The 57,671-nt window shown below is 69.8% G+C and carries 46 protein-coding genes and 3 tRNA genes (1 of these 49 running past the window's edge); 34 read left to right on the top strand and 15 right to left on the bottom strand.

The window, feature by feature from the left end; translation table 11 throughout:
* Positions 1–766 precede the first annotated feature (766 nt).
* The 8 genes from dnaN (at position 767) to F9278_RS24290 (ending at position 10,965) form a co-directional block, all read left to right on the top strand.
* Complete coding sequence (dnaN, locus tag F9278_RS24325; protein ID WP_037689673.1) at positions 767–1,897, top strand: DNA polymerase III subunit beta; 1,131 nt, start codon at positions 767–769, stop codon at positions 1,895–1,897.
* 212 nt (positions 1,898–2,109) lie between these two features.
* Positions 2,110–2,985 (top strand): phosphogluconate dehydrogenase (NAD(+)-dependent, decarboxylating), encoded by an 876-nt coding sequence (gnd, locus tag F9278_RS24320; protein ID WP_152170221.1) that lies wholly within the window; start codon positions 2,110–2,112, stop codon positions 2,983–2,985.
* 102 nt (positions 2,986–3,087) lie between these two features.
* Positions 3,088–4,212 carry a DNA replication/repair protein RecF gene (gene recF / locus F9278_RS24315; protein ID WP_152170220.1) on the top strand — a complete coding sequence of 375 codons (1,125 nt, stop codon included), beginning with the start codon at positions 3,088–3,090 and terminating at the stop codon, positions 4,210–4,212.
* Positions 4,209–4,742, top strand: a complete 534-nt coding sequence (locus F9278_RS24310) for a DUF721 domain-containing protein (RefSeq protein ID WP_193241614.1) — start codon at positions 4,209–4,211, stop codon at positions 4,740–4,742. Before recF ends, F9278_RS24310 begins: the two co-directional genes overlap by 4 nt.
* 395 nt (positions 4,743–5,137) lie before the next feature.
* Positions 5,138–7,201 carry a DNA topoisomerase (ATP-hydrolyzing) subunit B gene (gyrB, locus tag F9278_RS24305; RefSeq protein ID WP_152170219.1) on the top strand — a complete coding sequence of 688 codons (2,064 nt, stop codon included), beginning with the start codon at positions 5,138–5,140 and terminating at the stop codon, positions 7,199–7,201.
* Between the two features lie 42 nt (positions 7,202–7,243).
* A complete protein-coding gene (gene gyrA / locus F9278_RS24300; RefSeq protein ID WP_152170218.1) occupies positions 7,244–9,853 on the top strand; it encodes a DNA gyrase subunit A in 2,610 nt (869 codons plus the stop codon).
* Positions 9,854–9,871: 18 nt separating this feature from the next.
* Complete coding sequence (locus tag F9278_RS24295; protein ID WP_152170217.1) at positions 9,872–10,711, top strand: DUF3566 domain-containing protein; 840 nt, start codon at positions 9,872–9,874, stop codon at positions 10,709–10,711.
* A gap of 177 nt (positions 10,712–10,888) precedes the next feature.
* Positions 10,889–10,965 (top strand) — tRNA-Ile (locus F9278_RS24290).
* Between the two features lie 212 nt (positions 10,966–11,177).
* Here the strand turns inward: F9278_RS24290 and F9278_RS24285 are convergent.
* Positions 11,178–11,534, bottom strand: a complete 357-nt coding sequence (locus F9278_RS24285) for a DUF6344 domain-containing protein (RefSeq protein WP_152170216.1) — start codon at positions 11,532–11,534, stop codon at positions 11,178–11,180.
* Positions 11,535–11,974: 440 nt separating this feature from the next.
* On the opposite strand from F9278_RS24285, the gene F9278_RS24280 reads away from it, so the two are divergent.
* Together F9278_RS24280 and F9278_RS24275 are read left to right on the top strand one after the other, a co-directional pair.
* Positions 11,975–12,103, top strand: coding sequence for a DLW-39 family protein (locus F9278_RS24280; RefSeq protein ID WP_003999697.1), 129 nt, complete (start codon positions 11,975–11,977; stop codon positions 12,101–12,103).
* 398 nt (positions 12,104–12,501) lie between these two features.
* Positions 12,502–14,046 carry a hypothetical protein gene (locus F9278_RS24275; protein ID WP_152170214.1) on the top strand — a complete coding sequence of 515 codons (1,545 nt, stop codon included), beginning with the start codon at positions 12,502–12,504 and terminating at the stop codon, positions 14,044–14,046.
* A 123-nt stretch (positions 14,047–14,169) separates the two neighbouring features.
* Here F9278_RS24275 and F9278_RS24270 read toward each other — a convergent pair whose 3' ends face one another.
* Both F9278_RS24270 and F9278_RS24265 read right to left on the bottom strand, forming a co-directional pair.
* On the bottom strand, positions 14,170–15,987 hold the full coding sequence (locus F9278_RS24270) for a serine/threonine protein kinase (protein WP_152170213.1): 1,818 nt from the start codon (positions 15,985–15,987) through the stop codon (positions 14,170–14,172).
* Between the two features lie 294 nt (positions 15,988–16,281).
* Complete coding sequence (locus tag F9278_RS24265) at positions 16,282–16,830, bottom strand: helix-turn-helix domain-containing protein (protein WP_033530590.1); 549 nt, start codon at positions 16,828–16,830, stop codon at positions 16,282–16,284.
* A 182-nt stretch (positions 16,831–17,012) separates the two neighbouring features.
* Between F9278_RS24265 and F9278_RS24260 the strand changes: the two genes are divergently transcribed.
* Positions 17,013–17,085: transfer RNA gene (locus F9278_RS24260), tRNA-Ala, on the top strand.
* Between the two features lie 460 nt (positions 17,086–17,545).
* Here the strand turns inward: F9278_RS24260 and F9278_RS24255 are convergent.
* Positions 17,546–18,247, bottom strand: coding sequence for a DUF5324 family protein (locus F9278_RS24255; RefSeq protein WP_152170212.1), 702 nt, complete (start codon positions 18,245–18,247; stop codon positions 17,546–17,548).
* Between the two features lie 359 nt (positions 18,248–18,606).
* Between F9278_RS24255 and F9278_RS24250 the strand changes: the two genes are divergently transcribed.
* Both F9278_RS24250 and F9278_RS24245 read left to right on the top strand, forming a co-directional pair.
* Entirely contained in the window at positions 18,607–19,140 is a 534-nt protein-coding gene (locus F9278_RS24250; protein WP_152170211.1) for a peptidylprolyl isomerase, read from the top strand.
* A gap of 158 nt (positions 19,141–19,298) precedes the next feature.
* Positions 19,299–20,195 (top strand): rhomboid family intramembrane serine protease, encoded by an 897-nt coding sequence (locus F9278_RS24245; protein WP_152170210.1) that lies wholly within the window; start codon positions 19,299–19,301, stop codon positions 20,193–20,195.
* A gap of 303 nt (positions 20,196–20,498) precedes the next feature.
* On the opposite strand, the gene crgA is transcribed toward F9278_RS24245, so the two are convergent.
* On the bottom strand, positions 20,499–20,753 hold the full coding sequence (crgA, locus tag F9278_RS24240; RefSeq protein ID WP_045558527.1) for a cell division protein CrgA: 255 nt from the start codon (positions 20,751–20,753) through the stop codon (positions 20,499–20,501).
* A 142-nt stretch (positions 20,754–20,895) separates the two neighbouring features.
* Between crgA and F9278_RS24235 the strand changes: the two genes are divergently transcribed.
* From F9278_RS24235 to F9278_RS24210, 6 genes are read left to right on the top strand one after another with little or no spacing between them, the layout of a single operon-like run.
* Positions 20,896–21,675, top strand: coding sequence for a DUF881 domain-containing protein (locus tag F9278_RS24235; RefSeq protein ID WP_193241612.1), 780 nt, complete (start codon positions 20,896–20,898; stop codon positions 21,673–21,675).
* A gap of 17 nt (positions 21,676–21,692) precedes the next feature.
* Positions 21,693–22,385: a class E sortase gene (locus F9278_RS24230; protein WP_152170209.1), complete on the top strand. Its 693-nt coding sequence runs from the start codon at positions 21,693–21,695 to the stop codon at positions 22,383–22,385.
* Between the two features lie 53 nt (positions 22,386–22,438).
* Positions 22,439–22,600 carry a hypothetical protein gene (locus F9278_RS24225; RefSeq protein WP_152170208.1) on the top strand — a complete coding sequence of 54 codons (162 nt, stop codon included), beginning with the start codon at positions 22,439–22,441 and terminating at the stop codon, positions 22,598–22,600.
* Complete coding sequence (locus F9278_RS24220) at positions 22,597–23,247, top strand: aminodeoxychorismate/anthranilate synthase component II (protein ID WP_152170207.1); 651 nt, start codon at positions 22,597–22,599, stop codon at positions 23,245–23,247. Before F9278_RS24225 ends, F9278_RS24220 begins: the two co-directional genes overlap by 4 nt.
* A complete protein-coding gene (locus tag F9278_RS24215) occupies positions 23,244–24,506 on the top strand; it encodes a class E sortase (protein ID WP_152170206.1) in 1,263 nt (420 codons plus the stop codon). The genes F9278_RS24220 and F9278_RS24215 overlap by 4 nt, the downstream gene beginning before the upstream one ends.
* Positions 24,507–24,531: 25 nt before the next feature.
* A complete protein-coding gene (locus F9278_RS24210) occupies positions 24,532–25,269 on the top strand; it encodes a class E sortase (protein WP_193241611.1) in 738 nt (245 codons plus the stop codon).
* A gap of 114 nt (positions 25,270–25,383) precedes the next feature.
* On the opposite strand, the gene F9278_RS24205 is transcribed toward F9278_RS24210, so the two are convergent.
* The 7 genes from F9278_RS24205 to F9278_RS24170 form a co-directional block, all read right to left on the bottom strand.
* Positions 25,384–26,406: a restriction endonuclease gene (locus F9278_RS24205; RefSeq protein ID WP_152170204.1), complete on the bottom strand. Its 1,023-nt coding sequence runs from the start codon at positions 26,404–26,406 to the stop codon at positions 25,384–25,386.
* Positions 26,407–27,426: 1,020 nt separating this feature from the next.
* On the bottom strand, positions 27,427–29,415 hold the full coding sequence (gene pknB / locus F9278_RS24200) for a Stk1 family PASTA domain-containing Ser/Thr kinase (RefSeq protein ID WP_152170203.1): 1,989 nt from the start codon (positions 29,413–29,415) through the stop codon (positions 27,427–27,429).
* A gap of 169 nt (positions 29,416–29,584) precedes the next feature.
* Positions 29,585–31,045, bottom strand: a complete 1,461-nt coding sequence (locus F9278_RS24190; RefSeq protein WP_152170202.1) for a peptidoglycan D,D-transpeptidase FtsI family protein — start codon at positions 31,043–31,045, stop codon at positions 29,585–29,587.
* Positions 31,042–32,475 carry an FtsW/RodA/SpoVE family cell cycle protein gene (locus tag F9278_RS24185; protein WP_152170201.1) on the bottom strand — a complete coding sequence of 478 codons (1,434 nt, stop codon included), beginning with the start codon at positions 32,473–32,475 and terminating at the stop codon, positions 31,042–31,044. Before F9278_RS24185 ends, F9278_RS24190 begins: the two co-directional genes overlap by 4 nt.
* Positions 32,476–32,502: 27 nt before the next feature.
* A complete protein-coding gene (locus F9278_RS24180) occupies positions 32,503–34,032 on the bottom strand; it encodes a Stp1/IreP family PP2C-type Ser/Thr phosphatase (RefSeq protein WP_226966903.1) in 1,530 nt (509 codons plus the stop codon).
* Positions 34,033–34,160: 128 nt separating this feature from the next.
* The gene (locus F9278_RS24175) at positions 34,161–34,688 is read right to left on the bottom strand and encodes an FHA domain-containing protein FhaB/FipA (RefSeq protein WP_152170199.1); all 528 of its coding nucleotides are present in this window, start codon (positions 34,686–34,688) and stop codon (positions 34,161–34,163) included.
* 10 nt (positions 34,689–34,698) lie between these two features.
* Positions 34,699–35,544, bottom strand: coding sequence for an FhaA domain-containing protein (locus tag F9278_RS24170; protein WP_152170198.1), 846 nt, complete (start codon positions 35,542–35,544; stop codon positions 34,699–34,701).
* A 486-nt stretch (positions 35,545–36,030) separates the two neighbouring features.
* Between F9278_RS24170 and F9278_RS24165 the strand changes: the two genes are divergently transcribed.
* The 5 genes from F9278_RS24165 (at position 36,031) to F9278_RS24145 (ending at position 42,786) form a co-directional block, all read left to right on the top strand.
* Positions 36,031–36,114 (top strand) — tRNA-Leu (locus F9278_RS24165).
* Positions 36,115–36,563: 449 nt separating this feature from the next.
* Complete coding sequence (locus F9278_RS24160) at positions 36,564–39,374, top strand: beta-L-arabinofuranosidase domain-containing protein (RefSeq protein WP_152170197.1); 2,811 nt, start codon at positions 36,564–36,566, stop codon at positions 39,372–39,374.
* A gap of 427 nt (positions 39,375–39,801) precedes the next feature.
* Entirely contained in the window at positions 39,802–41,283 is a 1,482-nt protein-coding gene (locus F9278_RS24155; protein WP_152170196.1) for a DUF2252 domain-containing protein, read from the top strand.
* A gap of 74 nt (positions 41,284–41,357) precedes the next feature.
* A complete protein-coding gene (locus tag F9278_RS24150; protein WP_152170195.1) occupies positions 41,358–42,335 on the top strand; it encodes a J domain-containing protein in 978 nt (325 codons plus the stop codon).
* Between the two features lie 121 nt (positions 42,336–42,456).
* Positions 42,457–42,786, top strand: a complete 330-nt coding sequence (locus F9278_RS24145) for a rhodanese-like domain-containing protein (RefSeq protein ID WP_152174091.1) — start codon at positions 42,457–42,459, stop codon at positions 42,784–42,786.
* Between the two features lie 38 nt (positions 42,787–42,824).
* Here F9278_RS24145 and F9278_RS24140 read toward each other — a convergent pair whose 3' ends face one another.
* Positions 42,825–44,027, bottom strand: a complete 1,203-nt coding sequence (locus tag F9278_RS24140) for an acyl-CoA dehydrogenase family protein (protein ID WP_152170194.1) — start codon at positions 44,025–44,027, stop codon at positions 42,825–42,827.
* Between the two features lie 327 nt (positions 44,028–44,354).
* On the opposite strand from F9278_RS24140, the gene F9278_RS24135 reads away from it, so the two are divergent.
* The 3 genes from F9278_RS24135 to F9278_RS24125 are packed head-to-tail and all read left to right on the top strand — an operon-like array spanning position 44,355 to position 47,436.
* A complete protein-coding gene (locus F9278_RS24135; protein ID WP_152170193.1) occupies positions 44,355–45,257 on the top strand; it encodes a DUF5819 family protein in 903 nt (300 codons plus the stop codon).
* A complete protein-coding gene (locus F9278_RS24130; protein WP_226966902.1) occupies positions 45,254–46,639 on the top strand; it encodes an HTTM domain-containing protein in 1,386 nt (461 codons plus the stop codon). Before F9278_RS24135 ends, F9278_RS24130 begins: the two co-directional genes overlap by 4 nt.
* Positions 46,636–47,436, top strand: a complete 801-nt coding sequence (locus tag F9278_RS24125; protein WP_226966901.1) for a TrmH family RNA methyltransferase — start codon at positions 46,636–46,638, stop codon at positions 47,434–47,436. Before F9278_RS24130 ends, F9278_RS24125 begins: the two co-directional genes overlap by 4 nt.
* A 37-nt stretch (positions 47,437–47,473) precedes the next feature.
* On the opposite strand, the gene paaN is transcribed toward F9278_RS24125, so the two are convergent.
* The gene (gene paaN, locus F9278_RS24120; RefSeq protein WP_152170192.1) at positions 47,474–49,180 is read right to left on the bottom strand and encodes a phenylacetic acid degradation protein PaaN; all 1,707 of its coding nucleotides are present in this window, start codon (positions 49,178–49,180) and stop codon (positions 47,474–47,476) included.
* Positions 49,181–49,326: 146 nt separating this feature from the next.
* Between paaN and F9278_RS24115 the strand changes: the two genes are divergently transcribed.
* Together F9278_RS24115 and F9278_RS24110 are read left to right on the top strand one after the other, a co-directional pair.
* Positions 49,327–50,844, top strand: a complete 1,518-nt coding sequence (locus tag F9278_RS24115; RefSeq protein WP_152170191.1) for a 3-hydroxyacyl-CoA dehydrogenase — start codon at positions 49,327–49,329, stop codon at positions 50,842–50,844.
* The gene (locus tag F9278_RS24110; RefSeq protein WP_152170190.1) at positions 50,841–51,431 is read left to right on the top strand and encodes a TetR/AcrR family transcriptional regulator; all 591 of its coding nucleotides are present in this window, start codon (positions 50,841–50,843) and stop codon (positions 51,429–51,431) included. The genes F9278_RS24115 and F9278_RS24110 overlap by 4 nt, the downstream gene beginning before the upstream one ends.
* Positions 51,432–51,466: 35 nt before the next feature.
* Here the strand turns inward: F9278_RS24110 and F9278_RS24105 are convergent, their stop codons facing one another.
* Positions 51,467–51,952 (bottom strand): Lrp/AsnC family transcriptional regulator, encoded by a 486-nt coding sequence (locus F9278_RS24105; RefSeq protein ID WP_152174088.1) that lies wholly within the window; start codon positions 51,950–51,952, stop codon positions 51,467–51,469.
* A gap of 189 nt (positions 51,953–52,141) precedes the next feature.
* Here F9278_RS24105 and pdhA point away from each other — a divergent pair, with 189 nt between their 5' ends.
* The 5 genes from pdhA to F9278_RS24080 form a co-directional block, all read left to right on the top strand.
* Positions 52,142–53,275, top strand: a complete 1,134-nt coding sequence (pdhA, locus tag F9278_RS24100) for a pyruvate dehydrogenase (acetyl-transferring) E1 component subunit alpha (protein WP_152170189.1) — start codon at positions 52,142–52,144, stop codon at positions 53,273–53,275.
* A complete protein-coding gene (locus F9278_RS24095) occupies positions 53,275–54,279 on the top strand; it encodes an alpha-ketoacid dehydrogenase subunit beta (protein WP_152170188.1) in 1,005 nt (334 codons plus the stop codon). The genes pdhA and F9278_RS24095 overlap by 1 nt, the downstream gene beginning before the upstream one ends.
* On the top strand, positions 54,279–55,787 hold the full coding sequence (locus tag F9278_RS24090; protein ID WP_152170187.1) for a dihydrolipoamide acetyltransferase family protein: 1,509 nt from the start codon (positions 54,279–54,281) through the stop codon (positions 55,785–55,787). The genes F9278_RS24095 and F9278_RS24090 overlap by 1 nt, the downstream gene beginning before the upstream one ends.
* A 114-nt stretch (positions 55,788–55,901) precedes the next feature.
* Positions 55,902–56,855, top strand: a complete 954-nt coding sequence (locus F9278_RS24085) for an NTP transferase domain-containing protein (protein WP_152170186.1) — start codon at positions 55,902–55,904, stop codon at positions 56,853–56,855.
* Positions 56,852–57,671 carry the 5' portion of a molybdopterin molybdotransferase MoeA gene (locus tag F9278_RS24080; RefSeq protein ID WP_152170185.1) on the top strand. Its footprint extends 536 nt past the window's final position, so 820 of the gene's 1,356 nt are visible here — the first part of the coding sequence; its start codon is at positions 56,852–56,854; its stop codon lies beyond the right edge, outside the window. The genes F9278_RS24085 and F9278_RS24080 overlap by 4 nt, the downstream gene beginning before the upstream one ends.

Below are 57,671 nucleotides of genomic sequence, written 5' to 3'. Positions count from 1 at the left end.
GCCGCGTTACGGCCTCCCTCCACAGATTCGGGGACTTTTTCCCGTCCACACCCTGGGGACCGGGAAGTTATGCAGATCGTGTCCACAGGGCGGACGATCGAGGGATCATCGAGCCAGGTCAACCCCCTGTGGATCCGTGGACGAAAGATCTCCACAGGCTGTGGACGAAGCGGGGATCCACAGACTGTGGACGGAGTTGTCCACCGACAACCCACAGGCTGAGGGCAGTTGTCCCCAGTGATCGTCGGCTTCTCCACATGCCTGTCCACTGTTCGGCAAGCCAACGCGCCTCCTCACCGTGTCGAGTGAAAGGCGTCACATGAAGTTGCCTGGTTGGGCTGTGGGAAAGGCGGGTAAACCTGGGGACGCCGTTGGGGAGAAGTGCCCCGGGGCTGTGCACGGCGTGTGCAGAACTTTCTGTTCTCCACAGATACCCCCGGTTGTCCACCGGCTCCGCCCACAGGCCCGGTGGACAAAATTTGCCGCCTGAGCTGCGAAAACGGGGTTATCCACGGTTTCCACAGGCCCTACTACTACTCCCAACTAGAGAGAGCTGGGAATCCGTTTCGAAGTGGGTCCTGTGCACAACTCGCTCTGGGCTGCCTGACCGCGCCTCGTCACGACTTGACCCCGAGAGGCTCCGAGTGTCAGTGGTGTGCGTCAGACTGTTCCCCGGTGTCCTTCCCCTCACAGGAACCAGCGACACCGGACAGACGACGAAGCCAGGCAGGGCGAGAAGCGCCGGCAACAGCAGGAGGCGGCAACAGTGAAGATCCGGGTGGAACGCGACGTACTCGCGGAGGCCGTGGCCTGGGCGGCGCGCAGCCTCCCGGCCCGTCCGCCGGCGCCTGTCCTCGCCGGCCTCCTTCTGAAGGCCGAGGAAGGCCAGCTGAGCCTCTCCAGCTTCGACTACGAGGTCTCGGCGCGAGTGTCCGTGGAGGCGGAGGTCGACGAGGAGGGCACGGTGCTCGTCTCCGGCCGACTGCTCGCCGACATCTGCCGCGCGCTCCCCAACCGACCGGTGGAGATCTCCACGGACGGTGTGCGGGCGACCGTGGTCTGTGGCTCCTCGCGCTTCACCCTCCACACACTGCCTGTGGAGGAGTACCCGTCGCTGCCGCAGATGCCGAACGCCACAGGCACCGTTCCCGGCGAGGTCTTCGCCTCCGCCGCCGCCCAGGTGGCCATCGCCGCCGGGCGCGACGACACCCTGCCCGTCCTCACCGGTGTGCGCATCGAGATCGAGGGCGACACGGTCACGCTGGCCTCCACCGACCGCTACCGCTTCGCGGTCCGCGAGTTCCTGTGGAAGCCGGAGAACCCCGAGGCGTCCGCGGTGGCCCTGGTGCCCGCCAAGACGCTCCTGGACACCGCCAAGGCGCTCACGAGCGGCGACAGCGTCATCCTGGCGCTCTCCGGCTCGGGTTCCGGCGAGGGCCTGATCGGTTTCGAGGGCGCCGGCCGTCGTACGACCACACGACTGCTGGAGGGCGACCTCCCGAAGTACCGCACGCTGTTCCCGACGGAGTTCAACAGCGTCGCCGTCATCGAGACCGCCCCCTTCGTCGAGGCCGTCAAGCGTGTCGCCCTGGTCGCCGAGCGGAACACCCCGGTGCGGCTGAGCTTCGAGCAGGGCGTGCTGATCCTGGAGGCCGGTTCCAGCGACGACGCACAGGCTGTGGAAAGGGTCGACGCCCAGCTGGAGGGCGACGACATCTCGATCGCCTTCAACCCGACGTTCCTGCTGGACGGCCTGAGCGCCATCGACTCCCCGGTCGCTCAGCTGTCGTTCACGACGTCCACCAAGCCCGCGCTGCTCAGCGGCAAGCCGGCCGTGGACGCCGAGGCGGACGAGGCCTACAAGTACCTGATCATGCCGGTGCGGCTCAGCGGCTGACTGGCCGGACACCGCCGCGGCCGAGGCGCCGGAGGTCGTCCACAGCACCGCGGGGCCCGGTGGATCACCGGGCCCTCGGCGCGAAGCCGCAGGTCGGGGCGTACTTTTGAGCGGGTATGCCCGCAGGTGTGCGTGAGCGTCCGGGTTTAGGCTCGTGCGTGGGTACGCAGGTCAGGTGCCCTCATGCCACGTCGCAACCTAAGGAACAACTGATGGAGCTCGGTCTCGTCGGCCTCGGCAAGATGGGCGGCAACATGCGCGAGCGGATCCGCCGCGCGGGCCACACCGTCGTCGGATACGACCGGAACCCGGAACTCGCCGATGTCCACAGCCTCGAAGAGCTGGTGGGCAAGCTCGCGGGCCCGCGGGTCGTGTGGGTGATGGTCCCGGCCGGTGCCGCGACCCAGGCCACCGTCGACGCACTGGCCGAACTGCTCGAACCCGGTGACGTCGTCGTGGACGGCGGCAACTCCCGCTGGACGGACGATGAGAAGCACGCCGAGGAGTTGGCGGCCAAGGGCATCGGCTTCGTCGACTGCGGTGTCTCCGGCGGCGTCTGGGGCCTGGAGAACGGCTACGCGCTGATGTACGGCGGCGACGTGGAGCACGTCGCCAAGGTGCGGCCGGTCCTCGACGCGCTGAAGCCCGAGGGCGACCTCGGCGCGGTGCACGCAGGCAAGGTCGGCGCCGGGCACTTCGCGAAGATGGTCCACAACGGCATCGAGTACGCGATGATGCAGGCGTACGCCGAGGGCTGGGAGTTGCTGGAGAAGGTCGACTCGGTGACGGACGTCCGCGAGGTCTTCCGCTCCTGGCAGGACGGCACGGTCATCCGCTCCTGGCTGCTCGACCTGGCGGTGAACTCCCTCGACGCGGACGAGCACCTGGACGGGCTGAAGGGCTTTGCACAGGACTCCGGCGAGGGCCGGTGGACCGTGGAGGCCGCCATCGACCACGCCGTGCCGCTGCCCGCGATCACGGCCTCGCTCTTCGCGCGGTTCGCGTCGCGCCAGGAGGACTCCCCGCAGATGAAGATGATCGCGGCGCTGCGGAACCAGTTCGGCGGCCACGCGGTCGAGAAGAAGTAACCCGCGGCACAGAAGACGACGACGAACACACTACGGTCGACGAGAAGTCGTCCACAGGGCCGCACGGCGGTCCACAACCCTGGGGGAGGTCGGCACCCGACCATGCACGTCACGCACCTGTCGCTCGCCGACTTCCGCTCCTACGCCCGGGTCGAGGTCCCGCTCGACCCGGGCGTCACCGCGTTCGTCGGCCCCAACGGGCAGGGCAAGACGAACCTGGTCGAGGCGGTCGGCTATCTCGCTTCCCTCGGCAGCCACCGGGTGTCCTCGGACGCGCCTTTGGTCCGCATGGGCGCCGACCGCGCGGTGATCCGGGCACAGGTGCGGCAGGGCGAGCGTCAGCAGCTGGTCGAGCTGGAGCTGAACCCCGGCAAGGCGAACCGGGCGCGCATCAACAGGTCGTCGCAGGTCAGACCGCGTGATGTGCTCGGCATCGTGCGGACGGTGCTGTTCGCGCCGGAGGACCTCGCGCTGGTCAAGGGCGACCCCGGTGAGCGGCGGCGCTTCCTCGACGAGCTGATCACCGCCCGCGCCCCACGCATGGCGGGCGTGCGCTCCGACTACGAGCGGGTGCTCAAGCAGCGCAACACGCTCCTGAAGACGGCCGCGCTGGCCCGCCGACACGGCGGACGCACCATGGACCTCTCCACCCTCGACGTCTGGGACCAGCACCTCGCGCGCGTGGGCGCCGAGTTGCTCGCCCAGCGCCTGGACCTGGTCGCCACGATCCAGCCGCTCGCCGACAAGGCCTACGAGCAGCTGGCACCCGGTGGCGGACCGGTGGGTCTGGAATACAAACCCTCCTCGCCCGGCATCGTCGGCCACGCGCGCGAGGACCTGTACGAGCAGCTGCTGGCGGCCCTCGCCGAGAGCCGCCAGCAGGAGATCGAGCGGGGTGTCACCCTGGTCGGGCCCCACCGGGACGATCTGGTTCTCAAACTCGGTCAGCTGCCCGCCAAGGGCTACGCCTCCCACGGGGAGTCCTGGTCGTACGCCCTCTCCCTGCGGCTCGCCTCGTACGACCTGCTGCGGGCCGAGGGCAACGAACCGGTGCTGATCCTCGACGACGTCTTCGCCGAGCTGGACTCCCGCCGGCGGGAGCGCCTGGCGGAGCTGGTCGCGCCCGGCGAGCAGGTCCTGGTGACCGCCGCGGTCGACGACGACGTACCGGACGTACTGACGGGGACGCGGTACACCGTGTCGGACGGGACGGTGGAGCGCGCATGAGCGGATCCGAGGAAGCACCGAAGCCTCCCGAGCACTCCGGCGTGGACCTCGCGCGCGTGGCGCTGCGCGCCGCGAAGGAGGCCGCACGCGCGCGTGGCGAGGCCACCCAGCAGAAGAAGCAGGCCAGGCGCGGCGGCGGGCTGCGCTCCGGCGCGCGTGCCGACGGGCGCGACCCGATGCCGCTCGGCCCCGCGATCAACCGGCTGATCACCGAGCGGGGCTGGGAGACGCCGGCCGCGGTGGGGGGCGTGATGGGGCGTTGGCCGCAGATCGTCGGCGACGACCTGGCCAGACGATGTGTACCGGAGCGGTACGACGAGGACGAGCGGGTCCTGCACGTGCGGTGCGACTCGACGGCGTGGGCGACGAACGTGCGGCTGCTGGCCCCGCAGTTGGTCGCCCGGCTCAATGAAGACCTCGGGCACGGCACCGTACGGCTGCTGAAGGTCCACGGACCGGCCGGCGCCGCCCGTCGCTACGGGCCTCTGCGGGCCCCGGGCAGCACCGGGCCCGGCGACACCTACGGGTGACCGTAGTCACATTTCCGGGTGCTTCCGCACCCATGACCGAGGGGTCTCCGTCGCCCGGTGAGCGGCCTCGCGCTCCGGCGCGCGCGTTCGCGTGCGGTTGCGAACGGCGACCTGACCCGGGAGTAGCAAAGGGTTGACACCCGGAAGCGCTGAGTGCCGCTGTGAGCCTCTTGGAGCCCCGTTCCGCATATGGGGAGTCGGGAGAGACCGGTTCAGGGCGGCACATGCGGACTCAGGTACCGGCAAACCCCCATCACAGTCGGCGCTACCGGTAGACTGGAAGCTAATCCCGCCCCATTCGTGGGGACCGCTTCGGAAACACCGTTCAACGCAGACAAAGGCTTCCACCGCAACATGCCGCAGCCGCTCCGGCAAACCCGCCGGGAGCCTGGCTTGTGCTGTGCCAGAAAGGGCGCTTCGTGGCCGATTCCGGCAACCCCAACGAGAACATCCCGTCCACCGACGCCGGCGCCAACGGCGAGGTCACAGCCTCGTACGACGCCAGCGCCATCACCGTCCTCGAAGGGCTGGACGCGGTCCGCAAGCGGCCCGGCATGTACATCGGCTCGACCGGTGAGCGTGGCCTGCACCACCTTGTGCAGGAGGTCGTCGACAACTCCGTGGACGAGGCCCTGGCCGGGCACGCGGACACCATCGACGTGACGATCCTCGCCGACGGCGGCGTACGGGTCGTCGACAACGGCCGTGGCATCCCGGTCGGTATCGTCCCCTCCGAGGGCAAGCCCGCCGTCGAGGTCGTGCTGACGGTCCTGCACGCGGGCGGCAAGTTCGGCGGCGGCGGTTACGCGGTCTCCGGCGGTCTGCACGGCGTGGGTGTCTCCGTCGTGAACGCCCTGTCGACCAAGGTCGCCGTCGAGATCAGGACCGACGGGCACCGCTGGACGCAGGACTACAAGCTGGGCGTCCCGACGGCCCCGCTCGCGCAGCACGAGGCCACCGACGAGCACGGCACCTCGGTGACCTTCTGGGCCGACCCGGACATCTTCGAGACCACGGACTACTCCTTCGAGACGCTCTCGCGGCGCTTCCAGGAGATGGCGTTCCTCAACAAGGGTTTGACGATCAAACTCACTGACGAGCGCGAGTCCGCGAAGGCCACCGCCGGGGCGGACGAGGCCGGCGAGGACGAGAAGCACGAGGTCAAGACCGTCTCGTACCACTACGAGGGCGGCATCGTCGACTTCGTGAAGCACCTCAACTCCCGCAAGGGGGACGTGGTGCACCCGTCCGTCATCGACTTCGAGGCGGAGGACAAGGACAAGCTCCTGTCCGTCGAGGTCGCGATGCAGTGGAACAGCGGTTACAGCGAGGGTGTCTACTCCTTCGCCAACATCATCCACACGCACGAGGGCGGTACGCACGAAGAGGGCTTCCGTGCCGCGATGACCGGTCTGATCAACCGCTACGCGCGCGACAAGAAGCTGCTGCGGGAGAAGGACGACAATCTCACGGGCGACGACATCCGCGAGGGTCTGACGGCGATCATCTCGATCAAGCTGAGCGAGCCGCAGTTCGAGGGCCAGACCAAGACCAAGCTGGGCAACACGGAGGCGAAGACCTTCGTGCAGAAGGTCGTCCACGAGCACCTGACGGACTGGCTGGACCGCAACCCGGTCGAGGCGGCGGACATCATCCGCAAGTCCATCCAGGCGGCCACCGCGCGCGTGGCGGCACGCAAGGCCCGTGACCTGACCCGTCGCAAGGGCCTGCTGGAGACGGCGTCGCTGCCGGGCAAGCTGAGCGACTGCCAGTCGAACGACCCCACCAAGTGCGAGATCTTCATCGTCGAGGGTGACTCCGCCGGCGGCTCGGCCAAGTCCGGCCGCAACCCGCAGTACCAGGCGATCCTCCCGATCCGGGGCAAGATCCTCAACGTCGAGAAGGCGCGGATCGACAAGATCCTGCAGAACCAGGAGATCCAGGCGCTGATCTCCGCCTTCGGCACGGGTGTGCACGAGGACTTCGACATCTCCAAGCTCCGCTATCACAAGATCATCCTGATGGCGGACGCCGACGTCGACGGCCAGCACATCAACACCCTGCTGCTGACCTTCCTGTTCCGCTTCATGCGGCCGTTGGTCGAGGCCGGACACGTGTTCCTGTCGCGTCCCCCGCTCTACAAGATCAAGTGGGGCCGTGAGGACTTCGAGTACGCCTACTCGGACCGTGAGCGCGACGCCCTGATCGAGCTCGGCCGGCAGAACGGCAAGCGCGTCCGGGAGGACTCGATCCAGCGCTTCAAGGGTCTCGGCGAGATGAACGCCGAGGAACTGCGCATCACGACCATGGACGTCGACCACCGTGTCCTCGGCCAGGTCACGCTCGACGACGCCGCCCAGGCCGACGAACTGTTCTCGGTCCTGATGGGCGAGGACGTCGAGGCCAGGCGCCAGTTCATCCAGCGCAACGCCAAGGACGTCCGCTTCCTCGACATCTGAGTCGGTCTCAGCTGACCGCACCAGGAAGGATCCCCACCAGCAATGGCCGACGAGACCCCCAATCTTTCCTCTGGCCCCGTCACGCCCGGCGAGGCCGGCGAGACGACCGTGCGCATCGAGCCCGTCGGGCTCGAGACGGAGATGCAGCGCTCGTACCTGGACTACGCGATGTCCGTCATCGTGTCCCGCGCGCTGCCCGACGTACGCGACGGACTCAAGCCCGTCCACCGCCGTGTCCTGTACGCCATGTACGACGGCGGCTACCGGCCCGAGAAGGGCTTCTACAAGTGCGCCCGTGTCGTCGGCGACGTCATGGGCAACTACCACCCGCACGGCGACTCCTCGATCTACGACGCGCTGGTCCGCCTCGCGCAGCCGTGGTCGATGCGGATGCCGCTGGTGGACTCCAACGGCAACTTCGGCTCTCCGGGCAACGACCCGGCGGCGGCCATGCGCTACACCGAGTGCAAGATGGCGCCGCTGTCGATGGAGATGGTCCGTGACATCGACGAGGAGACCGTCGACTTCACGGACAACTACGACGGCCGTTCCCAGGAGCCGACCGTCCTCCCGGCCCGCTTCCCGAACCTGCTGATCAACGGCTCGGCGGGCATCGCGGTCGGCATGGCGACCAACATCCCGCCGCACAACCTCCGCGAGGTCGCGGCCGGCGCCCAGTGGTACCTGGAGAACCCCGAGGCCTCCCACGAGGAGCTCCTGGACGCGCTGATCGAGCGCATCAAGGGCCCCGACTTCCCGACCGGCGCCCTGGTGGTCGGCCGCAAGGGCATCGAGGAGGCGTACCGCACCGGCCGCGGCTCCATCACGATGCGCGCGGTCGTCGAGGTCGAGGAGATCCAGAACCGCCAGTGCCTGGTGGTCACGGAACTGCCCTACCAGACCAACCCCGACAACCTCGCGCAGAAGATCGCCGACCTGGTGAAGGACGGCAAGATCGGCGGCATCGCGGACGTCCGCGACGAGACCTCGTCCCGTACGGGCCAGCGCCTGGTCATCGTCCTCAAGCGCGACGCGGTCGCCAAGGTCGTGCTGAACAACCTGTACAAGCACACCGATCTGCAGACCAACTTCGGCGCCAACATGCTGGCCCTGGTCGACGGTGTGCCGCGCACCCTCTCCCTGGACGCGTTCATCCGCCACTGGGTGACGCACCAGATCGAGGTCGTCGTCCGCCGTACGAAGTTCCGGCTGCGCAAGGCCGAGGAGCGGGCGCACATCCTGCGCGGTCTGCTGAAGGCCCTGGACGCCATCGACGAGGTCATCGCGCTGATCCGGCGCAGCGACACCGTCGACATCGCGCGCACGGGCCTGATGGACCTCCTGGAGATCGACGAGATCCAGGCCAACGCCATCCTGGAGATGCAGCTGCGGCGACTGGCCGCCCTGGAGCGCCAGAAGATCATCCAGGAGCACGACGAACTCCAGGCCAAGATCCGCGAGTACAACGAGATCCTCGCCTCGGCCGTCCGTCAGCGCGGGATCGTCAGCGCGGAACTCGCCGCGATCGTCGAGAAGTTCGGCGACGACCGCAAGACGATGCTGGTGCCCTACGACGGCGACATGTCCATCGAGGACCTCATCGCCGAGGAGGACATCGTCGTCACCGTCTCGCGCGGTGGCTACGTCAAGCGGACCAAGACGGTCGACTACCGCGCGCAGAAGCGGGGCGGCAAGGGCGTACGCGGCACGAAGCTCAAGGAAGACGACATCGTCGACCACTTCTTCGTGTCCACCACGCACCACTGGCTGCTGTTCTTCACCAACAAGGGCCGTGTGTACCGGGCCAAGGCCTATGAGCTGCCGGACGCCGGACGTGACGCGCGTGGACAGCACGTCGCCAACCTGCTGGCCTTCCAGCCGGACGAGGCGATCGCCGAGATCCTCGCGATCCGCGACTACGAGGCCACGCCCTATCTGGTGCTCGCCACCAAGGGCGGTCTTGTGAAGAAGACGCCTCTGAAGGATTACGATTCGCCCCGTGCCGGCGGTGTCATCGCGATCAACCTCCGTGAGAAGGAGGACGGTTCCGATGACGAACTGATCGGAGCCGAACTCGTATCGGCAGAGGATGACATCCTTCTGATCAGCAAGAAGGCGCAGTCGATCCGCTTCACGGCGACGGACGAGGCACTGCGGCCCATGGGCCGTGCCACCTCGGGTGTCAAGGGCATGAGTTTCCGTGAGGGGGACGAGCTGCTCTCGATGAATGTTGTTCGACCCGGTACGTTCGTGTTCACTGCCACAGACGGTGGGTACGCGAAGCGGACCAACGTCGACGAGTACCGCGTCCAGGGTCGCGGCGGCCTCGGCATCAAGGCCGCCAAGATCGTCGAGGACCGCGGTTCGCTCGTGGGCGCGCTGGTGGTCGAGGAGACGGACGAGATCCTCGCCATCACGCTGTCGGGCGGTGTGATTCGTACGCGAGTCAACGAGATCAGGGAAACCGGCCGTGACACCATGGGCGTCCAACTGATCAACCTGGGCAAGCGCGATGCCGTCGTCGGCATCGCTCGTAACGCCGAGGCGGGGCGGGAGGCGGAGGAGGTCGACGGCGACGATGCCGTGGACGAGACCGCCGAGGGTGCCGCGACGACCGGTACGGACGAGGGTGAGGCGCCCTCGTCCGAGTAGCACGAGGAGTGAGTCAGCGTGAGCGGAGCCACGGGCGCCGGATCGTCCGGTACTTCGGCCGGCACTTCGACCGGGTCGGAGGCGGACGGCGACGGCCGTGGCTCCGCCGCGCGTGCGATGGACTCGCACACGACCCAGCTGAAGGCGATCAAGCCGAGTGCGGCCGACGCGGCCGCGCCTTCGTCCGAGAAGTCTGGATCCCAGAAGTCTGGCTCCCAGGGGGGAACCGTGACGGACACCCGCGGTCCGCAGACCCAGCAGCCCGCGCCGGGCACTCCGGCCGCGGCGCCGGGCGGGCCCGGCCGTCAGCAGGCTCCGGCGCAGCCTCAGCCCCCGGCCCAGCCCCAGGTGCAGGCCGGCGGCTCCGCGCTGCCCGGTGAGCGGCAGGCGCAGCAGCAGGCCGGCCCGTACCATCCGCCGCAGGCCTATCAGCCGGCTCCGGAGCCGTCGTCCCGCAAGCCGCGCACGGGAGCCCGCACCACGCCCCGCACGCGTAAGGCACGACTGCGGGTGGCCAAGGCCGACCCGTGGTCCGTGATGAAGGTCAGCTTCCTGCTCTCCATCGCCCTCGGCATCTGCACGGTCGTCGCGGCGGCGGTGCTGTGGATGGTCATGAACGCGATGGGCGTCTTCTCCACGGTCGGCGCCACCATCTCCGAGGCCACCGGCTCGAACGAGTCCAACGGATTCGATCTGCAGGCGTTCCTGTCACTGCCCAATGTGCTGATCTTCACCACGGTCATCGCGGTCATCGACGTCGTCCTCGCCACCGCCCTCGCCACCCTCGGCGCCTTCATCTACAACCTCTCCGCGGGCTTCGTCGGCGGCATCGAGCTGACGCTCGCCGAGGACGAGTGAGCACGGTCACCGCGTAGGGAATGCCGGGTACGGCCCCACGGGGACGGCGTCGAACGCCGTCCCCGATGCCATGCCCACCGCGTCACGGACCCCCTCCGGGTATCGATTTTGGGACTCCCCACGTCGTGCGCTAATCTTCAGGAGTCAGCGCGCGGGATACACACCGCAGAGCGCGGCGGGGCTATAGCTCAGTTGGTTAGAGCGCATCCCTGATAAGGATGAGGCCACAGGTTCAAATCCTGTTAGCCCCACCAGCACGAAGACCCTCAGCCGATATCGGTCGAGGGTCTTCGTCGTTCTCGGCGCCGTCGTCCCGTTCACGGCGGTGGCCGATGAGGACGAATTCGAGTACGCACACGAGAGCCCCCGGCTGTCCAGGCCGGGGGCTCTCGCTGTTCGTGCCGTTGTTCCGCAGGGCGTGTACGCAAGATCGCCACTGGTTGTGCGGGTCGCTGCCTGGCCCGAATCAGCGCTGGAGAGGTGCGACGGGTCGCTCGGCTTGCGGGAGGGAGGGCTCAAGGTGCTCCAGAGCCTCGGCGGCCGTCGCCGTCGTGTTCAGGGAGGTGCGGTGGCGGCAGGAGGGCGAGGAGCCGTGGGCCTCGGCGCGGATGCGCTGCTTCATCGTGGGGGGCAGGGCCCGATCGTGGGGCCGGGCCGGCAGAGCCGTCACAGGTGCCGTCGCGGGGGCCGCGCAGTTGCGTGTGGTCTCGATCCGCTGTACCGCGGCCGATGCCGTGGTCGTGACGAGTCCGAGCGCCGTGCACAGCGCCAGGAAGGCGGTGACGACGGCGGTCCACAGCTTCATGACCTTGTTCTGGGCCATGGCCCCTCACTTTCGGGTTGGGCGATTTGCGTACTTTCCTCATGATGTGTATGTGGGCTCCGAAATCGTGGACCGACGCCCATGGCGCGTGGATCTTCAGATGAACACCACACGGATGGGTGCGTGGGCCCGAAGAGTTCCCGAAGGCCCCACAGGGGGCCGTGGAGGCCGCAGAAGGCGGCAGAGAGGGTGAGGTGGACGGGCGGAGGGGTGGACGGCGAGGCGGACGGAGGTCGGAGTGGCGCTCGCGGGGCTCGTCGAGGTGTGCGAGATGTGAGGGACCTGTGTGATGAGCCTGCGATCGGAACGGTGACATCCGGTTCTACTGAGGCCTTCCCGGCGGGAGTTGAGGGGCCGACGTAGGTCACCGATCGGTATCGGTCGGTGTGTATAGTCGGGCGCCAGAGGTCCCCTACGTCAACGAAGGACGAGGTCGCGCGGTGAAGAAGCTTCTCCTGGTCGCACTGGCCGCCATCGGCGGGCTCCTCGTGTACCGCCAGATCCAGGCGGATCGCGCCGAGCAGGATCTGTGGACGGAGGCGACTGACTCCGTGCCCACGGGTTCGTGAACATCGACATCAGTCTCAGAGCAGACCCCGGCCGCGCTCGCGGTCGGGGTTTTGTGTCGCCCGGCCCCGTCGCACATCCCGTCCCGGGCTTTTAGGTGCATTCCACCCCATCTGGATTCGCGTTGGCGAATGATGCGCTTGCGGTGGCGGAACGGTGGTCTCTCCAGCGGCGGTTTTCGGCCGCTCCTCCCCAGGAACCCGGGCATCGGCGCGTACGGCCCGGCAGGATGGGCGCGTTCAGGGCCATGGCTTTCCGGACGCTGTCGACGGATCGTGATCGCTGGACGCGGTCTGCCCGGCTCGTTTCCGGGCATCGACCGTTCGGACTTCTTCCGGGCTCCGACATCGGAGCGACTTCGGAACAGCGACTTCGGGTCTACGACGAGGGGTGGCGCTTGATGGGGCGGCGCACGGTCTGGTGGCGAACCGCGGCAGCCGTCGCAGCGGCCCTGTGTGCGACGGCGGCGCCCGGAGCGGTCGCCGTCGCGGCCGATGGGCCCGCTCCCTACTTCTACGGCGAGGACGCGAGGACGGTCGAGGGCGCGACGAGCAGCACGGGAGCCGTGCGGCTGGCGGCGGGCAAGACCTATCGCAGTTCCATCGGCCCCGGCGAGAAGCTCTACTACCGCCTCGACCTCGGCGCCGCCGCCAACGCGTACGTCTCGGCCACGGCCGTGCCCGGAGCGGGGTCGACGGTCGCGTCCGCCGACGGTGTCAGGGTGTCGCTGCAGGACGCCGACGCGCATCGCTGCTCCTACGAGACCGCCCGCTTCGGCCCGACCCGCAGTGCGCGCCCCGTCACCGCCTGGGCCTCGCGTGAGATAGGCAGCGACGAGTACATGTGCCAGGAGGCCGGACCGTACTACGTCGTCGTCGAACGAGTCGGCTCGGCCGCCGGAACCGGAACCGGAACCGGTAGCGGTGCGGGGACGAGCACGGGTGCGGGTACTGATGCCGGGGCAGCCGTCGGCTCGGTGTCGGGCTCGCCCTCGGACGGCTCGTCGCAGGACTGGGGGCTGGAGCTCGGCTTCGTGTCGGAGCCCGCCGTGACCAAGGTCGACTCGACCACCGCGCCCGAGAGCTGGAACTCCGCCTCGCCCGAGAGCCTGTCCGGGGACCCCGAGCCCCGTCGCGGAGGGAGCGGCTTCGCCACGGCGAGCCCCGTGGCGCAGGGTGTCTGGCGGGACGAGGCCGGGATCAGGGCCGGGGAGACCCTCTTCTACAAGGTGCCCGTCGGCTGGGGACAGCAGCTCCACGCCACCGCCGAGCTGGGCAGCACGACCGGCGGTGACGGGTACGTGGGGAACGCGTTCGTCATGTCGCTCTACAACCCCGTACGCGGCTTCGTGGACGACAGGACCAGCAACTACGGGGGCGAACAGCGGTCCACGCCTCTGGACCCGCTCCCGCCCGTCGCGTACGAGAACCGTTTCTCCCTCGACGGCGAGGTGAGCGGCATGCGGTTCGCCGGTTGGTACTACCTGGTGCTGCACCTCGGGACATCGGTCGCGGACCGGTACGGCGAGGAGCCTCTCGGGCTGACCCTGCGGGTGCGGCTGGAGGGCGAGGCCGGGGCCGGGCCCGGCTATCTGGGCGCCTCCCAGCCGCGCGGGGTCTTCGAGGTCACCGAGGAGGACCAGCGGGCCGCGGAGAGCGGAGCCACGGGGGACACGCTGGACGGCGCGGGGGACAGCGGCGACACAGGAGACGCGGAGACCTCCGGCGGTGGGGAGGGCTCCGGGAACTCCTCCGGCTCCGGGGACCGGCGTCTCGCCATGACGGCCGTCGCGGCGGGCGGCATCGGCACGGGGAGCCTGCTGGTGCTCGGGCTCGTGGTGTGGACGCTCGTGGCCCGCAGGCGAGCGGCTGCCGGAGCGAAGGCGGAGCGCCCGAAGGGGAGCACGGCCGCGCGGGGGCGGCACGGGGCGTCCCGGGGGTGGTAGGACAAGTGGTCACGCGGGGACGTGGGTTGGTGCGGTGAGCAGGCATCGGAGGAGCAGGAAGGCATCGTCGGAGCGGGCATCGATGGAGAAGGACCAGGGGGAGCAGGACCAGGGGGAGCAGGATCAGAGTTGGCCCAGTGCCCAGAAACCCACCGCGAAGCAGGCCAGCGCGACCAGCAGGACCGGGACGATCACCTTGACGGGCGGGCCCGGACGACGCCGGGGCAGGGCCCTCGATCGGCGTGGAACCTGCGTGGGCCGATCGGTGTATGAACCGGTAGACGCGTAAGCGTGCTGCTGCACCGCCTCGGTCGGAGCCTGGGAGAGGCCCAGCGGCGGGTGCGCCCGGAGAGAGTGCGGATGCGCGGCTTCGGGATGCTGCGCCGGGGCGGCCTGCACGGGCGTCGCGGCGGGGGGAGTGGCCTGCTGCCCGGGGTGGTGCTGGGAGTGGCCGGAGCCGGCGATGCGCTGCTGCTCCGCCTCTCGCGACGGTGCGTGGGCGGCGAGTACCTGGGGCGGCGGCAGATGGAAGCTGCCTGTGTCCGACATCGTGGACGGCCGAGGCGGTACGGGGTCACGGTCGGGCCGCGGTGGTACGGCGGTGGGGGGCGCGTCGGGCGATATGTGCCCGGTGCCGGTGCCGGTGCCGGTGCCGGTGCCCGTGCCGGCGCTGGCGCTGGCGCCCGTACCCGTGCTTGGGCCTGAGTCGGAGCCAGTGGAGCCCGTCCGGGGAGGGGCGGTGGTCGGCATGGGGGGTGGCGATATGGAGCCCGTGGGAGGGGGTTGGGGCATGGAATCCGTGGGCGGTGAGGGGGGCGCGGTGCCTGCGCCGGGCTGTGACGGGGGAACCCGGGGCGTCGGGCCGTAGGCCGGCGGGTGGTGAGGCGGCGGCGGGGTCGCGTCCGCGCCGGACGGCGTGACACCCCCCATGAACGGCCCTGAGAGCGACGAAGAGGGGGGCTGACCCGGCGAGTTGGAGGAAGTGCCCGTCCCCGAGCCTGGCGTCGGTGAGAGCGTGCCTCCGGTGCCCGTGCCCGTCTTGTCCAGCCCCGATGCCCTCTGGAGGGGTCCCTCGGGGGCGAACCCCTTGGGGAGCGGGCCGAGTTGGTCGAAGACCTCCACGACCTCGTCGTCGGGCCCCGGCTCGGGCAGGAGTTCGGTGGCTGCGGCGAGGGCCTTGCGGGCGCCTGTCGCGGTGCGGAAGCGGGAGCCGGGGTCGGGCTGGAGCAGTGTGGCGATGACCTGCCACAGCGGCTCGGGGATGCCTCGTGGGGCGTTCGGCGTGCCGTGGGCGGCGAAGTGCTCGATGAGGGCCTTGGCGTCGGGTTTGGCGCCCTCCAGCAGGTACAGCGCGACCAGGCCCACCGCGAAGAGGTCGGCCGGGAAGTCGGGGTCGGCGCCCAGCATCTGCTCGGGCGCGAAGTAACCCGGTGTTCCCACCACGTAGTTGGTCTCGGTCAGGCGGGGTTCGCCCAGTCGCATGGCGATGCCGAAGTCCGACAGGCGCAGGCGGGGCCGGGCCGTGCCGGTGGCCTCCAGCAGCACGTTGGCGGGCTTGATGTCACGGTGGATGACGCCCTCGGCGTGTACGGCGGCGAGGCCGGACAGCAGTTGGTCGAGCAGGCCGCAGACATAGGCGGGCGGGAGGGGACCGTAGTCGTTGACGAGGTTGACCAGGGAGCCTCCGGCCACCAGGTCCATGGTGAACAGGACCTTGTCGTCGTCGGCGGCCCAGCTGGCGGGGGCGAGCACATGGGGATGATCGATCCGTACGGCCTGTTCACGGACGAAGCGCAGCAGGGCGTGCGCGTCACGCTGTTGCAGGACCTTGGCGGCCACATAGCGGCGGCGACGGTGGTCCCAGGTGCGCCAGACCGCGCCGACTCCCCCGCGCCCGATCGGGTCGACCAGTTCGTACCGGCCGGCGAAGACCTCACCCATGGCTGTGCGTCGTTCCCCCTTCGGCTCCCCCCTTGGCTGCCCGTCGGCGGAGGACACGGCGCTGCGCGCCGCCCTCCGCGGAGCCGGCGCGCACATGCCCGGCTTCCCTCGGAGCTTGTTTCCCGCTTCAGTCCCCCTGCCGCTGTCCTCGCCGCTGTCCTCCGCCGCGCTTCACGGCTCTTCCGGAGCCTACGTCCACGTCCGCGTGGCTCACGAGGGGCCTACAGACCCCTCGTTCCCCTTTCAGGCCTGGGCCCGGTCGCCGAACCCCCTTTCGGGGACCGGGCCTTGGGCTCAGTTCTGGTGGGACTGGTAGTGCGCCACCGCGTCCGAGGTTCGGCCCGCGCCGTACACCCGGAGGAACTCTGCCAGTTCCGGGTGGGTCGGGGCGAGGGTGTCCGCCGCCTCGATGATGTCGCCCGCGGCGGCCACCGAGCGAAGCAGCGACTGGATCTCGCGGACGACCCGCTTGACCGTGGGCGCCCCCGAACTCGTCGTCGACTGCGTGGTGTTGCTGAGCACCGATCCCCCCTGTGACTTCTTGATCTCGTCCATGCGCTCGGTCGCCTCGGCGGCGCTCACGCTGCCGTCCGCGACCTGACCCGCCAGGTCCTGCAGCAACTGCACCCGCTGCACCACCGCCGGGTTGCCGATCTTGGCACGCTGACCGCTCATCAGCTGCGACAGCATCGGTGCGGACAGGCCCAGCACCCCCGCGAGACGGGCCTGGTTGAGCCCCAGGTCCTCGATGAGCCTACGGAAGAGCGCCCCCAACGGCTCTCCGTACCAGTTCCGCTGCAGCTCCCGGGCTCTTGCGGTCGCTTCCTGCTGTGCGGCGTCCATTGCGTCTCCCCATCGCTTCCCCAAATACCGTGGTTCGCTGTAGCGAACCACGACGAGCATCTTACGGAGAGTGGTCGTTCACGGGGACCCCCAATCTTTTTGCGAGATCCCGGGGGTGACCCGGTACTCTGGTCTGCGAAGCCCCCCGGTGGTCGGTTGTTCCGGGTGGATGCTTCCCTTCCGGGGCCTTAGCTCAGTTGGTAGAGCGCTGTCTTTGCATGGCAGATGTCAGGGGTTCGACTCCCCTAGGCTCCACGGCGGATCGACCGGGTCGGATGTCGTACGACATCCGACCCGGTCTTTTTTCGTGCCTACGGACCCGGGTCGCGGGTGCGGCATCGAGCGGGCCTCGTCGCGATCGCTATCTGTGCACTCCAGGAGGAGAAGGCCGCTGGAACGGGGCGACGGCCGGTGGCACGTGTCGGCGTGCGCAGTTGCGAAACCGGTGCGCTGAGTCACAGGGGTGTGCGGCGGAATGTGTGTATCACCCTTCGCAACCGGATCAATACATTCCGGCTCCCGTGTTCCCGTGGTCCTGAAGAGTCGCTCTGTTTCACGTGAAACAGCCCGGTGGGGCAGAAGACCTTCAAGTCTTCTGCCCCACCGGGCTGTGAAAGCTGTCCCGCCGAACGCGTCTCCGGTCAGGGCCGAGCCGCGAGGCAAGTCGCCGAGAGTCGGCGGCGGTCTCGAAAAAAAGACCTCGGGCCGCCGGTTCTCAGCGGTGGTTGTCGCGGTCGGCGGCTTCCTCCTCGGCCTGCTTGGCCTGGACCTCGGGGTCGAGGACGGACTGGCCGCTGCCGTCGACGGACGACAGGTGACCGCCGTCGGAGACCTCGGTGGCGGCGGGGGGCTCGACCAGCCAGTCGGGGTTGGCCTGCTTGTCCCACCACTTCCAGGCGGCGAAGGCGCCGCCCGCCAGGAGGCCCACCACGGCCAGGCCCTTGACGGCGCGGCCGAGCCTCGCGCGGCGCTGCTGCCTGCGGACCAGCCGCTGGATCTGCTGGGGCGAGACCTTTCCGCGCAGCGCGGCCAGCGCCGCGACACTGCGGGCGGTGGCCTCCTCGCGGACGGGGCCGGCGGCGGCCACGGCCTGTTCGATACGTGGACGGGAGTAGTCGGCGGCCTGGCGGGCCGCCTTGCGGGTGCGGACGGCGGCCTCATGGGCCGCGTGGTCGACCTTCGGCGGTACATGCGTGCGGGCCTGCTCCAGGCGCGGGACGACATGGGCGTCGTACTGGACGCGAGCCTGTTCCGCGGCCTGCGACACCTTCGGCGCGAGTCGTACGCGTGCCTCTTGCGCGTAGTGCGAGGCCTTGTCCTTGGCCGTGTCGGCGTAGGGCGCCACCACTTCCGCGGCGTGCAGCACGCTGTCCTTCGCCGAGCCGGTCGCGGCGCGCACGCTGTCGATGCGGGTCACGGGATCCTCCTCCTCGGTGGCGTACGTAATTCGACTTTCCACCCTTTTGGGGATCATGCCTCTCTGAGCGCTCCGAGGCATGTGCGGGCGGGCATCCGGGTCATGGGCACCGACTCCGGCTGACCATCGAGCAAGAGCCGCTCTGAACCGGTCATGTGCAATAGAGGATGAATGCGGGACAACGGGAACTTGTCCACGACAGTGCCGACAATGCCACGGATCGCCGCGAAGCGCGCCGGTACCGGGGGTACTCGACCGGTTTTCCGTGCCCCCGCCGCCCAAGAGCGTGGGCGCGCGGGACGCACGGCGTCGTCCGTGCGAGGATCGGGGAAGTCACAAAGGACAACGGAAGGCAGATCGTGGCAGAGCAGCTGTACGCCACCCTGAAGACCAACCATGGCGACATCGAGGTGCGGCTGCTGCCGAACCACGCGCCCAAGACGGTCCGTAACTTCGTCGAGCTCGCCCAGGGCGAGCGTGAGTGGACCAACCCGGCCACCGGCCAGAAGTCCACGGACAAGCTCTACGACGGCACGGTCTTCCACCGGGTGATCAGTGGATTCATGATCCAGGGCGGTGACCCGCTGGGCAACGGCACCGGTGGTCCCGGCTACCAGTTCGCGGACGAGTTCCACCCGGACCTCGGCTTCGACAAGCCGTACCTGCTGGCCATGGCCAACGCCGGTCCGGGCACCAACGGCTCGCAGTTCTTCATCACCGTCTCCCCGACGGCCTGGCTGAACCGCAAGCACACCATCTTCGGTGAGGTCGTCGACGCGGCCAGCCAGAAGGTGGTGGATGCCATCGCCGGTGCCCAGACCAACCCGCGCACCGACCGCCCCGTCAACGACGTCGTCATCGAGTCGGTCGTCGTCGAGACCCGCCAGGGCTGAGCCCACCGGATCTCACCGCGAGGGCCGACCGGGCCGGGTTCTTCGCGAGGACCGGATCCGAAAGGTTCCACAAGGTCCTGTAGGGAACCAATCGCCCCGCTCATCCGTAAGGATGGGCGGGGCGCGACGCGTTCCACACAGGAGACGGAGGGGACCCGATGGACCAGGTGCCGAGCGGCTCGCAGGACGCGCAGAGCCTGCCCACCTGCTACCGGCATCCGGACCGGGAGACGGGAATCCGCTGCACCCGTTGCGAGCGCCCCATCTGCCCCGAGTGCATGGTGAGCGCCTCCGTCGGCTTCCAGTGCCCCGAATGCGTCCGCGGCGGCTCCGGCACAGGCCACGCGCCCTCCGCCTCCGCCCCGCGCACCCTCGCGGGCGGCACGGTCACCGCCGACCCCCGGCTCGTCACCAAGATCCTTGTCGGGGCGAATCTGCTGCTCTACCTGGTGCAGATGTCGGCGGGCGGCGCGTTCACGGACCGGTTCGACCTCATCGGCCGGGCCTGGGTCCCCGAGCTGGGGTCCTCGCTCCAGGGCGTCGCCGAAGGCCAGTGGTACCGGCTGGTGACGTCGATGTTCCTGCACGACAGCGACAGCATCATGCACATCGCCTTCAACATGCTCAGCCTGTGGTGGATCGGCGGTCCCCTGGAAGCCGCCCTCGGCCGTGCCCGCTATCTGGCGCTCTACTTCGCTTCGGGCCTCGCCGGTAGCGCGCTCACCTATCTCCTCGCCGAGCCCAACCAGCCGTCCCTCGGTGCCTCCGGCGCGATCTTCGGCCTCTTCGGCGCGACGGCCATCCTCATGCGCCGGCTGAAGTACGACATGCGTCCGGTCATCATCCTGCTGGTCATCAACCTGGTCATCACCTTCGGCTGGTCCGGCATCGCCTGGGAGGCGCACGTCGGCGGACTCGTCGGTGGTGTCCTGATCGGCTATGCGATGGTGCACGCGCCGCGTGAGCGGCGGGCGCTGATCCAGTACGGCGTGTGCGCTCTGGTGCTGGCCGCCGTGGTCGTCATGACCGTCCTGAGGACCGCGCAGCTGACCTGAGGTGATGGCGGACCGTCACCGGTCGGGCGCTTCTCCGACACCGTTACAGCACTGTTGTCCACAGACCGTGGCGGATCTTGTGCATAGAGTGCGGGAACAGGTGTGCCCCCTGTCGCTCACCTACGTTTCCGCAGGTCAGGCAGGGGGCGAACATGCTTGCGGATGCCGGTAGGTCTGTCGTACCGGCGTCAACACCCAGTGAGTTATCCACAGATCGTCGTTCTTTTTCCCCACTGTGGAAAACACCTGTGGATAACTCCGCGGATAGCTCTGGGGAGAGCTACTTCCGGGGGGCGGGAACCCCTACTTCCACTGGGTCGAGACGCCGAATCCGGCGGCGATGAAGCCGAAGCCGACCACGATGTTCCAGTTGCCGAGCGAGTCGATCGGCAGCGAGCCGTCGGTCACATAGAAGACGACGATCCAGGCCAGCCCGATGAGGAACATGGCGAGCATGACCGGAGCCACCCAGCCACGGCTGTTCAGCTTGATGTTCGTCGCCTGCTTGGACGGCGGCGGCGTGTAGTCGGCCTTCTTGCGGATACGTGACTTCGGCACGAGGGTCTCTCCTGTCGATGCGCTGCGTGGCCGCGCAGGGAACTGTGGCGGGCTCCGGGGCAGCGTACAAGGGGACACTGAATGCTCCCCCGGGCGTCCGTTAGCGTAGTGCTTCCGTGGCGCCTAAGGAGATAAGGGTACGTTGAGCAATTCAACCGACTCCCCCGAGGCGGGTTCCGACACCTCCTCCCGAGGCGGGTTCCGCCCCGTGCGCGTGCTCACCGTCGGGGTCTTCGCCCTCGCCGGACTGATCTTCTTCACCAGCTTCGACACGGCCAAGGGCACCAACATCCGTACGGACGCCTCACTGCTGAAGCTCTCCGACCTGATCCAGGAGCGCAGCCACAAGAACGGGCAGCTCGACGAGTCCAACGCGGTGCTCCGGGGCGACGTCGAGGCCCTCGCCGAGCGGGACGACGGCAGCACCGAGGCCGAGGACGCCAAGCTGAAGGCACTGGAGAAGAACGCCGGCACCCAGAAGCTCAAGGGCGAGGCCCTCACGGTCACCCTCAACGACGCCCCGCCGGACGCCACCGCCAAGCTCCCCGGCTACCCCGAGCCGCAGCCCGACTATCTGGTCATCCACCAGCAGGACCTCCAGGCCGTGGTGAACGCCCTGTGGCTCGGCGGTGCCGAGGGCATCAAGGTCATGGACCAGCGGCTGATCTCCACCAGCGCCGTCCGCTGCGTCGGCAACACCCTGATCCTCCAGGGCCGCGTCTACTCGCCCCCTTACAAGATCCAGGCGGTCGGTGACCCGGAGAAGCTCCAGAAGGCGCTCGCCGCGTCCGAGGCGATCCAGAACTACATGGTGTACGTCAACGTCTACGGGCTGGGCTGGAAAGTGACCGAGGACGGCCCGGTGACTCTTCCCGGCTACTCGGGCACAGTGGATCTGAAGTACGCGAAGCCCGTGGAGTAACGGCAGCCGGGGGGCCCGTGTCGGTGCGCCTGATCGTGAGGACCGTCAGCGAACTCTGCATCACCGTCGGCACCCTGATCGTGCTCTTCGTCGTCTACGTGCTGTTCTGGACCGGCGTGAAGGCCGACACCGAGATGGACCACCAGGTCGACCGGCTCCGGGACCGGTGGGCGAAACAGCCGGTGCGACCGACGTCCGGCCCGGATGCCTCGACGGCTCCGGAGGCGCCCGCCCCGTACCCGGAGGGCGAGGCCTTCGCCGTCATGTACATCCCGCGGCTCGGTTTCACGTGGAACAAGCCCGTCCTCCAGGGCACGAAGACGGACACTCTCAAGAAAGGGCTCGGGCACTACGCGAACACCACGCAGCTGGGGCAGAAGGGAAACTTCGCGGTCGCCGGCCACCGCCGCACGTACGGCGATCCCTTCAAAGATTTTCCCAAGCTGCGCCCCGGCGACGCGGTCGTCCTGACCGACGGCGCGGACTGGTTCACCTACGTCATCGACAAGGGGCCCTATCGGACATCGCCCACGGACGTCCAGGTCATCGACCCCGTGCCCAAGAAATCGGGGTACACGCGCGCGGGGCGCTATCTGACGCTGACGACCTGCGACCCGGAGTGGGGACACAGCCATCGGCTCGTCGTCTGGGGCCATCTGGATTCCACACAGCCTGTGGAGTCAGGGAAACCGGAGGCGCTGCGCCGTTAGTCTGGTGGCGGTACGGCGTGAGTCCGGTGCCGTGGTGTGAAGGAAGGGACGGCATGTACGGCTGGATCTGGCGGCATCTGCCGGGCAACGCGTGGCTGAGGGCGCTGATTTCCCTCGTGCTGACCCTGGCCGTCGTCTATGTCCTCTTCCAATACGTTTTTCCCTGGGCGGAGCCGCTGCTCCCCTTCAACGATGTGACGGTGAACGACCAGTGAGTGCCGCCCGACCCGCCCGGGTCCTCGTCGTCGACAACTACGACAGCTTCGTGTTCAACCTGGTCCAGTACCTGTACCAGCTGGGCGCCGAGTGCGAGGTGCTGCGCAACGACGAGGTGGCGACCGCCCACGCCCAGGACGGCTTCGACGGCGTGCTCCTGTCCCCCGGACCGGGCACCCCCGAGGAGGCCGGCGTCTGCGTCGACATGGTCCGCCACTGCGCCGACACCGGCGTCCCCGTCTTCGGCGTCTGCCTCGGCATGCAGTCCATGCAGGTGGCGTACGGCGGTGTCGTGAACCGCGCTCCCGAACTGCTGCACGGCAAGACCTCGCCGGTGGAGCACGAGGGCAAGGGCGTCTTCGCCGGCCTGCCCTCCCCGTTCACCGCGACCCGCTACCACTCCCTGGCCGCCGAGCCGGCGACCGTACCGGCCGAGCTGGAGGTCACGGCGCGCACGCACGACGGGATCATCATGGGCCTCAGGCATCGTGAACTGCCCGTCGAGGGCGTGCAGTTCCACCCCGAGTCGGTGCTCACCGAGCACGGCCACCGCATGCTCGCCAACTGGCTGACGGAATGCGGCGACCAAGGTGCCGTGGCGAGGTCGACGGGGCTCGCCCCCGTGGTGGGCAGGGCCACGGCGTGACCGCCCTGCGCCCCGAGCGCGAGAGTGCCCCCTACGGCGGCGAGGCCGCGTACGGGGGCGCCGAGTCGTTCGAGGCGGAGGCCTTCGAGCCCGGGGCGCCGTTCGGCGACACCGCCGAGCCCCAGCAGTGGGCCGCACAGCAGGCCCCGCAGTACTCCCAGGGCGACTGGTACGGGCAGCAGGAGCCGTACGGGAGGCAGCCGTTCGATGCCTTCGGTGCCTACGGGCCGCCTCCCCAGGCCCAGTACGACGGTTCGTACGAGGCGTACGCGGCGCCGACCGCCCCGACGGGCCTTCCGGCCGAGACCGCCCAGGAGCATCCTCCGATCGACGAGGAGACCGTGGCGCTCCGGGTGGAGGAGGCGCGGCGTCTGGCCGCCGCGGCCGAGCCGATACCCGCGCCCCCCGCTCCCGGCGGCCGTGCGGCCCGCCGTAAGGCCGCCAGACGGCACGGGAGGCATGGGGGCTCCCCGGGGGCCCACACGGGCTCCGGAGCCGCTCAGGGGGCCCAGGAGGCCTTAGGGGTGGACGGGACGGCATCGCCGCGTTCCCGGATGGAGGCACGGCGGGCGGCGCGGGCTCAGAAGCCCGGTGCGGGAGTGATCGCGAGCCGGCTGATCGGCGAGGTGTTCATCACCACCGGTGTGGTGATGCTGCTGTTCGTCACCTACCAGCTCTGGTGGTCGAACATCCGGGCCCACCAGCAGGCCGGCCGGGAGGCGACGAGCCTCCAGGAGGAGTGGAAGAGCGGCAAGCGCGCGCCGGGCGCCTTCGAGCCGGGCCAGGGCTTCGCCATCCTCCACATTCCGAAGCTGGACGTCGTCGTGCCGATCGCCGAGGGCATCAGCAAGTCGAAGGTCCTGGACCGCGGCATGGTCGGGCACTACGACGAGAACAGCATCAAGACCGCGATGCCCGAGGACAAGACGGGCAACTTCGGAATCGCCGGCCACCGCAACACCCATGGTGAACCGTTCCGCTACATCAACCGGCTCAAGCCGGGCGACCCGATCGTCGTGGAAACGCAGGACAAGTACTACGTCTACGACATGGCCTCGATCCTGCCGGTGACACCGCCGTCGAACGTCAGCGTGCTCAACGCCGTGCCCCCGGGGTCGGGTTTCACCGCGCCGGGCCGCTACATCACGCTGACCACGTGCACGCCGGAGTTCACGAGCAAGTACCGCATGATCGTGTGGGGCAAGATGGTGGAGGAACGGTCGCGCAGCGAGGGGAAGCCCGACGCGCTCGTCCGGTAGGGGCTCGACCAAGGGCGGAAGAACTGTGGCAGTGACCACCGACGACACCGAAGAGAAGACGGGTGCGCCCGAGACCGTGCCGCGCCGTCGTATGAGTCGGCTCGCCATGGCGGTCAGTGTCTTCGGTGAACTCCTCATCACCGCGGGCCTGGTGCTCGGACTGTTCGTCGTCTACTCGCTGTGGTGGACGAACGTGCTCGCCGACCGCGAGGCGGACAAGGAAGCGAACAAGGTCCGCGACAACTGGGCTTCCGACGGCGGTCCGGGCGCCCTGGACACCAAGGACGGCATCGGCTTCCTGCACGTTCCCGCCATGAGGAACGGCGAGGTGCTGGTGAAGAAGGGCACCTCCACGAAGATCCTCAACGGGGGTGTGGCCGGCTACTACACCGACCCGGTCAAGGCGACCCTCCCCAGCTCCGACAAGAACGGCAACTTCGCCCTCGCCGCCCACCGCGACGGCCACGGCGCCAAGTTCCACAACATCGACAAGCTGCAGAAGGGCGACTCGATCGTCTTCGAGACCCGTGACAACTGGTACGTCTACAAGGTCTACGACAGCCTCACCGAGACCTCGAAGTACAACGTCGAGGTCCTCTCCGACATCCCCAAGGAGTCCGGCAAGAAGAAGGCCGGCAAGTACATCACCCTCACCACCTGCACACCCGTCTACACCTCCCGCTATCGGTACATCGTGTGGGGCGAGCTGGAGCGCGTGGAACGGGTGAACGCGGAGCGGACGCTGCCGAAGGAACTGCGGTGAGGTGACTGAGTTCCTGTGAGGAACTCAGTCACCGCTAGCATGACGGAGGCCCGAAGCCGCAACTTTCTCTTGCGGCTTCGGGCCTCTCGTACATGTCTGCCGATTGACGACTGCTCAGCGCAGTTCGCTGAGACGGACTCCGGCGCTCCACGCTTCCAACTCGTCGCCGTTCACCGTGACGATGCCACTTAGCTTCGCGACCGCCTGGGCCTCGTGGCTGAAGTTGCAGGTGGCGACGAACAGGGCGACATCCGCGGGGTCGATGGCGCGTGCGGCGCCCGCGAACTTCTGCATGTCGGCGCTGGGGACGACCCATCGGCCAGCTCGGTTCTTGCACTGCACGGCGACTGTGCGTCCGTCGGCGGTGCGTGCGGTGACATCGATGCCGCAGTCGCTGCGGGCCTGCCGTACGACGACGTCCGTGCAGCCGTCCCGGCGCAGTAGACCGGCGACGTGGCGTTCGAACGCCTGCCAGGTCATGGCCTTGAGGGAAGACCTGACCTGATCTGTCGGAGCGTCTCCTTCGAGAGCATTGATCCGCTGGTGGTGCCAGCAGAGTTTGCGCTCGACGTTCTGGATGTCCTCCCGGAGTGTGATGAGTTCGCGGCGGTGTTCGCTGGAGGAGGCGATCAGGGCGTTGAACATCGGGACGACGGTCTGGCCGAGGATGTGGGCGATGCGGTGGTCGATGCGGTCATCGAGTGAGGTGACGTCTGTGTGGACAGAGTTATCCACAGGCTGGGTGCGCGCCTGGTATTCGGCGTCCAGGAGATACACGCGTACCTGACGTGCGACTTCGCTGTCTCGGAGCAACATGGCTACGTTGAGAATGGCTCGGCGGGAGAAGAGAGCGAGGGACCGAGTGCGGGACTGGATGCCACTGAGTTGCTTGAAGTCACTCAGTTCCGGGCCCGACAGAACTTGGTAGCCGCTCGCCTCCAGTTCCGACCGGTGGTCGTGCACGAGAGCGCGGATGGCTTCCACCGTGACGCTGAAGTACGCCGCCGCCATCGCGGTCGTCACATGCATCCCGTCCGGAAGGAGTGAGAGGGCTTTGACCCTGTTGAGCACGTCTGCCCGGTCTAGCATGTTGCTGCGCAGAGTCTTCGACTCCAACAGCGCTGTCTCGTTGATCACGTTCTTCCTTTGGCAACTGCTTGTGTCGGTGTCTTCGGCTCAGGGGGCGATTGCCTCCTCACCTCATTTTTCAACGAGCCGAGCAGTATGAAGATGTGGCCGCGTCTCGTACTGAAGATCGCAAACGGTTGAGCTGATCACTGAGCCCGGATCCACCGGCATCAAGCCGGTGGATCCGGGGCTCAATCAAGCCCACGAGCCTCAATTGAACATTTGCTTGATGTCCACCTCTTACCTGCTGTTGCTCTCGCAGCTTGAGTAACACGACTGATCCGCTTGTGAACTGTTGGGCTTCTGCGGACCAGGGACTTGATGGGGCGCATCGGGTCGTGATGTCCGCAGGTAGGGCTTGCGGCAGATGGGGAAGGTAGTCAGTGATACAAAGAGTCCTTGCGGCAGGAGCCGCCGCAGCAACAGCTTCTGTGGTTTTCAGCGCTACTCCGGCGAGCGCTGCGAGTAAGTTCTGTGTCCAATCAACAGACGCACGCAAGGGTGGGGAAGTCTGTTGGCGGCCCACGGGGGGACACGCTCTCCGCCTGCGACCTTGAAGCGGACAGCCGCCGGGTGTGCGTGGAAATGACGTACACGGGCGGCTCGTTCTCGTTCCAGGTTTTCGATGGACAGGGGTCGTGCCATGAAGGTGTCAAGAACCTTCCTGAAGGAACGGCTGTCACGGTGAAGGTGTGCCTGAAGAACGGCTCTGCGGGCAGAGAGGTGAACTGCAACTCGGAGAGCGGCTTCGCGTAGGGCTTCCCCTGACCAGTGGGCCGAGGTCGCCCCGGACTCTTGTCCGCCTGCGGGCCCCGGAACTTGTGTAGCCGGACAGACGCACACGGTGCGGGCATCGGCCTGATCGAGGAGATGCCCAGTATCGCCGCTGCGGTGGACGGTAAGGGCACCTGCACTCTTGTTGCCAGGTAGCTGACTTGGGCCGGGCTCTCGTGTGGTTTTATAGCTGAGCCCCATGCACGCCATCTAAACAGCGTGCATGGGGCTCTCTGTCACCGGTGGGGCTATCGGCTAATCGAAGAAGCCGCCGCCGTCGCTCCCGCCATTGTTGTTGTTGCCGTTGTTACCGCCGAAGCCCACCGAAGCGAGGGTGATCGTCGTCTGGGCCGGGTCGGCGCCGTTGCCGCCGTCCGGGTCCTGGTCCGTGACGAGCGCGGTGTCGCTCTGGTCGCTGCCGTTGGCGAACTGGATGTTGGTGAAGCCGGACGCCTGGAGGATCTGCTTGGCCTGGCCCACGGTCCGTCCCACGACGTTCGGGACCTCGACCTCCTGCTCCTCCTCTTCGGCCGCCTTGCCGATCTGGATGGTGACCGTGTCGCCCTTGTTCAGCTCGGAGCCGGCCTCCGGGCTGGTGGCGACGACCTTGCCGACGAGGTTGGCGTCGTCGGTCTCGACCTCGGTGCAGGTGCCGACGAGGTTGTTGGCCGTCATCTGGGCCTTGGCGGCGTCACAGCTCTGCCTGGACACATCCGGGACCGTTTCCTTGTCCGGGGCCCTGGCGACTGTCAGCGTGACCGTGGAGCCCTTTTCGATCTTGGTGCCGATCGGGTCCTGGTCGATGACCACGTTGGGAGTGCGGTCGGACTCCTCGGTCTTCTTCTCGACCTGGAAGCCCTTGTCCTCGAGCTGGGCCTCTGCCTCGTCGAAGTCAAGGCCCTTCACATCGGGGACCGTGACCTTCGGAGCACCCGTCGAGATCACCAGGGAGACCGTCTCACCCTTCTTGATGGTGGTGTCGGCGTCCGGGCTCTGCTCGCAGACGTTGCCGGTCTTCTGGTCCTCGCACTCGGCCTTGGTGGTCGTCACCTTCAGATCGACGTTGGTGGCCGCCTGTTTCGCGTCCGCCTCGGTCTGGCCGATGAAATTCGGCGTCTTGAGGGTGTCGTTGCCCGTGTCGTTGCCCGAGAACATCCACTGGCCGATGAGGACCGCGCCGATCAGCACCAGCACACCCGCGCCGACCAGGAGGATCGTGGAGGTGTTGTTCTTCTTCTGCTGGCGTCGGCGGCCCTGGCGGTCGTCATAGCCGTAGCCGTCGTCCGGACCGACCGGTGGGAGCATCGTCGTGGCACCGGCGTCGGCGCGCAGGGCGGTGGTCGGCTGGTCGTCGGGGTAGCCGCCGTAGCCGACCGAGCCCATGGCCGCCGTGGCCGCGACGGGCTGGCCGTCGAGGCAGGCCTCGATGTCGGCGCGCATCTCGTCGGCGGACTGGTAGCGGTAGTCGGGGTCCTTGACCAGGGCACGCAGGACGATGGCGTCCATCTCCGGCGTGATCTCCGGGTCGAAGACGCTCGGGGACTGCGGCTCCTCCCGCACGTGCTGATAGGCGACTGCCACGGGGGAGTCACCGATGAACGGCGGGCGGACCGTCAGCAGCTCGTAGAGCAGACAGCCCGTCGAGTACAGGTCGGAACGGGCGTCCACCTGCTCGCCCTTGGCCTGCTCGGGCGAGAGGTACTGGGCGGTGCCGATGACCGCGGACGTCTGCGTCATGGTCATACCGGAGTCGCCCATGGCGCGGGCGATGCCGAAGTCCATGACCTTGACCTGGCCGTTGCGCGTCAGCATGACGTTGGCCGGCTTGATGTCGCGGTGGACGATCTGGTTGCGGTGGGCGTACTCCAGGCCCTGGAGGATGCCGATGGTCATCTCCATGGCCCGCTCCGGCAGCAGCTTGCGGCCACTGTGGAGAAGCTCACGGAGGGTGGAACCCTCGACGTACTCCATGACGATGTACGGGATCGAGACCCCGTCGATGTAGTCCTCGCCCGTGTCGTAGACCGCCACGATCGCGGGGTGGTTGAGCGAGGCGGCCGACTGGGCCTCCCGGCGGAACCTGGCCTGGAAGGTGGGGTCGCGCGCGAGGTCCGCTCGCAGCGTCTTCACCGCCACGGTGCGGCCGAGGCGGGTGTCCATCGCGAGGTAGACCTCCGCCATGCCACCACGGCCGAGCACCTGGCCCAGCTCGTACCGGCCGCCGAGGCGACGCGGCTCTTCCATAGCTTCCTACCAGCCCTCTCCGTCGGTCCCGACCGCACCCATGTGTGGTCCGGCGGCTGTGCTCCGGGCATACGGTACCCGGCTCGCCTTCTGTGACCTGGCCAACCGCGTCACCCGATACAGGACCGGTATCGCAACGTACACCGATGTGAAGGCGACGTGAGCGGCGTCACTTCTTGCTGTTGATCACTGCCTGCATCACGCTCTTCGCGATCGGGGCGGCGAGACCGCCACCGGAGATGTCACCACGCTCGGCATCGCTGTCCTCGACGACCACGGCCACGGCCACCGGCGCGCTGCCGTCGCTGAGCCTGGCGTAGGAGATGAACCAGGCGTACGGCTTCTCCTTGTTGTCCACGCCGTGCTGCGCGGTACCGGTCTTGCCGCCGACGGTGACGTTTTCGATCTGCGCCTTCTGGCCGGTGCCCGTCTTGACGACGGTCTCCATCATGTCCTGGAGCTTCTGGGCGGTCTCCGGCGAGACAGCTTGGGACAGCGTCTCGGGGTCGTGCGTCTCGATGACGTCGAGGTTGGAGGCGCGCAGCTGGTCGACCATGTACGGCTTCATCAGCTCGCCGTCGTTGGCGACGGCCGAGGCGACCATCGCCATCTGCAGCGGGGTGGCACGGTTGGAGGCCTGCCCGATGCCGGCCATCGCGTTCTGCGGGCGGTTGTCCTCGGGGTAGACGCTCTCGGCGGCGCGTACAGGTACGTCGAGCTCGGCCTCGTCGAAGCCGAACTTCGCGGCCTGCTCCCGCATCTTCTCGTTGCCGACGGTGTCGGAGAGCTTGCCGAAGACCGTGTTGCAGGACTGCTCGAGCGCGTACCGGAGCGTGGCGTTCTTGCACACGCCGTGCTCGTTGGTGAGGTCCGTCGTCGTTTCGGGCAGCTGGTACGGGTCCGGGGAGTCCGTCTTGTCGTCGATGTCCGAGACGGTGCCGTTCTCCAGTGCCGCGGCGGCCGTGACGACCTTGAACGTGGAGCCCGGCGGGTAGGTCTCGCGCAGCGCGCGGTTCAGCATCGGCTTGTCGGAGTTCTTGTCCAGCTTCTGGAAGGCCTTGCTGTCCGTGTTGCTGATGCCGGCGAAGGTCGACGGGTCGTACGACGGGGTGGAGGCCAGGGCGAGGATCGCGCCGGTCTTCGGGTCGAGCGCGACCACGGCGCCCTTCTTGTTGCCGAGGCCGTTGAAGGCCGCCTTCTGCGCGGCGGCGTTGAGGGTGGTGACGACGCTGCCGCCCTCCTTCTTCTTACCGGTGATCATGTCCAGCGTGTTCCGGAAGAAGAGCCGGTCGTCGTTGCCGGTGAGGATGCCGTCCTCGAGGCTCTCCAGCTGGGTGGCGCCGATGATCTGCGAGGAGTAGCCGGTGACCGGCGCCCACATCTCGCCGTTCTTCCAGGTGCGCTTGTACTTGTAGTCCGTGCCCTTGGTGGCGACCGACCCGGTGATGGCCTTGCCGTCGACGATGATGTCGCCGCGCGGGGTGCCGTAACGCTCGATGGCCACCCGGCGGTTCTTGGAGTCCGTCTTCAGGGAGTCGGCCTGGACGTACTGGATCCAGTTGTCGCGGATGAGCAGGGCGAGCACGAGCAGCCCGCAGAAGATCGCGATCCGGCGCAGGGGCTTGTTCACGGTCGGACCACCTGGGTCATCTCGGCGTCGGGGTTGGGGGCGGGGGACGGCGCCGGGCGGCGCGCGGTGTCGCTGATGCGCAGCAGGATGCCGATCAACGCCCAGTTGGCGATGACGGACGAACCGCCGTACGCCACGAAGGGCAGCGTCATACCGGTCAGCGGGATCAGGCCCATGACGCCGCCGGCGACCACGAAGACCTGGAGGCCGAAGGCGCCGGACAGGCCGACCGCCAGCAGCTTGCCGAACGGGTCGCGGGCGGCGAGGGCGGTGCGGATACCGCGCTCCACGATCAGCCCGTAGAGCAGCAGGATCGCCATGACTCCGGCCAGGCCCAGTTCCTCACCGAAGGTGGCGAGGATGAAGTCGGAGTTGGCGGCGAAGCCGATGAGGTCGGAGTTGCCCTGGCCGAGGCCGGTGCCGAGGGTGCCGCCGGAGCCGAAGGCCCACAGGGCCTCCATGGACTGCGCGGAGTGCCCGAGCACGGTCTTGGAGAGCTCCCACTCGCCCATGGGGTCGAGCCAGGCCTGGACACGCTGCTGGACGTGGATCTCGAAAGAGGCCACACCGACGGCGCCGACGGCGGACATCAGCAGACCGAAGACGATCCAGCTGGTCCGCTCGGTGGCGACGTACAGCATGATCACGAACATGCCGAAGAACAGCAGCGACGTGCCGAGGTCGGTCTCGAAGACCAGGATCAGGATGGACATCGCCCAGACGACCAGGATGGGACCGAGGTCACGGCCGCGCGGCAGGTAGAGGCCCATGAAGCGGCGGCTGGCGAGGGCCAGGGCGTCTCTCTTCACCATGAGGTAGCCGGCGAAGAAGACCGCGATGACGATCTTCGCGAACTCGCCGGGCTGGATGGTGAATCCGGCGATGGAGATCCAGATCTTCGCGCCGAAGACGTCCAGACCGAGGCCGGGGACGAGCGGCAGCATCAGCAGGACGAGTGCGCCCGCCATGGAGATGTACGTGTAGCGCTGCAGGACGCGGTGGTCCTTGAGGAAGATCAGGACGGCGATGAACAGGGAGACGCCCAGCGCGGAGTACAGCAGCTGCCGCGGCGATGCCTCGACGTACGTGCTGCTCAGCTGGAGCCGCTCGGACTGGTCCAGTCGCCAGATGGCCACCAGCCCCAGCCCGTTGAGCAGCGTGGCCAGCGGCAGCATCAGCGGGTCCGCGTACGGCGCGAACTTGCGGACGACCAGGTGGCCGATGCCGGCCAGCAGACCGAAGCCGAGGCCGTAGGCGGCCAGCCCGGCCGGTACCCGGTCGTGGAGGGCGAGGCCGGCGTTGGCGTAGGCGAACACCGGGATGGCGACCGCGAACGCCAACAGCGCCAGCTCGGTGTTGCGTCGGCTGGGGGTGCCGATCGCACCGATCGTGGACGTGTGCTGCGTCGACGGGTTGGTAGTACTGCTCATCGTGTGAGTGGGCCCCTCGCGGCTTGCCTACTGCTCACCGCACCGTGAGACCAGTTCCTGCTCCTCCTCCGAGAGGCTGGGGCCGGTCGACGGTGTGGGTGCGGTCTGGGACGGGGTCGGAGACGCCGACTGTGTCGACGTCGGGGACGGTGTGGCCTTGGACGTGAGGGAGGTCTTCGTGGTTCCCGTGACTCCGCCGGCCTCGCCCTCGCCGGTCTTGGCGTTGTTGTCCGCCGCCTCGCGGCGCTCGGCGTTCTTCTTGCACGCCGACGCCTGGGTGGAGAGTTCCTGGATCTTCTTCTCGGCGTCGCCCAGACCGCCTTCGGCGATCGTGGCCTCGACCAGCTTCTGCTGGTACGGCGGGAGGTACTTGAGTTCGATCTCGGGGTGGTCCTTCTCGACCTTCGAGAGCGAGATCCAGGCCAGGTCCTGGCTGATGCCGCGGTACAGCGCCACATGGTCGTCGTTGGAGCCGACGTAGTACTGCGTCTGCGTCCAGCGGTAGCCGCTGTACAGGCCCCCGCCGACCACGGCGAGGGCGAGGATGCCGAAGAAGGATCTCTTCAGCCACCTGTGCTTCTTGCGCGGCTTGACGAAGTCGTCGTCGGAGTAGTCGCCGAAGCTGCCCGCCGCAGGCATGTAGCCGGTGGTGTCGCCGGAGCCGGGCGGGCCGAACTCGCCGCCGCCCTGTCCGCGCCCCTGGCGGCCGAGCCCGGAGGCGCGGCCGGCCGGGGTCTGCATGATGCCGTTGTCCTGCAGATGGAGCTGGTTCTCGGCGACCGCGCCGACCACCACCGGGGTGTCGGAGAGCTGCCCGGCGAGGGTGTCCCCGGTGTCCAGGTCGAGGACGTCGGCGATGATGACCGTGATGTTGTCCGGGCCGCCGCCGCGCAGTGCGAGCTGGATCAGCTCCTGCACGGTCTCCTGCGGGCCCTGGTAGCTGGCGAGGGTGTCCTCCATCGTCTGGTGGGACACGACGCCGGACAGACCGTCGGAGCAGATCAGATACCGGTCGCCGACGCGGACCTCGCGGATGGAGAGGTCGGGTTCGACGTGGTCGCCACTGCCCAGCGCGCGCATCAGCAGGGAGCGCTGCGGGTGGGTGGTGGCCTCCTCCTCGGTGATGCGGCCCTCGTCGACCAGACGCTGCACCCAGGTGTGGTCCTGGGTGATCTGGGTGAGGACGCCGTCCCTGAGGAGGTACGCGCGGGAGTCGCCGACATGCACGAGGCCGAGTCGCTGGCCGGTCCACAGCAGGGCGGTGAGCGTGGTGCCCATGCCCTCCAGCTGGGGGTCCTCCTCGACCATCGCGCGCAGCTGGTCGTTGGCGCGCTGCACGGCGGTGCCGAGCGAGGTGAGGATGTCGGAGCCGGGGATGTCGTCGTCGAGCGTGACGAGGGTGGAGATCACCTCGGAGGAGGCGACCTCACCGGCCGCCTGGCCGCCCATGCCGTCGGCGATCGCGAGCAGCCGGGGACCGGCGTAGCCCGAGTCCTCGTTGCCCTCGCGGATCATGCCTTTGTGCGATCCGGCGGCGAAGCGCAGTGACAGACTCATGCGCACCTCGCCCGTCGGCTCCGGGTACATCCGCACGGTGCCCACCCTCCGGTCGGGAGCGCGCCGGGGCCCCTGGTGGGGGCCACCACTGCGTGCTCGCTCCGCTCGCGCCTATTCATGATGTAGCACTACTTCCGCAGCTCGATGACGGTCTTGCCGATGCGGATCGGCGCGCCCAGCGGAATCGGCGTGGGAGTCGTCAGTCGGTTCCGGTCGAGATATGTGCCGTTGGTGGACCCCAGGTCCTCGACGATCCACTGGCCGTCGCGGTCCGGATAGATCCGGGCGTGCCGACTGGAGGCGTAGTCGTCGTCCAGCACGATCGTGGAGTCGTGCGCACGGCCCAGCGTGATGGTCTGGCCCTGCAGCGCCACGGTCGTACCCGTCAGCGTGCCCTCGCTGACGACGAGCTTGGACGGGGCGTTCCGCCCGCGACGCCCGCCACCGGTGGCGGGCGCGGGCTGCTGGGCGCGCTGCTGCGGGGGTGCGGCCTGGCGGGCGGCCTGCTGTGGCCGCGTGCTCTCTCGGCGCGACCCCCGCTGGGTGACGCGCGTACCGAACAGGTCGCTGCGGATGACCTGCACGGCCACGATCACGAACAGCCACAGTACGGCCAGGAAACCCAGCCGCATGACCGTGAGGGTCAGCTCTGACATTGCCCCCGCTTCACCCTTCGGCTTGCCGGTAAATGATGGTGCTGCTGCCCACGACGATCCGCGAGCCGTCGCGGAGCGTAGCGCGGGTGGTGTGCTGCCCGTCCACCACGATGCCGTTGGTGGATCCGAGATCCTGGATCGTCGAGGGCGTTCCGGTCCGGATCTCGCAGTGCCGGCGGGAGACGCCGGGGTCGTCGATCCGCACGTCGGCTTCGGTGCTGCGGCCCAGCACCAGCGTGGGGCGGGAGATCTGGTGGCGGGTGCCGTTGATCTCGATCCAGTAGCGCATGCGCCCGCCGGACGCCGGAGCGGCGGGTGGCCGCTGGCCGAACGGGGCGGCGCCGGGGCGGCCGCCACCGGGTGGTGGCGCGGCCGGCATGGGCGGTGCGCCCGAGGGTGCCGCGGTGGGCGGGTAGCCGTAGCCGCCGGGGCGGCCCGCGGCGGGGCTCGCCGGAGCGCCCGAGGGGGCCTGCTGGTCCGTGGAGCCGGCCAGCGTACGGCTGCGCACCCGGTACAGACCGGTGTCGAGGTCGTCGGCCTTCTCCAGATGGACCTTGATGGGGCCCATGAAGGTGTAGCGCTGCTGCTTGGCGTAGTCGCGCACCATCCCGGCGAGCTCGTCGCCGAGTTGGCCGGAGTAGGGGCTGAGCCGCTCGAAGTCGGGTGTGCTCAGCTCCACGATGAAGTCGTTGGGGACGACCGTCCGGTCGCGGTTCCAGATGGTCGCGTTGTTGTCGCACTCCCGCTGGAGTGCTCCCGCGATCTCCACGGGCTGGACCTCGGACTTGAACACCTTGGCGAAGGTGCCGTTGACCAGACCTTCGAGACGTTGCTCGAACTTCTTCAGGACTCCCATGGGGCACCTCCTCCGTCGTCACCGCTCTGCGTACCGCATCGGTACTGCTTACTGATCGTATCCACGCGCCGGGAAATCGGCTGGTTCCCCCTGTCGGCCCGGTCGGCCGGTGTCACCCGGTGCCGACGCCCACTGAAGTCCCCTCCCGGATTCCCTCCGGAGCTCCTCTTCGAACTACCCCGTCCGAACTCTGCCAAGGATCGTAGAGGCGGCACGAGACCAGTGTCCCGCACCGGACTGCGCACCCCGTCCCTCTCCAGTGGAGATGACCGGGACCGGTACGAGGTTGATACGTGAACCAGCACTCGTTGATACGTGCCCGCACTGGGCGTGTGTTCGGTCCGTGCTGGTCGGCTGTGTCACGTCGTCGGGGACCGGGGCCGGCCGCGGATAAGGGATGTGAAGTCACCGTCTTCAGCGTGCTAATCTTCTCGATGTCGGAAGGCGCCGACACCGCAAGGTACGAGGCCCGAGGACACACCCAATGCGCGGGTGGCGGAATAGGCAGACGCGCTGGATTCAGGTTCCAGTGCCCGCAAGGGCGTGGGGGTTCAACTCCCCCCTCGCGCACGGCGAAGCGGTCCCATCGTGATCACGATGGGACCGCTTCTTTTTTGTTCGCTCGCGCGCTGCGCGGAAGGTTGCGCAGCCTGACGGCGGGCTCTGAAGTGTGAGGAGTCTCTCAGGGGATTCGGCAAGGGCTTTCGGCTTCCGGTGGCGCGGGGTGGAGTGGGGGCGTGCCGTGCCCCGTACGCGCGGTCGGTGGGGGCGGCGGGGGCGGCGCCACGTGAATCGTCGTAGATGGGGATAGGTGCGATGTTTCACGTGAAACGGCGCCGAGTGAGTGCATGCGGTGGATCCGTCTGAGCACCGGCCTCGTGAAACCCGTCAGTACCGTTGACGCCCGACTGCCCCATACCTATCTTCTGGTCGGAAATTCGCACAACGTTCGTAATTTCGAACGCGATGCATGGTTCTCGCTTTGTCCGACGCCCCCACCTGCCAGAGACGAGGCGCACATGGCACCGCCCCTCTCCAGACGCTTCCTCCTCCAGTCCGCGATGCTCGCCGCGGCCGTCCCCGGAGTCTCCTTCTCGGCGGGCGGCGGCCGTGCGGTCGCCGCCACCGTTCCGACGCCCTCCACTTGGTCGGTGCGGCCCTTCGAGCTCAAGGACGTGACGCTCGGCCAAGGCCTGTACGCCGACAAACGGCAGCTGATGCTCGACCACGGCCGCGGCTACGACGTCAACCGGCTTCTCCAGGTGTTCCGCGCCAACGCCGGGCTCTCCACGGGCGGCGCGGTCGCCCCAGGCGGCTGGGAGGGGCTCGACGGTGAGGCCAACGGCAACCTTCGCGGGCACTACACCGGGCACTTCCTGAGCATGCTGTCCCAGGCGTACGCGAGTACCGGACAGCAGGTCTACGCCGACAAGATCTCCACCATGGTCGGCGCGCTGACCGATGTGCGCGCGGCGCTGCGCACCGACCCGCGCATGCTCACCGTCACCGGCAGATGGGGTGGCGCGCACGAGAACGTCCGGGGTTCCTACCAGTACGTGGACCTTCCGGCGACCGTCCTGAACGGCTCGGCGGCGATCACCCTGTCGATCTGGGTCAGCCCCACGCATGACGCCAACTGGCAGCGGGTCTTCGACTTCGGCAACAACAGCACCCGGTACATGTACCTGGTCACCCGCAACGCCGCCGGGGTGCCGCGCTTCGCCATCACCACCAGCGGTTCGGGCGGCGAACAGGGACTCAACGGCACCGCCGCGCTGCCGCTGAACCAGTGGAGCCATCTCGCGGTCACCATCTCCGGCACCACGGGCACCCTCTACGTCAACGGCACCGCCGTCGCCACGAACACCTCGATGTCGCTCAACCCGTCCGTCCTGGGCACCCTGACGAACAACTGGCTGGGCCGCTCCAACTACTCCGGCGACCCGGTCTACGCGGGCGCCTTCGACGAGTTCAACGTCTACTCGCGCGCCCTGACCGCGGCCGAGATCACCTCGTTCCAGACCAACGAGGCCAAGAAGTCCGCCGCGGGACTCGGCAACCTCGCCTCGTACTACTTCTCCACTACCACCACCGGCACCTTAGGCGACTCCTCCGGGCGCGGGCTGAACGCCACCCTCCGCCGTACCTGGGACGGCCCGAGCCATCAGGGCTTCCTGGCGGCCTACCCGGAAACGCAGTTCATCGCACTGGAGTCGATGACGAGCGGCGACTACACGAGGGTGTGGGCGCCTTACTACACGGCGCACAAGATCCTCAAGGGTCTGCTGGACGCGTATCTCGCCACGGACGACTCCCGGGCCCTCGATCTCGCGTCGGGCATGTGCGACTGGATGTACTCGCGGCTGTCCAAGCTGCCCGACGCCACCCTCCAGCGGATGTGGGGGATCTTCTCCAGTGGCGAGTTCGGCGGCATCGTCGAGACCATCGTCGACCTGTACACGATCACCGGCAAGGCCGATCACCTCGCCCTGGCCAAGCTGTTCGATCTCGACAGTCTCATCGACGCCTGCGCCGCCAACACCGACATCCTCGACGGCCTGCACGCCAACCAGCACATCCCGATCTTCACCGGATATGTACGGCTGTACGACGCGACGGGCGAGGCCCGCTATCTGACCGCCGCGAAGAACTTCTGGGGCATGGTGATCCCACAGCGCATGTACGGGATCGGCGGCACCAGCACGGCCGAGTTCTGGAAGGCGCGCGGGGTCATCTCGGGGACGATCAGCGACACCAACGCCGAGACCTGCTGCGCCTACAACCTGCTCAAGCTGAGCCGGAGCCTGTTCTTCCACGAGCAGGACCCGAAGTACATGGACTACTACGAGCGGGCCCTGCTCAACCAGGTCCTCGGCTCCAAACAGGACAAGGCCGACGCGGAGAAGCCGCTGGTCACGTACTTCATCGGCCTGAAGCCCGGCCATGTGCGCGACTACACCCCCAAGCAGGGCACGACCTGCTGCGAGGGCACCGGCATGGAGAGCGCCACCAAGTACCAGGACTCGGTGTACTTCACTGAGGCCGACGGCAGCGCGCTGTACGTCAACCTGTACAGCGCCGCCACGCTGAACTGGTCCGCGAAGGGCGTGACGGTCGCGCAGAGCACCGACTATCCCCGGGAGCAGGGCTCCACGATCACCGTCGGGGGCGGCAGCGCGGCCTTCGCGCTGCGGCTGCGGGTGCCGTCCTGGGCGGGCGCCGACTTCCGGGTGACCGTCAACGGCACCGCGGTGAGCGGCACTCCGGCCGCGGGCAGCTACTTCACGGTCCCGTCCCGGACCTGGCGGGCCGGGGACGTCGTACGCGTGACGATCCCGTTCCTGCTGCGGGTGGAGAAGGCCCTCGACGACCCGTCGCTCCAGACGCTGTTCTACGGGCCGGTCAATCTGGTCGGCAGGAACAGCTCCACGAGCTATCTGTCGTGCGGGCTGTACCGCAACGCCGGGCTCTCCGGCGACCTGCTGCCCTCCCTCACCCCCGTGAACGGGAAGCCGCTGCACTACACGTTGGGCGGAACGGAATTCGCCCCCTTCCACGAAGGGAGCGAGGATCCGACCCACGCCTACGTCAGGCGCTCCGAACCGCAGATCGTGCTCGGCGGCACCGACTCGGGCGTCGCCAACCCGGCGCGGACCGACGGCACGACACTGCTGGACGAGATCTGGGCCGGGGCGCCGTTCGCCGACAAGGGCGCGCTGGTGGCGCGGGTGCAGTCGACCGTCGCCGCCTGGGTGTCGGCCGGGCTGCTGGGCCAGGCCGACGGGCAGAAGGTGGTGACCACCGCGCAGAACGCGACGTACGCGGCCTGACGGCACGGGCGACCGCTTCCCCGAGGGGCCTTGACCGGTCCCTTGAGGGGAGTGGCCGCCCTTCGCGTCCCCCGGGGCGCTACGCGGCGGCGAGGCGCTCGGCCAGGCTCTTGGCCCTGACGACCGGCGCTGCGCGAGCTCCAGGACTGGGCCAAGGTCCATCTGCCGCGGAGCTGGCCGTGCGCGGGGACCACGCGATAGCGGCGCGGGCCGAACCGGCGGCACCCGGCCCGGCCCGGCCCGGCTCGGCCCGGCTCGGTGACGGCTTGGCGACGGGTCGGCCGGGCAGCGGGTACGCGGGTTTTCCACAGGCGGGAAGCGGCGGGGCGCGGAGTTGTCCACAGGGTCTGACGCGTTTCGGTCGTCGGCTGTACCGTCGTCACAAGTTGATGTTCGTGCGAGGACGGGTGCGGGGGAGGCGGTCGCTGTGACCGAGGCCGGTACGACGGCGGGGCCGGTGGCCGAGGCCGAGTCTGCGGAGTTCCGGGAGGCCGGGGCGGGTGCCACGGGGGCACGGCCGACCGGCGCCCGGGTGCCGGGAGTGCCCGGGTTCGCCCGGTGGCCCTCGGAGGGGTCGCCCAAGGAGGAGGGCAAGGCACTGCGGACGCGGGTGCCCCGCGGCGCGCACGCGGACCTGACGCTCACCACCGACAGGCCGGACGCGGTGTCCGCGGTGGAGGAGTCCAACCGCGGCCGGATCGCCGGCCTCACCCCGATAAGGGTCGGCAGAATGGCGGCCACCCCCTTCGCGTTCCTGCGCGGCTCGGCGGGCCTCATGGCCCACGACCTCGCCCGTACGCCCATGACCGGCATCGGCGCGCAGATCTGCGGCGACGCCCACGCGGCCAACTTCGGCCTGTACGGGGACGCCCGCGGCGAACTCGTCATCGACCTCAACGACTTCGACGAGACCGTGCACGGCCCCTGGGAATGGGATCTCAAGCGCCTCGCCGCCTCACTCGTGCTCGCCGGCCGCGAGGCGGGCGCCGACGAGGACATCTGCCGCAAGGCGGCGTACGACGCGACGGGCGCCTACCGGCGCACCATGCGGCTCCTCGCCAAGCTCTCCGCGCTCGACGCGTGGAACGCCATCGCGGACGAGGAACTGGTCTCCTACACCGACGCCCACGACCTGCTGGGCACGCTGGAGCGGGTCTCGGAGAAGGCGCGCGCCAACACGAGTGGCCGGTTCGCGGCGAAGGCGACCCGGCAGGTGGAGGGCGGCGGACGCCACTTCGTGGACGCCCCGCCGGTGCTGCGCCGCGTGGACGACGAGGAGGCGGCGGCCGTGGCCGGCTCCCTGACGCGGTACCTGACCACGCTCTCGGAGGACCGTCACCCGCTGCTGGCCCGGTACGCGGTGCACGATGTGGCGTTCCGGGTGGTCGGCACCGGCAGTGTGGGCGCCCGCTCGTACGTCGTCCTGCTGCTGGACCACCGCGGTGAGGCGCTCGTCCTCCAGGTGAAGGAGGCCCGTCCCTCGGCGCTGGAGCCGCACCTCGCGACCGCCGGTTTCGCGGTGCCGGAGGTGGACCACGAGGGACGCCGGGTGGTCCTCGGCCAGAAGCGGATGCAGGTCGTCAGCGACATCCTGCTGGGCTGGACCACGGTCGACGGGCTCCCCTTCCAGGTACGCCAGTTCCGCAACCGCAAGGGCAGTGTCGACCCCGCGGCCCTGGCCGCCGACCAGATCGACGACTACGGCCGGATGACCGGTGCCCTCCTCGCCCGAGCGCACGCCCACAGCGCCGACCCGCGCCTGCTGGCCGGCTACTGCGGCAAGAACGACGAACTCGACGAGGCGACGGCCACGTTCGCCGTGGCCTACGCGGACCGCACCGAGGCGGACCACGCGGACCTGGTGACGGCGGTGCGAGCGGGGCGGATCGCGGCGGAGACGGGGGTCTGAGGGAGACCGACGGGGAGTCCGGGGCGTCCGGAGGCCTGCGGTGGGGTTCGTAGGCGTGGCCTAGGCTGGGTCGGGTGACGACCCCGGAAGCCGAGCAGACACCGTCCGAGCGCCCCGCCGAGCCCGTGGAGCCCGATGAGGGTGCGGAGCCCGTGGGGGACGCGGCGCCCGATGAGGGTGCGGCGTTCACCGAAGGCGAGGCGTCCACGGAGGGCTCGTCCTCGGCCGCTGAGGGACCGGCGTCGGCCGAAGGCGACGGCGCCGGCTCGGGGCGGCCCGAGGAGCGGCTGGAGCGGGCCGTGCGGGCGGCCGAGCAGGCGTTGATCGAGTACGAGATCGCCGTCGAGACCTTCCGGGTCGAGGTGGAGAACTTCTCCCGGCTGCACCACCAGAAGCTCGGCCCCGTGTACGCGCGGCTCGACGAACTGGACGCCCGGATCGCCGAGGCGAAGGCCGCACGCACCGGGAACCCCGAGGACGTCCGCAAGGCGGAGGAGGCACGGGCCCGGGTCATGCCCATGCCGGGCGTGGAGGAGCTGTTCCACGGCTGGATGGACTCGGAGGGCCTGTTCCCCGAGGCCGCGGCCATGCTCACCGACCGGCCCGTACGGTCCCCGGAGCGGGTGCGCCCGAGCGACGAGGCCCGCAGGCTCTACCGCGAGCTGGTCCGCAAGGCCCACCCCGACCTGGCACGGGACGACAAGGAGCGGGAGCGGCGGGACGAGTTCATAGCCCGTGTGAACGCCGCGTACGGCCGTGGCGACGAGGTGCTGCTGCGGGAGCTGTCCGAGGAGTGGGCGGCCGGGCCCGTGCCGGAGGAGCTCAGGCCGAGCCGGGCCGAGGAGCTGTACGCCCGCCTCGAATGGCTCGCCCAGCGCAAGGAACTGCTCGCCGCCGTCGCCCGTGAGCTGGAGGAGGGGGCCATCGGCTCGATGCTCCGCCTCGCCCCGCACGACCCCGACCGCCTCCTCGACGAGATCGCCGACCAGCTGCTGGCGGAGGTCGAGCAGCGGGAAGCCGAACTGACGGAACTGCTCGGCCAGGACGGGTAGTCCGGGAGTCCGGGCCCGGCGAGGAAGCAGGGAGGCCCGCTTCTCCCGGTCGGAGTGCGGAGGGCCCGGGTCGTCCGTCGTCCGGTCGGGTAGCGTCGTACGCATGCATTTCGGAGCGGATGTGCCCACGGTCGAGGTCGGGGACCTCAAGGACGACGACTTCCTGCTGGACGTCCGGGAGGACGACGAGTGGCAGGCGGGTCATGCCGAAGGGGCGCTGCACATCCCCATCAGCGAGTTCGTGGCGCGCTACGGCGAGGTGACCGAGGCGGCGCCGCAGGACGGCAGGATCCATGTGATCTGCCGGTCGGGCGGGCGTTCGGCGCAGGTCACCATGTATCTCGTCCAGCGGGGCATCGACGCCGTGAACGTGGACGGCGGCATGCAGGTCTGGGCGGCCGTCGGGCGCCCGGTGGTGGACGACCAGGGCGGGGCGGGGTTCGTCCTCTAGGGGACGCCCGTGCCCCGAGGCGTGGGGTCGCGCGGCGCTCAGCCCAGGGGGTGTGCGGCCAGGAGGTCGCCCAGCGCCTCCTCGTGCGCCGCCGCGGGGCCCAGGGACAGTTCCAGGTACTTGGCCCAGGCGTGGTAGCGGTGCAGCGGGTAGTCGACGTCGGCGCCGAAGCCCCCGTGCAGATGCTGTGCGGTCTGTACGACCCGTCGTACCCCCTCCGAGGCCCAGATCTTGGCCACGGAGACGTCGCCGGCGGCGGGCAGCGCGCCGCCCGCTCCGGAGGTGATCCGCCAGGCGGCCTGCCACAGTGTCGCCTCCATCGCGCGCAGGTCGATGAAGCGGTCGGCGGCCTGCACGGCGACGGCCTGGAACGAGGCGATCGGGAAACCGAACTGTTCCCGCTTGCCGGCGTACTCGCTGGTCATGCGGAGTACGCCCTCACCCAGCCCGAGCGCCAGCGCGCAGGTCCCGGTGGCCAGCAGATCACGCAGCCGCTCCCACGCGCCCTCCGCGTCGATGACGTCCCGGGCGGCGATGCGGGCCGATTCCAGCCGTAGTTCCGCCAGCCGTTCACCGGCGGTGGAGATCTGCTCGGCGAGCGTCACCCCTTCGTGGAGGCGGGGGACGAGGGCGAGCACGGTCCGGCCGTCGGCGGCGGCCGTGTCCTGCTCGGCCCCGGCGGGGATGCCCGGGACACCGGGGGTGACCGTCGTGGGCGCGACCGTCGCGGGGACGACGACGAAGTCCGCGTTGTACGCCCAGGGGACCGCTGTCTGCATGCCGTCCAGGACCCAGGCGCCGTCCTCGTCCCGGCGGGCGGTCACGGCGAGTTCGGCCGGGTCGTGGCCGGTGCGGCCGTGCGCGGCGACGGTCAGGACTACCTCGCCCCGGCCGACGCGCGCGAGCAGATCCGCCTTCAGCTCCTCGCTGCCGTGCGCCTGTACGGCCACGGCGGCGGCGCTGCTCTCCAGCAGCGGCCCCCTGGCCAGGACCTTCGCCGATTCGCGCAGCACCAGACACAGCGCGATCGGGTCGAGGCCCGACCCTCCGTACGAGGGGTCCAGCAGCAGGCTCAGCAGATCCCCGTCGGCGAGCTTCGTCCACAGGGCCCGGTCGAAGTCGTCCGCCACGGCCCCCGGCACGAGCGACGGGCTCGGTACGTTGTCCGGCGCGACCCCGGCGAACACCGCCCTCGCCGCCTCGGCCGCCGCCTGCTGCTCCTCGGTGAAGGTGAAGTCCACGGTCCCGCCCCTTCCGTGTCGCCGATGACGGGGCGTCAAGATAGAACAGGTTCTAGAAGAAGGGAATGGGGTGGCGGGGCCGGGGAACGGCCGGGGGGTAACAAGCCAGGTGGGGCGGCCGGCGGGGCGGGCGGGGCGGTTTCCGGGAGAGTGGCGGACCGTGCCGCGCCGTAAGGTGTCCCCCGCTGTGGATAACCTCATGGGTGCCGTGTGAGCGGTGTGACGATGTGACTGTTGTGGCCATCGGGGCTGTGCCGGAGGAACGCGGCTGAGTAAGTTCCGGTGGGGAAAGCGGACCGGGTAGTGGGAATCGGGGAGCGGGGCGGAATGGACGCGAACGACGAGGGCTCGGACGCCCGGCGAGCGCCGGACGAGCCCGAGGGCTCCGCCTCCGTGAGCGATGCGACCGCGAAGGCGCGGATCCCCCGGCAGGCCTCGGCCCCGGACTCGGCCCCGAACTCGGTCCCGGTCCCGGTCCCGGATCCCGCTCCGGCCTCGGAATCGGAGCCGGAGCCGGAGTCGCCGTCGGCCACCGGTATCGCCGGGCTCACCCTGCCGTACCAGATAGCCGTGGCGCTGGTGCTGGCGGTCGTGGCGGTGGCGACCTGCGCGCACCTCGGGCTGGTGTTCCTCCATATCGCCCCCTCGAACACGCTGACGAAGCAGCACGGTCGGGCGGTGGACGAATGGGTGTACCCGGAGTTCGAGCAGAACTGGAAGCTGTTCGCGCCGAACCCGTTGCAGCAGAACATCGCGGTGCAGGCTCGCGCCGAGGTCCGTACGGCGGACGGTGAGCGGCGCCAAACCGGTTGGTACGACCTGTCCGCCCTGGACGGCGCCGCGATCGACGGGAATCCGATCCCGAGCCACACCCAACAGAACGAACTGCGCCGGGCCTGGGACTTCTATGTCTCCACGCACGACGGCGAGTACCGCGCCACGTCCTCGCGCGGCGGTCTCTCCGAGCGCTATGTGCGCCGCATCGTGGTGATGCGCCTCGACCGTGAGCAGGCCGGTGGCCCCGGCGGTGTGATCGAGCGGATCCAGCTCCGGTCCCGAACCACCAATGTGCCGTCGCCCGAGTGGAGCGAGGAAAAGGTGTCCGACAAGCCCGTCGTCCGTGAGCTGCCCTGGTGGTCGGTGACCGACACCGACCGGACGGACGTCGCCGCCAACGCGGCCGGCGCCGGCCTGGGCGTGACCGGCCGGACGGAGGCGAGCGCCGAATGAGCTCTGTGACCCCGCCCGAGAACCCGGCCAACAACCAGACCGCCGCGGGTCCGGCCGCCGCGGGTCCGGCCGCTGTCGGCCAGACCGCCGCCGCCCAGACCGTTCCGGTCCGGCCGGTGAGCCCGCTGGGGCGCCTCACCGCCGCGATAGGCAACGGGATCACCCGTGTCTCGGATCGCGCGCTGGGCCCGTACCAGAGCGCGATCATCCGTATCGGCTTCTCCGCGACCTGGTTGCTGTTCCTGCTGCGCGAGTTCCCGCACCGGCGCGAGTTGTACGGCCCGAACGGGCCCTGGAGCTGGGAGCTCGCCCAGCAGCTGATCGGGACCAACGACGCCTTCACGGTGCTGATGTGGTCCGACAGCATGGTGTGGTTCGAGATCGTCTACGCCGTGGCCGTCCTGGCCACCCTCCTGCTGCTGCTCGGCTGGCGCACCCGTGCCATGAGCGTGCTCTTCATGGTGGGCGTGCTCTCGCTGCAGAACCGCAGCGTCTTCATGGGCGACGGCGGCGACAACGTCCTGCACCTCATGGCGATCTATCTCGTCTTCGTCCGCTGCGCCCAGGTCTGGTCGCTGGACGCCCGGCGCGCACGGCGCACGCGCGAGCGCCTGGAGCGGGACGGCAGGGCACCGGAGGACCGGGTCGGCCCGGCCCTGTGGTGTGTGCTCGGGTTCGCGCTGCTGGTGGCGACGTTCGGCGGTCTGATTCCCGGCGGTCTGCTGGGCGGCTGGCTGACGTTCTTCTGGGGGCTGTGGGCCGTGCACGGCCTGTTCTGGGCCGCCGGCCGCATCGAGTCGGACACCAAGCCGCGGGTGCTGCTCGACATCGTCGGCAATCTCACGCACAACGCCGTCCTGCTCGTGATCATGGCCGAGGCGTGTCTGATCTACGCGGCGGCCGGCTGGTACAAGGTCCAGGGCGGACGCTGGCAGGACGGCACGGCCGCCTACTACCCGCTCCACCTGGACTACTTCTCGCCCTGGGCCGCGCTCTCCGACCTGATGACGTCCAGCGGCACGATGGTGATGCTGGTGACGTACGGGACGGTGATCGTGCAGGTCGCCTTCCCGTTCACGCTCTTCAACCGGCGCGTCAAGAACGTCCTGCTGGCCGTCATGATGACCGAGCACGCGGTGATCGCCGTCGTGCTGGGCCTGCCGTTCTTCTCGCTCGCGATGATCGCCGCCGACGCCGTCTTCCTGCCGACGTCCTTCCTGAAGCGTGTGGGCCGCCTCGTGGCACGCGCGCGTGACCGCGTCGTACGCCGTGTGCTGCCGGGGCGTGGCGCCGAGGTCCCGGGCCCGCGCGACCCGGAGCGGTCACCGCTCCCGCAGGAGAAGGAGTCGGCCGAGCAGGCCCACGTAGGCTTCACCGCATGAACGATCCGGTGAGCGATCCGGTGAACGGACCAGCGGGCGGGCCGGTCGACGGCCCGGGGGACGACCCCCTGCGGGTCTGGCGTCGGCTCGCCGACACCGCCGTGCTGCTGGACGGTTTCCACGCCCTCAAGCACGCCGTGCGCTTCGGCGCCGAGGTGCCGGTGGCCGTCACCGCCGACCGCGCGGCGGCGCTCGCCCTCGCCGACGAGCTTGCCCCGGACGTACGGGACCGGTTCGTGGACCTCCTCCGGGAGATCCCGGAGGAGACGTACCGGACGCTGGTGCCGCGCCCGCACCCCACCGCCGTCGCCGCCCTGGCCGTGCGCCCCTCGCGCGCGGCTCAGTTGACGGCGCTCGCCCGCACCCCGCGCACCACCCCTGTCGTCGTCCTCGACAACCCGCGCAACCTGGGCAACGCGGGGGCCGTGATCAGGCTGGCCGCCGGTTTCGGCGCGACCGGTGTGGTCACCACGGGCACGCTGGACCCCTGGCACCCCACGGTCGTACGCGGCGGGGCGGGCCTGCACTTCGCGACCGCCGTCGAGCGGCTGGAGGTCGCCGACCTGCCCCCGGGCCCGCTCTTCGCGCTGGACCCCGAGGGCGACGACATCCGGGGGCTGAAGCTCCCGGACGACGCCGTCCTCGCCTTCGGCTCCGAACGCAGTGGCCTCTCCACCGAACTCCGCGCCCGTGCCGACCACTTGCTGTCACTCCCCATGCGCCCCCAGGTCTCCAGCTACAACCTGGCGACCAGTGTGGCGATGACGCTGTACCACTGGAGCATGGGTTCCTTCTGAGGGCGGTCCGACCGAAGCCGTGGCTTCGAGCGGCTTCCTACGCCTCGCTCCGCACCTCGACCACCCGGAACCGGTTGGCGACGAACGCCCCGTCGCACAGCGCCGCGTTGGCGGCCGGATTGCCACCGGACCCGTGGAAGTCCGAGAACGCCGCCGTCTGGTTCACATACACCCCACCCGTGAGGTTCAGCGACAACTGCGCGCACTCCTCCAGGCAGACCTCCTCCACGGCCTCGGCCACCTCGCCGGAGGTCGTGTACGCGCCGACGGTCATCGCGCCCTTGTCGGCGATGGTCCGGCGCAGCAACTCCAGCCCGTCCGCGGTCGAGTCGACGGCGACGGCGAACGACACCGGCCCGAAGCACTCGCTCATGTAGGCGGCCTCGTCCTCGGTCCGCTCCCAGAACTTCCGCGCGCCGTCGAGCTTCACGATCACCGGTGTGCGGACGACCGCGTCCGGGAACTCGGGGTTGGTGATCTCCCTTGAGGGGAGAGCGACTTCGCCGAGAGAGGCGGCGGCTTCGAGGCGGGCCTTGACGTCGGGGTTCACGATCGCGCCGAGCAGCGCGTTCGCGCGCGCGTCGTCGCCCAGCAGGCCGCCGACCGACCCGGCGAGATCGGCGACGACCTCGTCGTAGGACTTGGGGCCCTCGTCGGTGGTGATGCCGTCGCGGGGGACCAGCAGGTTCTGCGGGGTGGTGCACATCTGGCCGCTGTACAGGGACAGGGAGAACGCCAGGTTGGAGAGCATGCCCTTGTAGTCGTCGGTGGAGTCGACGAGCACCGTGTTGACGCCGGCCTTCTCCGTGTAGACCTCCGCCTGGCGGGCGTTGGCCTCCAGCCAGTCGCCGAAGGACGTCGAGCCGGTGTAGTCGATGACGCGGATCTCGGGGCGGGTGGCCAGGTCCTTGGCGATGCCCTCGCCCGGACGTTCGGCGGCCAGCGCGACCAGGTCGGGGGCGAAGCCGGCCTCGGCGAGTACCTCGCGGGCGACCTGGACGGTGAGGGCGAGCGGCAGCACCGCGCGCGGGTGGGGCTTCACGAGGACCGCGTTGCCGGTGGCGAGGGAGGCGAACAGGCCCGGGTAGCCGTTCCACGTGGGGAAGGTGTTGCAGCCGATGACCAGGGCGATCCCGCGCGGGACCGGCTTGAACCGCTTGGTGAGTGTGAGCGGGTCGCGCTTGCCCTGGGGCTTGCTCCACCGCGCCTCGTCGGGGGTGCGGACCTGCTCCGCGTACGCGTACGCCACCGCCTCCAGGCCCCGGTCCTGGGCGTGCGGGCCGCCCGCCTGGAACGCCATCATGAAGGCCTGGCCGCTGGTGTGCATGACGGCGTGGGCGAACTCGTGGGTGCGGTCGCTGATCCGCTTGAGGATCTCCAGACACACCGCCGCGCGGGCCTCCGCGCCCGCGTCGCGCCACGCGCGCTGGCCCGCCTTCATGGCGGGCAGCAGCGTGTCCACGTCCGCGTGCGGGTAGGTGACGCCCAGCTCGATGCCGTACGGGGAGACCTCGCCGCCGACCCAGTCGTCGGTGCCGGGCTGGCCGAGGTCGAGGCGGGTGCCGAGGAGGGCGTCGAAGGCGGCCTTGCCCTCGGCCATGCCCAGGCTGCCGTTCTCGCCGTACGCCTTGGGGTGCTCGGGGTGGGGCGACCAGTACGCGCGTGTGCGAATCGCTTCCAGTGCCTGGTCGAGCGTGGTCCGGTGCTCGGCGATCAGGGCGTGCGCGGAAGGTTCGGCGGCCATGCGTGACCAACTCCTCACGTCAGGGCTCTTCGTCGGGCTCTGACCTGGGCAGGAACATGCGGACAGAGTTAGAGTAACCGAACGATCGGTCGGGACAAGGGGGTCCGCCGCATCTGTGGACAACCTCGTGCGGGAGGATCGCGCACATGACAGGACTCGACCTCAGCAGCCCCGTGGCCGTCGTCGGCACCGGCACCATGGGTCAGGGCATCGCCCAGGTCGCACTGGTCGCGGGCCATCCCGTACGACTGTTCGACTCCGTCGCCGGTCGCGCGCGGGAGGCCGCCGAGGCGATCGGCGCCCGGCTCGACCGGCTCGTCGCGAAGGACCGTATGACCGGCGCCGACCGGGACGCCGCACGCGCCCGGCTGCACGCCGCCGAGAGCCTCACCGGCCTCGCGGACTGCGGTCTCGTCGTCGAGGCGGTCCTGGAGCGGCTGGACGTCAAACAGGAGCTCTTCCGCGCGCTGGAGGAGGTGGTCGGCGAGGACTGCCTGCTCGCCACCAACACCTCCAGCCTGTCCGTCACGGCCATCGGAGGCGCCCTGCGCAACCCGGGCCGTTTCGTGGGCCTGCACTTCTTCAACCCCGCGCCGCTGCTGCCCCTCGTCGAGGTCGTCTCCGGGTTCGCCACCGACGTCACTTCGGCCACGCGCGCGTACGAGACGGCCGGCGCCTGGGGCAAGACACCGGTCGCCTGCGCCGACACCCCTGGCTTCATCGTCAACCGCATCGCACGGCCGTTCTACGCCGAGGCCTTCGCGGTGTACGAGTCGCAGGCCGCCGAGCCCGTCACCATCGACGCGATCCTGCGCGAGTGCGGTGGCTTCAGGATGGGCGCCTTCGAACTGACCGACCTCATCGGGCAGGACGTCAACGAATCCGTCACCCACTCCGTGTGGCAGGCCTTCTTCCAGGACGTGCGGTTCACGCCCTCGCTGGCCCAGCGGCGGCTGGTGGAGTCCGGCCGGCTCGGCCGCAAGACGGGCCGGGGCTGGTACGAGTACGCCGACGACGCCGAGCCCTCCGAGCCGCACACCGCCGACCCGGTCCCCGCGCCCGCGTACGTCGTCGTCGAGGGCGATCTGGGACCCGCCTCCGAACTGCTCACGTTGATCCGGGAGGCGGGCATCGCCGTCCGCGAGGACGAGGAGGACCACGGCACCCGGCTGGTCCTGCCGAGCGGCGGCCAACTGGCCCTCGCCGACGGGCAGACGTCCGTGGAGTTCCGGGACGTCGTCTACTTCGACCTCTCGCTCGACTACCGCAGGGCCACCCGGATCGCGCTGTCCGCCTCGCAGGACACCTCGCCGCAGACCCTCGCGGAGGCCACCGGGCTCTTCCAGGCGCTCGGCAAGGACGTCAGCGTCATCGGGGACGCCCCCGGCATGATCGTCGCCCGTACGGTCGCGCGGATCATCGACCTCGCGCACGACGCCGTCGCCAAGGGCGTGGCCACCAAGGAGGACATCGACACGGCGATGCGTCTGGGCGTCAACTACCCGCTGGGGCCCTTCGAATGGAGCCGCAGGCTCGGCCGGAACTGGGCGTACGCCCTCTTGGACGACCTGCACCTGCGCGACCCCTCCGGGCGCTACGCGCCCTCGCTGGCGCTCTACCGCCACGCCTACGCCTCCGACAAGCGGGAGGGCACCTCCTCATGACCACCGCCAAGCGCGACACGTACACCCCGGAGACACTGCTGTCCGTCGCGGTCCGGGTCTTCAACGAGCGCGGCTACGACGGCACCTCCATGGAGCACCTCTCCAAGGCGGCCGGTATCTCCAAGTCGTCGATATACCACCACGTCACGGGCAAGGAGGAGCTGCTGCGCCGGGCCGTCAGCCGGGCGCTGGACGGGCTCTTCGGGATCCTCGACGAGGAACCCGCGCGCGTGGGACGGGCGGTGGAGCGCCTGGAGCACGTCGTGCGGCGCATGGTCGAGGTGCTCATGAGCGAGCTCCCCTATGTGACCCTGCTGCTGCGGGTGCGCGGCAACACCGACACCGAGCGCTGGGCGCTGGAGCGGCGCCGCGACTTCGACCATCGGGTCGCCGAGCTGCTGAAGGCCGCCGCCGCGGACGGGGACGTGCGCGGGGACGTGGAGGTGCGGCTCGCGACCCGGCTCGTCTTCGGGATGATCAACTCCATCGTGGAGTGGTACCGGCCGGACGGGCGGGGCATGGGCGAGCGGGAGGTGTCCGAGGCCGTGACGCACCTGGTCTTCACGGGGCTGCGCGCCCAGGACTGAGCGCCCTTCGGGAAGGCCCGTTCCACGCCCTCCCCTCATCCCTCCGGTTCCACGTCCTCCTCCTCGAACACCAGCAGCGTCCGGGTGCTGAGCACCTCCGGGATGGCCTGGAGTTTGGTGAGGACGACCTCGCGCAGGGCCCGGTTGTCCGAGGTGTGGACCAGGAGCAGGACGTCGTAGTCGCCGCCGACCAGCGCGATGTGGGCGGCGCCGGACAGCTGGCGCAGCTGCTCGCGGACCGTGCGCCAGGAGTTCTGCACGATCTTCAGGGTGATGTAGGCCGAGGTGCCCTTTCCGGCGCGCTCGTGGTTCACGCGCGCCCCGAAGCCCCGGATCACGCCGTCCTCGATGAGACGGTTGATACGGGCGTAGGCGTTGGCGCGGGAGACGTGCACGCGTTCGGCGACCGACCGTATCGAGGCGCGGCCGTCCGCCTGGAGCATGCGCAGGATGTCCTGATCTATGGCGTCGAGCGGGCGAGGGGGCGGCAGGGCCGGGCCGTGCTCCGGTGGCTCGGCCATTTGTTCAGGTGCCATGTGCCCCCGCCTCCCTACCATGGACGTACTGCGTTCATTGCAGGCTGTGCAGAACCGTTTGTCCACAGCCTGAGGGTGCCTGTAGCCAAAATGCGTCAACGACCGAACAATCGGTAGGTGAGACGCGTCACAGCCGTGCCGCGTCCCGGAGCCACTCCCACGAGGAGGTGCCGTATGACGGTCATGGAGCAGCGGGGCGCGTACCGCCCGACACCGCCGCCCGCCTGGCAGCCCCGCACGGACCCCGCGCCGCTGTTGCCCGACGCGCTGCCGTACCGCGTGCTCGGCACGGACGCGGCGGCCGACGCCGACCCCGCGCTGCTGCGCCGGCTCTACGCCGAGCTGGTGCGCGGCCGTCGCTACAACACGCAGGCCACGGCCCTGACCAAGCAGGGCAGGCTCGCCGTCTACCCCTCCAGCACCGGCCAGGAGGCCTGCGAGGTCGCCGCCGCGCTGGTCCTCGAAGACCGGGACTGGCTCTTCCCGAGCTACCGGGACACGCTCGCCGCCGTCGCCCGCGGCCTCGACCCCGTCCAGGCGCTCACACTGCTGCGCGGCGACTGGCACACCGGCTACGACCCCCGCGAGCACCGCGTGGCACCGCTTTGCACCCCGCTCGCCACTCAGCTCCCGCACGCCGTGGGCCTCGCGCACGCCGCCCGCCTCAAGGGCGACGACGTGGTGGCGCTCGCCCTGGTCGGCGACGGCGGCACCAGCGAGGGCGACTTCCACGAGGCACTCAACTTCGCCGCCGTCTGGCAGGCCCCGGTCGTCTTCCTCGTCCAGAACAACGGCTTCGCGATCTCCGTCCGCCTGGAGAAGCAGACGGCCGCCCCCTCGCTGGCCCACAAGGCCGTCGGCTACGGGATGCCGGGCCGCCTGGTCGACGGCAACGACGCCGTGGCCGTGCACCAGGTGCTCGCCGGGGCCGTGGCCCACGCACGCGCGGGCGGCGGTCCCACCCTGGTCGAGGCGGTGACGTACCGCATCGACGCCCACACCAACGCCGACGACGCGACCCGCTACCGGGTCGACGCCGAGGTCGAGACCTGGCGCGCGCACGACCCGATCGTGCTCCTGGAGCACGAGCTGACCGAGCGCGGACTCCTCGACGAGGACGGCGTCCGGGCCGCCCGCGACGCCGCCGAGACGATGGCGGCCGACCTGCGCGAGCGCATGAACCAGGACCCCGTGCTCGACCCCATGGACCTCTTCGCGCACGTCTACGCCGAACCCACCCCGCAACTGCGCGAACAGGAGGCCCTGCTGCGGGCCGAGCTGGCGGCGGAGCGAGAAGGGGCGCAGTGATGACCACCGTCGCCCTCAAGCCCGCCACCATGGCGCAGGCGCTCACCCGAGCCCTGTGCGACGCCATGACCGCCGACCTCACCGTGCACGTCATGGGCGAGGACGTCGGCACCCTCGGCGGCGTCTTCCGGGTCACCGACGGGCTCGCCGAGGAGTTCGGCGAGGACCGGGTCACCGACACCCCGCTCGCCGAGGCGGGCATCCTCGGCACGGCGGTCGGCATGGCCATGTATGGGCTGAGGCCGGTCGTCGAGATGCAGTTCGACGCGTTCGCCTACCCGGCGTTCGAGCAGCTCATCAGCCATGTCGCCCGTATGCGCAACCGCACGCGCGGCGCGATGCCGCTGCCGATCACCATCCGCGTCCCGTACGGCGGCGGCATCGGCGGCGTCGAGCACCACAGCGACTCCTCCGAGGCCTACTACATGGCGACTCCGGGGCTCCATGTCGTCATGCCGGCCACCGTCGCCGACGCCTACGGGCTGCTGCGTGCCGCCATCGCCTCCGACGACCCGGTCGTCTTCCTGGAGCCCAAGCGCCTGTACTGGTCGAAGGACGCCTGGAACCCCGAGGAACCGCAGGCCGTCGAGCCGATCGGCCGCGCGGTCGTGCGCCGCGCCGGCCGCAGCGCCACGCTCCTCACCTACGGCCCCTCCGTGCCCGTCTGCCTGGAGGCCGCCGAGGCGGCCACGGCCGAGGGCTGGGACCTCGAAGTCGTCGACCTGCGCTCCCTGGTGCCCTTCGACGACGAGACGGTCGCCGCGTCGGTACGACGGACCGGCCGCGCGGTCGTCGTGCACGAGTCCGGTTCCTACGGCGGTCCGGGCGGCGAGATCGCGGCCCGGGTGACCGAGCGCTGCTTCCACCACCTGGAGGCGCCCGTGCTGCGCGTGGCCGGGTTCGACATCCCGTATCCCCCGCCGATGCTGGAGCGGCACCACCTGCCCGGCGTCGACCGGATCCTGGACGCGGTGGGGCGTCTGCAGTGGGAGGCGGAGAACTGATGGCACAGGTGCTGGAGTTCAAGCTGCCCGACCTCGGCGAGGGGCTGACCGAGGCCGAGATCGTCCGCTGGCTGGTCCAGGTCGGGGACGTCGTCGCGATCGACCAGCCGGTCGTCGAGGTCGAGACGGCCAAGGCCATGGTCGAGGTCCCCTGCCCCTACGGCGGGGTCGTCACCGCCCGCTTCGGCGAGGAGGGCACGGAACTGCCCGTGGGCGCTCCGCTGTTGACGGTGGCCGTGGGGGCGCCGGTCGTCGACGGTTCCGCCGGGGGCACGGGCGCGGCCGACGCCGAGAAGAGCGAGGGCTCCGGCAACGTACTGGTCGGATACGGCACGGGAGCGCCGCCGGCGCGCCGCAGGAGGGTGCGGCCGGGGGAGCCCGCACGGTCCGTCGTGCCGGTGCCGGTGCCGGTGCCCGAGGCCGCTCCCGTCGCTGTTCCCGCGCACGCTGCCGCAGCGGCTGTCCCGGTCCGTACGGACGGACCCGTGCCGGTCATCTCCCCGCTGGTCCGCCGCCTCGCCCGCGAGAACGGCCTCGACCTGCGGGAACTGACGGGATCCGGACCCCAGGGGCTGATCCTGCGGGCGGACGTGGAGCGCGCGCTGCGGTCCACCGCGCCCTCGGGCCGGGCACCGGAGACGAGGGAGGCACCGGCCGTGCGCCCCGTCGCGGTACCCACCGCCCCGCCCGCGGCTGCCTCCGCCACGGCTGCCTCCGCCACGGCTGGCTCCGCCACGGCTGGCTCCGCCACGGCTGGCTCCGCCACGGCTGGCTCCGCCACGGCTGGCTCCGCCACGGCCGCCTCCGCCACGGCCGCCTCCGGCACCCGCGTCCCGCTGCGCGGCGTCCGGGGTGCCGTGGCCGACAAGCTCTCCCGCAGCCGGCGCGAGATCCCCGACGCGACCTGCTGGGTGGACGCCGACGCGACGGAGCTGATGCACGCCCGTACGGCCATGAACGCGGCCGGCGGCCCGAAGATCTCCCTCCTCGCGCTGCTTGCCCGGATCTGCACCGCCGCGCTGGCCCGCTTCCCGGAACTGAACTCGACGGTCGACATGGAGGCCCGCGAGGTCGTACGGCTCGACCATGTGCACCTCGGGTTCGCCGCGCAGACGGAACGGGGCCTGGTCGTCCCCGTCGTACGGGACGCGCACACCAGGAACGCGGAGTCGCTCGGCGCGGAGTTCGCCCGGCTGACCGAGGCGGCGCGGACCGGGACCCTGACGCCCGCCCAGCTGACCGGCGGGACCTTCACGCTGAACAACTACGGAGTGTTCGGCGTCGACGGTTCCACGCCGATCATCAACCACCCCGAGGCCGCCATGCTCGGCGTCGGCCGTATCGTCCCCAAGCCCTGGGTGCACCGGGGCGAACTGGCGGTACGGCAGGTCGTGCAGCTCTCGCTCACCTTCGACCACCGAGTCTGCGACGGCGGCACGGCGGGCGGCTTCCTGCGATACGTGGCGGACTGCGTCGAACAGCCGGCGGTGCTGCTGCGCACGCTCTGATCATCGGCTTCGCCGGTCGGGTTCGATCGCTCCGCGCCATCGGACCCGACCGGGCCGTGATTGCGCCGCCTCCCCCGCGTTCCCTGTGATCGCCGGGGCCCGCATACTCGGAGGGTGACCGCGTATGAGCCCCCGGGCGGCCCCGCTACCGAGGCGTTCGACGCCGTCGTGCTCGCCGGAGGCGCCGCCCGGCGGCTCGGGGGCGCCGACAAACCGGCCGTGCGCGTGGGCGGGCGGGCCCTGCTCGACCGGGTGCTGACCGCCTGCGCCGGGGCCCGGACGACAGTCGTCGTCGCCGATCCCCGGCCCACCGCGCGGCCCGTGCTGTGGGCCCGCGAGGAGCCCCCCGGCGGCGGCCCGCTGGCGGCGCTGGGCGCCGGACTCCGGCACACCACCGCGCCGCACGTCCTCGTGCTCTCCGCCGATCTGCCGTTCCTGGCCGAGGAGACGGTACGGCGGCTGCTCGACGCCCTCGCGGACAGGACGGACCCCGCCGACGGCGTCCTGGTCACCGATCCCGACGGCCGCGACCAGCCCCTCGTGGCCGCCTACCGGGCCGAGTCCCTGAACCGTGAGCTGACGCGGCTCGCCGCCGAGCACGACGGACTCACCGGGCTCCCCCTGCGACGGCTGACCGCCGCGCTGCGCCTCACCCGCATCACCGACCCTCTCGCGTCCTTCGACTGCGACACCTGGGACGACATCGCCGCCGCCCGCGCACGGATCAGGGAGCATGGCAACGTGTTGGATGAATGGATTTCCGCAGTCAAGGACGAGCTGGGGATCGACCTCGACGTCGACATCACCGAGCTGCTCGACCTCGCCCGTGACGCCGCCCACAGTGTGGCCCGGCCCGCCGCTCCGCTGACCACGTTCCTCGTCGGCTATGCCGCCGCCAAGGCCGGGGGAGGCCCCGAGGCAGTCACCGAAGCGGCCCGCAAGGCGTCCGCCCTGGCCCTCCGCTGGGCCGACGAGAACACCCCCGACGCCAAGCCGGACACCACGTCGGAGACCCGGTCCGACGCCGGGCCCGGTGCCGGCCAGGACTTGGGCCCGGCCGCCGGATGACCGCCCAGGACGCCGAGGAACTCGACGTGGAGGAGGCGCTGGCCGTGGCCAACGACAGGGCCGCCCGGGGGCCGGGCGAACCCCGCTCCCCCCGCGAAACCCCCACGGCGGCACGGGCCGAGGCGCACCGGGCCAAGGACGACTCCCCCCACCGGGCCACCTCCTGGCCAGAGGCGCGGGCCGTCGCCGAACGGGCCGGCCGCGCGGCGGGCCGTCGGGCCCCCGTGTCGGTCACCCTCGACAAGGCGCTCGGCCTCGTTCTCGCCGCCCCCCTCACCGCCCTCACCGACCTCCCCTCCTTCGACACCTCCGCGATGGACGGCTGGGCGGTCGCCGGTCCCGGCCCCTGGGACGTTCGGGAGGACGGTGTGCTGGCAGGGCACGCCGACGCAGGGCGGCTCACCGACGGGGAGGCGGTCCGGATCGCCACCGGTGCCCGCGTCCCGCTCGACACGACCGCCGTTCTGCGCAGTGAGCACGGGCGCACCGACGACAAGGGGCGGCTGCACCCGACCCGGGAGCCGGCCCACGGGCAGGACATCCGCCCACGGGGCCAGGAGTGCCGGATCGGCGACCAACTCCTTTCGCTCGGCACACAGATCACCCCGGCCGCCCTCGGGCTCGCGGCGGCAGCCGGGTACGACACGGTGAGCGTGCTCCCCCGCCCGCGCGTCGAACTGCTCGTGCTCGGCGATGAACTGCTCACCGACGGACTCCCGCGCGAGGGCCTGATCCGGGACGCCCTCGGCCCGATGCTGCCGTCCTGGCTCCGCGCGCTCGGCGCCGAGGTGACCGCCGTACGCCGTGTCGGGGACG

It is taken from the genome of Streptomyces phaeolivaceus (genome assembly GCF_009184865.1).
GTDB lineage: Bacteria > Actinomycetota > Actinomycetes > Streptomycetales > Streptomycetaceae > Streptomyces > Streptomyces phaeolivaceus.
Note: the sequence above shows the minus strand (reverse complement) of the source record. Positions and strands in the feature narration are given on the sequence as shown.

Coding starts and splice junctions, on each gene's coding strand:
- gnd (WP_152170221.1), top strand. CDS start 2,110: ATGGAGCTCGGTCTCGTCGGCCTCGGCAAGATGGGCGGCAACATGCGC.
- recF (WP_152170220.1), top strand. CDS start 3,088: ATGCACGTCACGCACCTGTCGCTCGCCGACTTCCGCTCCTACGCCCGG.
- F9278_RS24310 (WP_193241614.1), top strand. CDS start 4,209: ATGAGCGGATCCGAGGAAGCACCGAAGCCTCCCGAGCACTCCGGCGTG.
- gyrA (WP_152170218.1), top strand. CDS start 7,244: ATGGCCGACGAGACCCCCAATCTTTCCTCTGGCCCCGTCACGCCCGGC.
- F9278_RS24285 (WP_152170216.1), bottom strand. CDS start 11,534: ATGGCCCAGAACAAGGTCATGAAGCTGTGGACCGCCGTCGTCACCGCC.
- F9278_RS24275 (WP_152170214.1), top strand. CDS start 12,502: ATGGGGCGGCGCACGGTCTGGTGGCGAACCGCGGCAGCCGTCGCAGCG.
- F9278_RS24270 (WP_152170213.1), bottom strand. CDS start 15,987: ATGGGTGAGGTCTTCGCCGGCCGGTACGAACTGGTCGACCCGATCGGG.
- F9278_RS24265 (WP_033530590.1), bottom strand. CDS start 16,830: ATGGACGCCGCACAGCAGGAAGCGACCGCAAGAGCCCGGGAGCTGCAG.
- F9278_RS24245 (WP_152170210.1), top strand. CDS start 19,299: ATGGACCAGGTGCCGAGCGGCTCGCAGGACGCGCAGAGCCTGCCCACC.
- F9278_RS24225 (WP_152170208.1), top strand. CDS start 22,439: ATGTACGGCTGGATCTGGCGGCATCTGCCGGGCAACGCGTGGCTGAGG.
- pknB (WP_152170203.1), bottom strand. CDS start 29,415: ATGGAAGAGCCGCGTCGCCTCGGCGGCCGGTACGAGCTGGGCCAGGTG.
- F9278_RS24185 (WP_152170201.1), bottom strand. CDS start 32,475: ATGAGCAGTACTACCAACCCGTCGACGCAGCACACGTCCACGATCGGT.
- F9278_RS24180 (WP_226966903.1), bottom strand. CDS start 34,032: ATGAGTCTGTCACTGCGCTTCGCCGCCGGATCGCACAAAGGCATGATC.
- F9278_RS24175 (WP_152170199.1), bottom strand. CDS start 34,688: ATGTCAGAGCTGACCCTCACGGTCATGCGGCTGGGTTTCCTGGCCGTA.
- F9278_RS24170 (WP_152170198.1), bottom strand. CDS start 35,544: ATGGGAGTCCTGAAGAAGTTCGAGCAACGTCTCGAAGGTCTGGTCAAC.
- F9278_RS24160 (WP_152170197.1), top strand. CDS start 36,564: ATGGCACCGCCCCTCTCCAGACGCTTCCTCCTCCAGTCCGCGATGCTC.
- F9278_RS24135 (WP_152170193.1), top strand. CDS start 44,355: ATGGACGCGAACGACGAGGGCTCGGACGCCCGGCGAGCGCCGGACGAG.
- F9278_RS24130 (WP_226966902.1), top strand. CDS start 45,254: ATGAGCTCTGTGACCCCGCCCGAGAACCCGGCCAACAACCAGACCGCC.
- F9278_RS24125 (WP_226966901.1), top strand. CDS start 46,636: ATGAACGATCCGGTGAGCGATCCGGTGAACGGACCAGCGGGCGGGCCG.
- paaN (WP_152170192.1), bottom strand. CDS start 49,180: ATGGCCGCCGAACCTTCCGCGCACGCCCTGATCGCCGAGCACCGGACC.
- F9278_RS24115 (WP_152170191.1), top strand. CDS start 49,327: ATGACAGGACTCGACCTCAGCAGCCCCGTGGCCGTCGTCGGCACCGGC.
- F9278_RS24110 (WP_152170190.1), top strand. CDS start 50,841: ATGACCACCGCCAAGCGCGACACGTACACCCCGGAGACACTGCTGTCC.
- F9278_RS24105 (WP_152174088.1), bottom strand. CDS start 51,952: ATGGCCGAGCCACCGGAGCACGGCCCGGCCCTGCCGCCCCCTCGCCCG.
- pdhA (WP_152170189.1), top strand. CDS start 52,142: ATGACGGTCATGGAGCAGCGGGGCGCGTACCGCCCGACACCGCCGCCC.
- F9278_RS24095 (WP_152170188.1), top strand. CDS start 53,275: ATGACCACCGTCGCCCTCAAGCCCGCCACCATGGCGCAGGCGCTCACC.
- F9278_RS24090 (WP_152170187.1), top strand. CDS start 54,279: ATGGCACAGGTGCTGGAGTTCAAGCTGCCCGACCTCGGCGAGGGGCTG.